The sequence below is a fragment of the Cyanobacterium aponinum PCC 10605 genome, assembly GCF_000317675.1.
GTDB lineage: Bacteria > Cyanobacteriota > Cyanobacteriia > Cyanobacteriales > Cyanobacteriaceae > PCC-10605.
This window is the reverse complement of record NC_019776.1, coordinates 288,358-346,028: the sequence shown is the minus strand read 5'-3', so window position 1 is coordinate 346,028 and position 57,671 is coordinate 288,358. Positions and strand designations below refer to the sequence as shown.

Below are 57,671 nucleotides of genomic sequence, written 5' to 3'. Positions count from 1 at the left end.
AGAAGAGGTATTAGTTAGCCAAATTGAGAGAGAACAAAATAAGATTAAACAGACTTTAATTAAACCAGAAATAAAAGGTGCGATCGACATATATTTATCTAAAATTTGGTTAAGGTAAAAAAATAAAACCTTGTACTAGAATATTGAAACAAATAGTCATTGTCAAAAGAAAAAAGTGAATTCTGATTATAATCGCAAAACCCAATATACAACTATTACAAAGGAATATTTTGCGGATACTCACTATGGCTTATTGAAATTACATCCTTCAGCTTCTGTAATGGAGATTAGAAGGGCATATCGAGAGTTGAGTAAATTTTATCATCCTGACACGACGGATTTGCCCCCAGAAGAAGCAAAACAAAAATTTCAGCGTCTAAATGAGGCTTACGGAGTCCTTGCTAATCCTGAAACCCGTTTAAAATATGATTTACAAATAGGTTATTCCCGTTGGAACGTGATTCAGAGTCCCTATGATTTTTCACGGGCTAATGAGTATGATAGCTCAAAAGCTAGTTATTTAGATCCGAGCGATCGCCCTTTATCTGCCGGAGAATTATTTGCTTTATTGTTAATGGGTTTAACCATATTCGGATGTATGATATTAGCCTTTTGTCTTGCTTGGTGGAGAACTTCTAATATATAGTGATAAGTGTTTGACCGAGAATTAACAACTTTGGCACTTTTGATCTAAAAATAATGGCACAATTAACACCACAAAGTCCACTGTACAATTTTCCCTTACCTGAAATTGAAGCATGGTTAAAAAAAATGGGATGTGACCAAAATCCCCAAGAATTGAACTGTTGGTATGTTAAAAAAGGAAATTGGGAGGCAGAAATTACCTTAGATATAGAGGATATTTGTGTCAGTTATCTGAATGCAGGTGCAGACGGCAGTGATATAAAAAGGGCTTTCCCTTACTCTTTGTCTCGTCAAGATATTGAAGATGCTGTTTTTTCAGGTCCATAATTTGAAAGGGTGATGGGCGGATGAGAGGAGTTGGGGGTTTTTAATTCTTAATTAACCTGAGTTTTGGATAAGCTGAAAGCATCCCAACTCGTAGTCAGAAAATCTTATAGCTTCTTAGAAATAACGATAAAATTGCCTTAATCCGAACTGACTTAAACAAGGGGCTTAAGCCCCTTGCCTAGGTCAGAAGAAAGCCCCTTGCTAAAAACCCCTACCACCCCAAAACCCTAAGCCCCTACTTCCCCTCTCACCCCCTCACTTCATCACCCTCTCCTCCGAACTCCGAACTCATTTCTCCCTCTCACCTCATCACCCCAACACCTGCAACCTGCAACCTGACACCTGATTAACCTTATCGGATATTCTTAAACCAAATTGAGGTTAATATTAGTTTTTAGTTATCTTCATCATCACTTTCAGGACTCAACTCCAACTCAGAACTTAACTCTAACTGAGATTCTAATTTTGCCTCTTGCTTAACTTTTTCTCTTGTTTCAAAAGTAAGAGGGATTTTTTCTAATTCAGGTAATGCCACTAATTTACGTTTTGCTCTTTCTTTCTGTCTCGACGTAAATGTAGGTAAAGGATGCTCTTTATTTTCTTGCTCTAACCAATAGTTAGCAACGGGTAAAGTATGCTCTAAATCTTCTAGGAGTCGAGGAATAATCATCACGGCATTCAAGTCGCCAATCCTTTCTGCTTCAGCCATTCCAGCTTCGATCGCAACTGCTACATTTGCCACTGAACCTCTAACTATCACTGTACACAACCCCGCCCCAATAGTTTCATAAGAAGCTAACTGCACATCTGCTGACTTTAACATTGCATCAGCCGCTCCCACCATAGCGGGAAATCCTTTTGTTTCTAACAAACCAATCGAACGATTACTTAAACGGCTAAAGCCCCTTTTTTGTTGTGCTACCTCTACCAAACGGCTACCAATGGGAAAAACTGCCTCTAAATTAGGCATCGGGCGAGGAATAATTAATTTTGTGTGTAATTGACCTATTTGCTCCGCCATTTTCGCCCCTTCTTCCACCGCCAAACGCACATCTGCGATTCTTCCCCTGACAATAGCAGTACAATGTCCCGCACCAATTTTCTCATAACCTACTAACATCACCTCAGCAGATTTCAACATCATGTCAGCCGTTCCCACAATGGCAGGAAAGCTGTAAGTAGAAACCAAACCAAGGGCGCTATCGGGACTAATGTGCCTATGTCTCATGAAAATGATACGATTGTTTTAAGTAAGTAGTGTGATTGTTTAAGATTTTCTTAACTGTATCTACTCTATAATCATACATCTATTGTTGATAAATAGCAATTGGGGATTGGAGTTGACTATTAGCCATTCTCACTCAAATAATGATACAATTTAGCACATAGCTAGGGGTGTCTAATTTGTTAGGCTGAGAAAAACCCTTAGAACCTGAGACTGGGTAATACCAGCGTAGGAAAGCTGTTTATAGAGGAAAAAATATGCGTACAGAATGGATAGCGAAACGTCGTGGACAAGCTAACGTGTCTCAAATGCACTATGCTCGTCAAGGTGTTATTACCGAAGAAATGCACTATGTAGCGACAAGAGAAAACTTACCTGCCGAGTTGATTCGAGATGAAGTGGCAAGGGGCAGAATGATTATTCCTGCTAATATTAATCACCCCAATCTTGAGCCTATGTGCATTGGTATTGCCTCTAAGTGTAAGGTAAATGCGAATATTGGTGCTTCTCCTAACTCGTCCAATATTGATGAGGAGGTAGCTAAATTAAACTTAGCGGTAAAATATGGTGCAGATACCGTCATGGATTTATCCACTGGGGGCGGTAATTTAGATGAAATTCGCACAGCAATTATTAATGCTTCTCCAGTACCCATTGGTACAGTTCCTATTTACCAAGCCCTAGAAAGTGTACACGGAAAAATCGAAAATCTTACCGCCGATGACTTTTTACACATCATCGAAAAACACGCTCAACAAGGTGTTGATTATATGACTATTCATGCAGGTATTTTAATTGAATACTTGCCTTTAGTACGTAATCGTATCACTGGTATTGTGTCCCGTGGTGGTGGTATTATTGCCCGTTGGATGTTGCATCATCATAAACAAAATCCCCTTTACACCCATTTTGATGATATTATCGAAATCTTTAAGAAATATGATGTTTCTTTCAGTTTGGGTGATTCTTTACGCCCCGGTTGTACCCATGATGCTTCTGATGAGGCTCAATTATCAGAGTTAAAAACTTTAGGACAATTAACTCGCCGTGCGTGGGAACATGATGTACAAGTAATGGTAGAAGGTCCTGGCCATGTACCCATGGATCAAATTGAGTTCAATGTGAAAAAACAAATGGAAGAATGCTCAGAGGCTCCTTTCTATGTTTTGGGTCCTTTGGTGACAGATATTGCTCCCGGTTATGATCATATCACAAGTGCGATCGGAGCGGCTATGGCTGGTTGGTATGGTACTGCGATGCTATGCTATGTTACCCCTAAAGAACATTTGGGCTTACCTAACGCCGAAGATGTCCGTAATGGCTTAATTGCTTATAAAATTGCGGCTCATGCGGCAGATATTGCCCGTCATCGCCCCGGTGCAAGAGATAGAGATGATGAACTTTCTAAAGCTCGTTATAACTTTGACTGGAATCGTCAATTTGAGCTATCTTTAGATCCAGACAGGGCAAGAGAATACCATGATGAGACATTACCTGCGGATATTTATAAAGAAGCAGAATTTTGTTCTATGTGTGGTCCTAAATTCTGTCCTATGCAAACTAAAGTAGATGCGGATGCTTTAACAGAGTTGGAAAAATTCTTAGCAAAAGAGGCTAGTAGTAAGCAACCTGTGGCATAGTTCTCTCTTTGAGTCTTAATGGTGGGCATTGCCCACCCTACTCCACAATTTCATCAACTCAAAGATTTTGTCGGATGCCAACTAATTCTAGTTGAATAGATTTTTCTCCTTGCCATTCATTTTCTTTTAGTTTATAGGCAATATCCACTATTTTAGGTAGAGGTGAATATACCGCCCAACGCCATGCGATCGCTTTTAGTTCTCTTGTACCATCAGAAATAAATAGTTGTAAATGCTCTCCTGTTTTAGTAATTCTTTCAGACTTGATTTCTACTTGGGGAGTCCAAAAAATCGGGGCTTTATTTTCAATACCCCAAGGGTATAAACTCTCAATTTCTTGTAATAATTTGAAGGTTATTTGTTCAAAGGTTATTTGAGTATCTATTTTAATTAAAGGTTTTAAATATTCAGGTAGTAAGCATTGATAAGAAAATTCTTTTAAACGTTGATGAATTAAATCTAAGTTTTTCGCTTCAAAACTAAAACCTCCTGCGGCTTTATGACCCCCATATTTCTTTAATAAATCATCACAATATTGTAAAGCAGAAAATATATTATATTCTTCAATTCCTCTCGCTGAACCTCTTATTATACTTGGTTCTTCATCTTCATAAGTACCGATAAAAACTGGCACTCCATAACGTTCTACTAAACGAGAGGCAACGATGCCAATTACACCATGATGCCAATGATTATTAATAATTAATAATACTCGATCTTCTTGCCATTTAATTGGTTTTGTTTCGATAATTTCTATGGCTTCTTTTTCGATTTGTTTGCATAATTCTTGACGAGTATGATTAGTTTGCTCACATTGCAATGCTTTAGTAATGGCGATTTGTTCGTCATCGGTGGTGAATAATTCAATGACAATTTGTGGGTCATCTAATCTACCGATAGCATTGACTCTTGGCCCTAATTTAAAACCTATATCATCAGAATGCAACTGTTTTTTTTCTTCCGTTAATCCTGCACATTTACTTAGGGCTTGAATTCCTAGAATATCTGATTTAGGAAGTAGTTTTAAACCTCTTTTTAACCAACGGCGATTCACCCCAGTTAAAGGGGCAAGATCTGCGATCGTACCTATGGTGTATAATTCTAAAAGAGATTTAGTTAAACCGTCTAATTTTCCTAAAGATTGAGCCAAACAAACTCCTAATACATAAGCTACTCCGACTCCTGCTAATCCATAATAGGGAGAAGTTTCCGGGAGAAGTTTGGGATTGAGAATAGCATCGGCAGGGGGTAATTTTTCTGGGAGGTCATGATGGTCGGTTATAATAACCTTTAAACCTAATTCTTTTGCCCTTTTGATGGGATTATAAGCAGAAATACCATTATCTACCGTCAGAATTAAACTTACTCCTTCTTGCTTAAATTCTTCGACAATACGTTCATTAATACCATAACCGTCTTTCATACGACTGGGAATAGCATAATCTACTTTTGCTTCAAGGTGTTTTAAGGCTCTAATCAGTAAAGCTGTACTGGTCATCCCGTCTGCATCATAGTCTCCACAGATAGCTATTTTTGCCCCAGATGCGATCGCATCTTTTAATAATTGAATACTATGGGGTAAATCGGGAAACTCTGCGAGGGGAGAAGGTAAGTTAACAGTTTCGGGGGTGATATAGGCTTGGGCGGAGTCTATATCGTCAATGCCACGATTAGCGATAACCTGTGCCATGATGGGAGAAACCCCAAAGTGCTTAACAATATCTGTAACGATGTGAGGTTGAGAAGGATAAAATTTCCAACGTTGACGGGGTAAATTATGTGTCATTCCTTAATAAACTAATGATTTACGGTACTTAATTATTTTTATTCTTTCACCTTGCCGAAACGTCTGTCTCTTTGTTGATAATTGAGCAAAGCCAGATGGAATTCTTCCCGATTAAAATCAGGCCACAGAGTATTAGTTACATAAATTTCGCTGTATGCCATTTGCCATAACAAAAAGTTACTCAAACGCATTTCACCACTGGTACGAATTAATAAATCTGGGGATTCTAAGCCGTTAGTGTAAAGATGACTTTCAAATAATTCCTCGTCTATATCTTCTAAATTTATTTTACCCTCTTGAACAGAAGATGCGATCGTACGACAGGCTTGGAGAATTTCCTGACGACTACCATAATTAGTAGCAATATTAAACTTAATACCCTTATTATATTTAGTCTCTTCCATTGAATGATAGATTTCTGCCTGTAAAGACTCTGGTAAAGCCTTTAAATCACCGATAAAACGGATTTTGACATTTTTTTCCATCATCTGTGCTAATTCTTTTCTTAAAACCCTTTCAAAAAGAGTTAAGAGAAATTCTACCTCAGTTACAGGCCTTCCCCAGTTTTCCGTAGAAAAAGCATAGGCAGTTAAAACTTTAATACCCCAATCGTCACAACAACGTAATAAACTTTTCAGAGTGTCAACACCTTTTTGATGTCCTACAATACGAGGGAAACCCCGACGTTTTGCCCAACGCCCATTACCATCCATTATCACTGCTACATGATGAGGAATTATTTTTGCATTCAAATCCGAAGGCAATTCAATTAGATTCTGTTTTAAATTCATGTTCAATTAGCTGTAGGAAATCAAAACACCCTAACCTTTAAAGTTTACTAGAATTTGACTAAATCATGATTAGTTGATAGTGAATTATGAATTATAAAAAGGGCAATGGGCAATGGTGAATAGTTTATAGTTGATAATTAATAATTAAAAACATCTGAAACCTTTTTCCTAATTCCGAATCTTAAACCACCATTTTTTCTTTCAAATTTGCGATCGCATCTTTTATTTGTGCAAAACCTGTACCACCGTAACTATTACGAGCAGAAACTACCTGTTTAGGTTTGATTGCTTCATAAATATCCGACTCAAAAGCAGGGTGTAATTGTTTCCATTCTTCGAGAGTTAAATCCTTAAGTAACTTATTCGCCGCTAAACTGGTTTTAACAACTTTGCCCACGAGGTTATAAGCCTCACGAAAAGGTACACCTTTACTGGCTAAATAGTCAGCCACATCGGTGGCGTTAGAAAAATCTTCGTCAACAGCTTCTGCGAGGCGTTGGGTGCGAAATTCCAGCCCTTCTGACATTAAAATAGTCATGGCGGTTAAGCTACCTTTAACGGTTTTTACTGTGTCAAAAATGCCCTCTTTATCCTCTTGTAAATCTTTGTTATAAGCAAGGGGCAAACCTTTCATAATGGTTAAAAGTGCCTGTAAATGCCCGAAAACTCGCCCCGTTTTTCCTCTCACTAATTCGGGAATATCAGGGTTTTTCTTCTGAGGCATGATACTTGATCCTGTAGAGCAGTTGTCTTTGAGAGTAATAAAGCTAAATTCTTGGGATGCCCACAAAATCAATTCTTCACTGATACGGCTAAGATGCACCATGATTAAGCTAGAGGCACAAAGAAATTCAATGGCAAAGTCTCGATCGCTCACTCCATCTAAGCTATTTTCGTAAATAGAGGCAAAATCTAATTCTTGGGCGCTAAAATGACGATCTATGGGGAAAGTTGTACCCGCCAATGCACCACAACCGAGGGGAGAAACATTGGTGCGATCGTAAATTTGTTCTAATCTTTCCCAATCCCGTTGCGCCATCTGACAATAAGCCATTAAATGATGAGCTAAACTAATGGGTTGCGCCCGTTGTAAATGAGTATAGCCGGGAATAAGGGTTTCAATGTGCTTTTCTGCGTGGTTTAATAGTGCCTTTTGCCACTCTCTCAATAAATCCTGAATTTGGCGAATTTGATCCCGCAAATAAAGTCTTATATCTGTACCCACTTGGTCATTGCGAGATCTACCAGTGTGTAACTTTTTACCTACATCTCCCACAATTTCTGTGAGTCTTCTTTCTACAGCAAAATGTACATCTTCTTGCTCAATACCGGGGTTAAAATTACCATCTCTATATTCTTGACGAATTTGGCTTAATCCTCTAATTAGTGTTTCTGCTTCTTCTGGGGTGATAATTCCTGTTAACCCAAGCATTTTAGCATGAGCCATAGAACCAGTGAGATCATACTCAATTAATTCAATATCAAAGCCAATACTCGCATTAAATTCCGCAATAATAGGATTTAAAGACGTTTCAAAGCGATCGCTCCAAGTTTGTTGTTTAGTCACAGTTCAAAATTAATAATCAACTAACGTAGTAAATATTATTGAATCAAATATTAAAAATGTCATCTAGTTAGTGTTGTAATTGACCAAAATCACCTCAGCTTTTCGGCAAAAATATCAGATAAGGACAGATTTTGGGGGTTGAAGAATGTTCAACCCTCATGGTGGCAGGTTTGACGATAAAGATTTTCTGAACATTTATTAATCAATCAAAGTATTAATCAATCAAAGAGGTGAAAATAAACAAATTAATTATTTAGGTTCTTCAGAGTGTGGTTATGATGAATTAAGAGAAACAGGACTTCCATAACCTTTATTAAATAGTGTTTATAGTAAAATAAAAACTAGAAGTTTATAAATTATTATTTAATAATCCCCTATTGCCTCTTGCCTCTTGCCTTTCAGCCTACCCTAACTAATAATTTACATACTCAAACTGATAGAGCCATTATTTATAACTTTAATTGTTCTAAAAACGAGTAAAAGAAGCAAAAATATAACCAAAAAATACACCAATCAACAAAGCCCAAATTTGTCCAGATTCAACAAAATTTTTCCAAGCATCAGACATTTGACCTAAAATATCAGGGTCTTCTACCATTTGAGCGAATAATCCATTATTAATCACTAAATCATAAATAGGTAACTCTGTCATGGAATTAATCTCCGTCAAGTATCAATATTTTTCACATTGAGTTAATCTTACTCAAATCTTGTACTCTCAGTTAAACTACTTTTTCATTAAGTTTTATTAAACCTAATTCTCAGAAAAATGTTAAAATAACTCTAAAATTTAAGTAAAAACCCTTATTTTTATAATAAATCAATATGTTACTGGGCAAATTCGACACTATTGGGGAAAAAACTATCAATAAAATTGCGGAAATGGCTTTTAAAAGTCAAATCAAATCTGCTAAATACCTAAGTGTACAAGTAAAAACAAATCCACAACAATTAGCCAAGGGAATTTTAGAATCATTAGATATTGATGGAAATGGTTTAATGATGCGGGAAAATCTCCCTTTGGAAAAAATGAGAATCACCCTCAATGATATTGCTGTTAGTCCTTTTAAGGCTTTAATGGGAAATGTGGAATTAACCCAACCTAGTCGAGGAAAAGCCCGTATTATTCTTAACGAAACAGATATTGAAACAATCTTAAATGTTGATAATCTTAATAGTAAATTAGGACAATACCCTACCGCATCAAAAGTATTTTTTAAAAGAGTAGATTTTCGGATTTTGTCTGATGGTAGAATTGCGATTAAAGCTAAATTAAAAGAACAAAATAGTAATAAATTAGAGAGTATTTGTTTAATTATAAAGCCTCGTATTTGTCAGCATAAAAAAGGTATTATTTTAGATGAATTTGCTTGTACTCAAGGAGAAAGTTGGTCAGCAACAGTAGTAAAGATTTTATTAGCAGAAGTGGGAAAAGTTTTAAATTTAGAAAATTTATTAATAGATGGAATTTATTTACAAGTAGATAAAATTAGCATCTCAGAAGGCAAACTTAATTTATTTGCTAACGCCGGTATTACTCATCTACCTAAATCAAAGAAGTAGGATAAAATAATTGACAAACGATTTTTTTTAAATCATATAAATAACTAAAATTATGGCTCTATCACTTCTCGTCGTGTAAATTATTGATGTTTGTTAAGAAATAGGCAATTATTAAATAATAATTTATAAATTTTTAGTTTGTATTTTGCCATGAATAATATTCAGTAGGCATTACAGAAATTCTTTTCTATTAATTTATAATAACCATTGTAGAAGAGCCAAAAAGTTTAAAGTAAAAAAATTATTTTTTCCAAATGTTTAATATATAAGGGTTAAAATTCTAACTACAAACCAATATTAAAATCATAATAATTAGACATCTCCAACAATTCTCAAAATAAGGGAACCAAGCCCTAACTACGAGCCTATATTAATATTTTCCACCAGATGTCTATTAAAGATAAAGACATAGTTAATTGTTCATGGAATAAATGAATTTTATTATTGAATCAAAAATTAAAGTAGCAGAAAATTTACATTTGTCCCCGATGGGTTGCGGTACTTGGGCTTGGGGAAATCGTTTTCTCTGGGGTTATGAGCCAGAAATGGATACTCAGTTACAGGAAACTTTTAATTTGCTGGTATCTCAAGGGGTTACTTGGTTTGATACTGGGGACTCTTATGGTACAGGTAAACTAAATGGGCGTAGTGAGACTTTATTAGGTAAGTTTAGCAGAGAGTATCAGGGGGATCATCAATCTGAAATTGCGATCGCAACTAAGTTGGCTGTATATCCTTGGCGTTTGACACCCCAATCAATGATTAATGCTTGTGAAAAATCCGCTCAAAGGTTGGGTAGAAAAGTTGATTTAGTACAATTGCATTGGTCTCCTGCAAAATATCTCCCTTGGCAAGAAAAGCCTTTATTAGAGGGTTTAGCAAGATTATCCAATCAAGGATTAGTGAAGGCAGTTGGGTTGTCTAATTATGGAGCAAAAAATCTGTTGAGTGCTTATGAATTTTTCCGAGAAAGAGGAGTGAAAATTAGTACCTTACAAGTGCAGTATTCTCTCCTTTCTACTTATCCTTTTGTCAAATTGCGCTTAAAGGAATTATGTCAGCAGTTGGATATTAAAATTATTGCCTATAGCCCCTTAACTTTAGGGCTTTTAACGGGAAAATACCGAGATTTGAACCATTTACCCTCTGGAGCTCGTCGTGGCTTATTTAAACAGTTATTACCTGCGATTAAACCTCTTTTATTGACCCTAGATGCGATCGCATCTGATAATGGAAAAACCATGGCACAAACAGCTATTAACTGGTGTATTTGTAAAGGTACAATTCCTATACCGGGGGCAAAAAATCCCCTTCAGGCGAGGGAAAATTTAGGGGCATTGGGATGGCGTTTGTCGAGAGGGGAAGTAGAAGAATTAGAGAGAGTGGCTTTAGGTTTAAATAAACAAATGATTCAAAATATTTTTCAAACCCGTTAGCCTTGGAAACTATTTCTTAAAGTATTGCTCAATCCAATCAATAATACTCAAGCCTCCCCAAATAGTTGCAAAAATAATAGAGGCAGAAACGACTCCCGCAATTAAACAAAGACTTAATCCCGCTAAAACAATAAAACCATCATCCTCCTGCATCCCAAAAGCAGTAACAAAAATACCCATAGCAGGAGCGGTATTAGTGCCTGGAATTGGTATCATCATGGAAATAGCCATAAGTGCGATCGCAATTCCAATCACAATTCTTCCTGAAAAGCTAGTACAAATATAGGTAAGACGAGGTTTTGTTAAATTCTCAATTCTTTTTAACCAAGGTAAACCCATTTGCACAAACTTACGAGCAGTGCTGGTTTTCATAGCCCCTTTAAGCATTTTATCTGGCAACCAAGGAGTTTTATGCCCAATTACTAACTGAATCGCCAATAAAAAAATCAAAATCCCAAAGGGGATAGAATAGCCCGGAGCAGGTATGGGTAAAGCAGAAGGTAGCGATAAAATCACTAAGAGAAAACCAAATATTCTCTCCCCTGCAAGGCTTAATATCTCCTCTAGGGTAATTTTTTCTTCCCTTTCTTGTACAAAAAAATAGTCGTTTAATTCTTGAGACAATTTGGACATAAATTTAATTCTTAAGTAGTTATTGGGAGATTGGGGATTTGGGGTGTGAGGGGGATGAGGGGATGAGGGGATGAGGGGAGAGGGAGAAACAAGTAATTATTAACTATTAACTATTAACTATTAACTATTAACTAATTAGCCGTTTCAATTTTTGCATTCCCATTTTCATCAACCCATGCTAGGTAGGAAATACCCTCCTCAAGGGCATAGTTCCGAATTTCATCAGGAGTGCGCATTTTTAGGTCAATTTCCACTCTGACGATGTGGTTAGTATTTCTCAATTTTTGGGCATAAGCAAAAGCTGAATTTGATGCTTTTATGTTGGTAGGTATCACTAACCAATCACTGGGGGGAGTACTTTGAGGTAAATTAGGGCTATTTAATAAGCAATTATGTAAGTCTTGAATGTTAAAACAAAAACCGATACCGGGAGCATTCTTTTTCTGAGGGTGATACACTTCCAAAAGTTGATCGTATCTTCCCCCTTGCCCTAATACATAGGGTTTATTGCCCATAACTTGGACTATCTCGAAAACAATACCCGTATAGTAGTCAAAAGTCTGAATTAAACTTAAATCTAAGGTTATAGGTAGGGGTTTTTCACAGCTATGATTGATTAAATCCATCAATGACTGTAAATGATTAACGGCTTTTTGGGCGGTTTCGTCTAAGTCAAAGTCGGCAACTCTGGCTAATACTTCTTGGGGATTTCCTCTTAAATCGAATAGTTGTAGTGCCTTAGATTTGAGATTGTCTTCTAAATCTAGTTTTTGTAACTTAACTCGATCTAAAGATGCGATCGCATCTAAAATTTGTTCACGAAAAGCACAAGGAAAAGTATTAAGCAATGAGCGGGTTAAACCTGCATCCCCTAAAAGTAATTGTGCGCCCTCAATGCCCAAAGATTGTAAACAATTAATCAACAGTAAGATAATCTCCCCATCGGCCAAAACACCTTCAGCGTATAATAACTCGACTCCTGCTTGATAAAATTCTAATTGTTTGCCATGATGTCCTGCAGGGGGATTACGAAATACATTTGCTCGATAACAAAGTCTTTGAATGGTTTGATTGCTGAGACGATTAACCGCCGCCCTAGCAATAGAAGCAGTTAACTCAGGGCGTAAACCTAAACGCCCCTCACCAATGTTTTGCAGTTGAACTACAGTAGAAGGTTCGATCGCCCCTCCCGCCATCAGAGTATCCACCCATTCAATGGTAGAAGTGACGATTCTTTTGTATCCCCAACGCTGGAAAACCTCTTGTAAGCGATCATTAATCCAACTTTTTTGGGCTACTTCTAAAGGTAGTAAATCTCTTGCTCCGGCGGGTGCTTGATGAATCATACTGAAAATTTGTAAGTCTAAGGGATGGATGATAAATCATGGTTAATCCTACCACAAAGGAATACCAAAAATTTTGGGTGGCTCTTTTTTACCTTTTTTATCTTTAGATTTTTCTTTATCTGAACCTTTACTTTCTGTTTTTTTACCATCAGTTTTTCCAGTAGAGGATTTTTTCTCTTTCTGTTTCAATTCTTCCTGAGCTTTTTTCACGGTAGGATTATTGCTATCAATACCTACAGCCTTATTAATATGAATACGTCCATAGGGCAAATTATTCTGGAGCAAATAAACAGAACCTAACATAGCATGAGCCACCGCACTATTTGCATCTATTTTTACCGCCTCTCTCAAGTCAAAAAGTGCCGCATCAGGGTTAAACTGCTCGATATGATTTTTCGCACTACTGATTAGTTTTTCTAAACGAGAAACAGGTACTTTTTCCTCTTTTTCTTCTACCTGTTGAGAAACACCAGTATTACCAGACTGCTCCGGTGCGGCGGTAATTATTGGCTCAGAAACAGCAATTTTAGGCTCAACATTAGACGAAGCCCCACCCATTACTTTACCCAATTCCCCTTGTTTTTGACGAACTAAATAAATCATATTCAATTCGCTTAATAAACCGATTTTGACGGCTAATTTACTTAAATCTTGATATTGTTCTTTTGCCAAAGTTTCAATTAAATCTTGATACATTTTGTTGAAATTAGCTTCTTCCCGCAATAATTTTTTGGGAATCTCACCGCTAAGAGTCATTTCTTTAGCCATAGGTGCTAATCTCATAGAAATCTCAGAAAAGATAAGTTGACATTCTTTCCTTAGTTTGTCCTTATATAAATTTTCATAAGCTGGATTGACCAATTTAGATAAAATGGTACTTGCTTTTTCTCTGTTTTCCCTCGTTTCAGCCTGATTGGTGTCTGGATGAAGTTGATAAGCTAATTTTAAATAACGCAAACGAATATCCTTGGGACTCGCAGAAATAGGTAAACCTAGAATGGCATAGTAGTCTTTTACCTCGTACTTGAACAATCCACCTTTCAAATCGGAAATTAACATATTTTATACAACCTCTTAAAATTTATTTAGATGATTTTTATAATTGCCAGAAATCAAACTTAGGTTTTTTCCTCAGATAGTATGCTATTTTACTAATAAATAAATCATCCAATCTTGATTGCAGTTCAGATTTAGCGATAAAGGTGAGAATCCGATGACAATTTAAAAGTACATATGTCATTTATTTTTCACTCTTACAAATCGAACTCTAAATTAGTGTCTATTTTCTGTCTTTATATCTATGGTAAGCAAAGAAACAAGATAATTTCGCTTTAAAATAAGGTAGTTGGCATTCATAAGCACAAGAATCTCAAAAATTCAAAATTATTTGAAATAAATAATCATCATTGTAATCTTAGATTAATTGACACTGTAGAGTTGTTCTATATTTTCAAGGTTCATTCTCGATGATACCCCCAAACTAAGAGGCGATCGCATCTTATTAATAAAATGTTCTTCTCCAGCACAAGCAATCATCGCTCCATTATCGGTACAGTATTTCAGAGGAGGAAAGAAGACTTGAAGATTATGATTTTGAGCTTCTGCTTGTAAGGTATTTCTTAAGGCACTATTTGCCGCCACTCCACCCCCTACGGCAATGGTATCCAAATTGAGGTCTAAACAAGCTCTAATTGCCCTTTTTGTCAATGCCTGAGCAACGGTATATTGAAAACTAGCACATAAATCCGCTACAGGTAAAGAATCGAGATTTTCTTTTTGTAAACCTTGAATAAGTCTTAACATAGCTGTTTTTAGACCGCTAAAACTACTGTCATAGGGGTGATAACCCTGATTATTCGGTAGAGATACTTTTCCTTCTGGCAATTTAAAAGCATGGGGATTTCCTTCCTTTGCTAACTTATCGATAATAGGACCTCCGGGATAGCTAAGGTTGAGTAATCGTGCCACTTTATCAAAGGCTTCCCCTGCCGCATCGTCACGGGTTGAGCCAATGGTTTTGTAAACTCCGCTTTTGATGACGTGAATTAAGCTAGTATGCCCCCCTGAAACCAATAAACACAAAAATGGTGGTTTGAGACTCGGTTCACCCAGATAAGAAGCGTAAATATGACCCTCCAAATGATGAATTCCTAAAAATGGCTTATTATGAACCATTGCTAATGTTTTCGCCGCCGTAACCCCCACAATTAAAGACCCCACTAACCCGGGAGTCACTGTAGATGCGATCGCATCTATGTCAGACCATGATAAACCAGATTCAGTCATTGCTTGATCAATACAAGGATTAATCATTTCTAAATGACGACGAGAAGCCAACTCTGGTACAACTCCGCCATACTGCTCGTGTAATTTAATTTGCGAAGCCACCACATTAGCGATAACATTACGATTTGTTACAATGGCGACGCTAGTTTCATCACAACTACTTTCAACTGCTAAAATTGTGGGCATTATTTTCTTGATTTGTTAAGAATAATAAATTTTCTAACTATTACTTTACTCCATTTACTAATCACAGTAAAATCGCATTTGAAGTCATTTTTGAGGCTTCATTTTTTGTAACAAAAACTTATTGTTTCGTAGCAAAAGGAAACAATTTTATGAGAAAAATATTCAGTTTAGTATTAGCATTTACGCTATCAATTACCCTCTGGTTCAATTTCGCACCTGCGGCTCAAGCCGATTTATCTCACTTAACTCCTTGTAGTGAGTCTCCTGCTTATCAAGCGAAAGCAAAAAGTTTCCGTAATACCACCAGTAATCCTGAGTCTGGTCAAAAACGTGCTGAAAGCTACGCTGAAGCCCTTTGTGGTCCTGAAGGCTACCCCCATTTAGTAGTTGATGGCAGATTAGATCACGCTGGTGACTTTATCATTCCCGGATTATTATTCCTTTATGTTGCTGGTTGGATTGGTTGGGTAGGACGTTCTTACTTAATCGCCATTCGTGAGGAAAAAGACACCGAGATGAAAGAAATTATCATCGATGTACCTTTAGCCATTAATAAAATGTTATTCGGTTTTATGTGGCCTTTACAGGCTTTCGGTGAGTTTACTTCTGGTAAATTAACGGTTAAAGATTCCGAAATTCCCGTTTCCCCTCGTTAATTTCTCGGTCAAATTTTAGTTATTTTTTAGGAGAAAATTAGATGAAAGGTCTAACTACTTTTTTGTCCACTGCACCAGTTTTAATTACTGCTTTATTAGTTTTCACTGCTGGTTTATTAATCGAATTTAATCGTTTTTATCCCGATCTTTTATTCCATCCTATGGGGTAAATATCTGTTTCATAGTTTAAAAACTTGAAGTCGCCTCTTAAGTCATTTTTGGGGCGATTTTTTCTGTGAGTATGTAACCTGAGTTCGAGATAAAATTGTAGTAAAAGTAGGGAATAGGTAAAACCCCTCTATGTCTCAGGGCTGTTTCACTTTCGAGAAAGAAAAAAGAGCGGGAGATAAGGGGAGACGGAGATGGGGAGATTTTTGACTTGCAGATTTTAAGTAAGAATAAAAAATCTTGAAACAATCAATTAATTACAATAAATTATCAAAACTCATTACTCATTACTTATTACTCATTACTCATTACTCCCGTAAACCTGAAACCTGCCACCTGACACCTTTTTCTAACCGATAATTTACACGACGAGCAGTAAAAGAGCAAAAAAAATAGCCATCTCTAATTATTTTGTGAACCAGATCAAGTTAACATTAACTACATAGAAAATGTTGTTTTACTATTTATTCAATCTCCCAGTCAGATAGCTAACTTATGTTACCAAAAACCTCCTCTGTAAACGAAATTTACCATCTAATTGCTTTTCTTGTTTCAATGAATGTGGTAATGTGGAGTACCCCTGTTGTTAAAAATATTGGTCTAAGAAGTGGTCATGTAGATAAACCAGATGCAAGAAAAATTCATAGTCAACCAATTGTTAGAATTGGCGGAATAGCTATTTTTGCAGGTACAACGGCAGGTTTATTGATTGTTTGGTGGTTAGGAGGTTTTGGTGTATTGTCCCCAGAGAAAGATGCGGAAATTTGGGGCGTTACTATTGGAGCAATTTTCTTTTTTTTCATTGGTTTGGCTGATGATTTATTTAATCTTTCTCCTCAATCCCGTTTATTAGTTCAATCTATAGTTGCTTCTTTTGCTTGGTATAAAGGGGTGAGAATTGATTTTTTTACAATTCCCTTTGGTGATTTAATCCAAATTGATATGTGGTGGCTGAGTTTACCCATTACCGTAATTTGGTTAGTGGGAATGGTAAATGCAGTTAACTGGATTGACGGTTTAGATGGTTTAGCCGCAGGAGTTTGCGGTATTGCGGCAGTGGTGATGTTAATTGTTAGTTTATTCATGAATCAACCGGCGGCGGCTTTATTAGCGGCAGGGTTAGCGGGAGGTGCGTTAGGTTTTTTGAGGTACAATTTTAATCCTGCAGAAATTTTTATGGGAGATGGTGGCGCGTATTTCATGGGTTTTATGTTAGCAGGGGTTGCGGTAATCGGCATTTCTAAAACTGCGGCGGTAACAGCAGTGCTTTTACCCTATGTTATTTTAGCTGTACCCATTTTAGATATGTCTTGGGTGATTTTATCTCGTGTTTTGCAAGGAAAATCTCCCTTTTTGCCCGATAAGCGTCATTTACATCATCGTTTATTACAAGCAGGAATTTCTCAACGACTAACGGCTATTTATATTTATTCTTTAACATTATGGGCAGGTAGTCTTGCTTTGGCTTTTTCTGGTTTTCCTAGTGGCGGGGTTTATGCTTTGGGGGCAACAATGTTGCTTATTTACACCACTTGGCAGGTATGGAGAAATTCCATTAGAAATTAGGTGTTGCTGATTTTAGAGATGATTTCTCATGTAGGTGGAGAATGAATAAATAATCTCAGTTTGGTTTAACAATATTGAAAAGGGTAGGTATCAGGGAAGACTAGAGTTCGCTGCACTCGTACACTCTTTTCTGTCGTGAACGGGGTTTTTAATTGTTAATTCTTAACTATTTACCTTTGCCCTCCCCCCTCAAGAGGGGGGATAAAGGGGGGTTCATCCCTTGCCTTTCGACTTTTGCATTCTTCAAGCAACGCCAAATTATGAATTATCTTCTCCTAATCTTCCTAACATCCTAATACATTTATCGAAAATCACTACTCAACTAAGCACTGTTGTAATTGAGTTAAGATGCGATCGCAGTCTATATCTTGTCCAATAAAGACTAATTTATTTTGTTTGGTTTGATTAGGTTTCCAGACATCATCTTCAATGGTGAAACGCTTACCACTTAAATGGAAAATATGACGATCGGGGCTTTCCTTAAACCATAACACACCTTTTGCTCGAAAAACGTTGGCAGATAACTTATTATCAAGAAAATCTTGTAATTTACGGATATAGAAAGGTTTATCACTAACAAAAGATACTGACATAAATCCATCATTTTCTAAGTGATCAGAGTGATGATGATGGTCATGATCGTGATCGTGGTGATGGTGATTATGTTCTTCATGGTGGTGATGTTCATGATCGTGGTCATGATGATCATGTTCATGGTCATGACTGCTATTATCGGAATTATAGTACTTATCAGACTCGAATAGACCCACACTAAGAATTAAAGGTAAAGGCACTTGAGATTTAGTTGTGCGTAAAATCCTCGCATCTTTTTTAATGTCTCTAAGTCTTACTTCCAATAAATCAACATCTGCAGAATCCACTAAATCAGTTTTGTTGAGCAAAATAATATCACCATAGGCAATTTGATTATACGCCGCTTCACTGTTGAATAAATCAAGGCTAAAGTTTTCACTATCCACCACTGTGACAATAGAATCTAATCTTGTCATGTCTCTTAATTCAGTACCGAGGAAAGTTAAGGCTACAGGTAAAGGATCAGCTACACCAGTAGTTTCTACCACTAAATAGTCTATTTTTTCTTCTCTTTCTAATACCCGATAAACTGCATCAATTAAATCGGTGTTAATAGTACAACAAATACAACCATTGCTCAACTCTACCATAGAGTCATCGCTGGCAATAATTAAATCATTATCAATACCAATTTCACCAAATTCATTAACTAAAACTGCGGTTTTAACACCTTGTTGATTTTGTAAAATATGGTTAAGTAAAGTTGTTTTGCCGCTACCTAAAAATCCTGTAATGATAGTCACGGGTAAACCGTGTTTAGGGGCATCTATACCATGAGCTGAATTTGTTACTGATTCTACAGTCGTCATAACAATGATTATTTATTCTTCTCGAAATTGATTATTAATCATTGATCTTAGCAAAAAAATATTGCCCATGAATAATATCGCAATCTTATTTGATTCATAATATTTTACGGAAGGTAAAATTTTCAAATTCAGTATTTTCCAAATTCTCATTCTTTGAAATCAAAACTAGCTTGGTAGAAAAAACAATGTCCATTATCAAAACAACTCAATCATTTTTAACCCGTAATGGCATTAAATTAGTATCTGACATTTATCGCCCTAATACCTCAGAAAAATTGCCCGTTTTACTAATGCGTCAACCCTACGGACGTGCGATCGCATCTACGGTAGTTTATGGCCATCCCCGTTGGTATGCAAATCATGGTTATATAGTTGTGATTCAAGACGTAAGAGGAAGAGGAGATTCTGAAGGGGAATTTCGGCTATTTGAATCAGAAATTGAAGATGGCTACGATACCCTTGACTGGATAGCAAATTTAGAGGGTAGCAATGGTAATGTAGGAATGTACGGCTTTTCTTATCAGGGAATGACACAATTATATGCAGCGATTAGTCAACATCCTGCCTTAAAAACCATTTGCCCGGCAATGATTGGTTATGATTTATACACAGATTGGGCGTATGAAAATGGAGCTTTTTGTTATCAATTAAACTTAGCATGGGCGATTCAATTAGCCGCAGAAACTGCCCGTTTAAAAAGAGATTTACCTGCTTATAAAACTCTTTATTTAGCCAGTCGGAATCTTCCTATTTATGACATACCTATTACCGTTGATGAAGCCTTGAGAAAATATTGTCCCAGTAATTTTTATTATCAATGGTTAAGTAATACAGAAAATAACGAATATTGGCAAAAACTCTCTCCCAAAACTTATTTTCAGGATATAGATTTACCCATGCTTCATATTGGCGGTTGGTTTGATGCTTATTTGCGAGGTACATTGAATTTATATCAAGAAATGAAAACTAAAAGCAAATTTCAACAGTGCTTAATCGTTGGTGTTTGGGGGCATATTCCTTGGGGAAATACCCTTGGCTCTCGCTCGTTTTCTAGCTTTGCTAATTCCAATATTGATCAAACTCAAATAGCTTGGTTTGACAAATATTTAAAAGGTATTGAAAATAATTATTTGCCAAAAGAAAATATTAATTTATTTCAAATGGGTAGTAATAAATGGATAACTAAAAATAATTTAACCAATAAAACAAACAAGTATTTATATTTAAAAAGTACAGGATTAGCTAATATCAAAGATGATGATGGTGTATTATTAGTAAATAATCAAGAAAATAATGAATTTCAAGAAGATATAATTGTACAAGATTTTTGGCGAAATGTTCCAAGTTTAGGAGGTCATAGTTTTGTTCCAAGTGGCGTTTTTAAAAGAACTGAATTAGATAATCGCAGTGATATTATTACCTATACTTCTAACTTTTTAACTGAAGAATTAGAAATTATTGGAGATATAGAATTAGAAATTTTTGCTCAAAGTGATCAATATAGTTTTGATTTATCAGCAATTTTATCTCAGGTATTTCCTGATGGTAAAGTTTATAATTTCACTCAAGGACATATTAGAATTCTTCAAAATAATTGTGAACAACCTATTAAGTTTAAATTACAGCCAACTTGTATAAAATTAGAAAAAAATACAGCTCTGCGTTTAAGTATTAGCACAACTAATTTTCCTGCTTATTTAGTCAATACAGGGGATAAGAAAAACTATCATCATTCATTCCTAAATTTAGAAACTACTCCATTAACAGTAAACATATTTTCAGGGAAAGACAAGCCATCTAAAATAATATTCAATACTTAAATTCTCCGAGATAATCCAATTAATAATATATTTTGTTAAATTAGTTCCTAGTTATTAACATTTACTCATAAAAGTGTAACTCCATCTATTAATTTTTAATTCCTTCTATTCTCTCGGAAACAAATGCAGAAACTCTCTTGGTTAAATATTAGTCTCATTTTCATTTCCCTTATTAGTCAAACCTTATTTCAGTTACCTAGCTATGGGGTTACTAATCCTTATTGTCAATTAGATCAAAACTCCATCAACATCAAAAATAATTTAAGGGAAAAAGCAATTTCTGGAGACAATAATGCCCAAAGAGAATACCAACAACTTATTCAACAACATAGCCAACAACTCAATAATTGTCGTCGTAATCATTGGCTAAAAGAACAAGCCATCTGGTTAAGGCTTTATCCCTGCGATGCCAAGGCAGGTTCAATTGATCGCGTTTTAGATCAAATTGTTAATTTAGGTTATAACACCGTTTACTTAGAAGTATTTTATGATGGTAGAGTATTACTACCTAAAAATGGAAATTTCACAGCGTGGGATAGTGTTTTAGACGCTCCGGGGTACGAAAATAGAGATTTATATGCGGAAACCTTAGAAAAAGCCCGACAAAGAGGCTTAAAAATTTATGCTTGGTTATTTAGTCTCAATTTTGGTTATGTTTATGCTCAAAGAAGCGATCGCACCTCTGTATTAGCTCGGAATGGTAGAGGAGAAAATAGTATAGACTTTGTCCATGACCAATCACAGGCTTTTGTTGATCCCTATAGTCGTCAAGCAAGACAAGACTATAGCCAAATGTTACAAGCAATATTGCAACGCCGTCCTGATGGGGTACTATTCGACTATATTCGCTATCCTCGTGGTAGTGGCAATGAGTCGGTGGTGGGTAAAGTAAAAGATTTATGGATTTATAGCCCCGCTTCCAAGGAAACCCTTTTAAATAGAGCAACAAATAGACAAGGGAGATGGTTATTAGAAAGATACATTACTAAAGGCTCAATCAATGGTAATGACATCGAAGAAATGAAAAGACTATACCCAGATGAAAAAACCCCCCTTTGGCAGGGAAGAAATCCTAATGCTCCTAACAATTTGAGTAACTTACAGATTGAAACTTGGTACTTTACCGTTGCCCATGCCGCCCAAGGAGTCATTGATTTTCTCGATTTTGTCTCAAGCCAAGTTCAACAAAGAGGAATACCCGCAGGAGCAGTATTTTTTCCAGACGGTAATCAAGTGGTAGGAGAAATAGGCTTTGACTCTCGTTTACAACCTTGGGATAGTTTTTCTCCCCGTATAGAATGGCATCCCATGTCTTATGCTTTATGCGGTAGTCCTAACTGTATCATTGATCAGGTAAAAAGGGTAACTCAAGCCTCGGCACAAGATAGCAATGTAAAACCTGTTTTAGCAGGATTTTGGGGGAGAAACGATGGTAAACGCCCCTCTTTAGAATCTCAAATGGAAGGGATTAGAAACTCAGTAAAAGGAGTACAATCTATTAGTCATTTTGCTTACTCATGGTTAGAACCTGAACACACTAGAGAAAGACAAAGTTGTAATTTTTAACACTGATCATAAAGGCTCTTTTGCCTTTTATTGCCTATTGCTCTTTTCGCTATCACTCACAAATAAAAATTTATCCGAACTCAGGTTAAGTAACAATATTTTTATGTCTCAATTTTTGGCATAATTTCAGTACATTTCATACCGTAATTCAGCAATGCCACTTTGAAATCTCTTGATTTTTCCCAGAAAAAAAGCTATAAGTATTATTAACTTTTGTAAATAAAACTCGATCGCATCTAAAATAATGTATCCCCCCTAAACTAACTTTATATTCTAATCCATATATATTAAATCACTAAGTTTGGAAGCTAAATTTAGAAGTTTAAATCAACGGGTATTGATGAAAAAACTGAATAAATTGATTTTCAATAATTTTTTATTAAATTAAATCATTTTGTTTTAACGTCACCTATACTTAATCAAATATTACCGGAGGAAATGTTTATCAATTCAAGAACCCTAAAAAGGGAATGGTTTTCCAATATTAAAGCAGATATTTTAGCAGGAGCAGTCGTAGGTTTAGCTCTTATTCCAGAGGCGATCGCATTTTCCATTATAGCGGGAGTTGATCCCAAAGTTGGCTTATACGCATCCTTTATTATTGCTGTAATCACCGCATTTCTCGGAGGTAGGACTGGTTCTATCTCTGCCGCTACAGGTGCAATGGCATTATTAATGGTTAACTTAGTAAAGGATCATGGTATCGAATATTTATTTGCGGCAACTCTGTTAACGGGGATTTTACAAGTATTATTCGGGGTATTCAAACTCGGTAAACAAATGAAATATGTACCCCGTGCCGTGATGATGGGTTATATTAACGCTCTGGGAGTACTAATTTTTCTCGCTCAACTACCTCAATTAACCAATGTACCCTCCACAGTATATTTAATTACGATCGCATCTTTACTAATTATTTATATCCTACCCCGTTTTACCCAAGTAGTACCTTCTCCTCTCGTTGCCTTAGCGGTAATGACAATAGCCACCATTACCCTGAAATTAGATGTGCCTACAGTGGGAGACATGGGAGAATTGCCCACCACATTACCAATTTTTGCCTTACCTAATATACCCTTAAACCTCGAAACCCTCAATATCATTCTTCCTTACTCTCTGACAATGGCATTAGTGGGATTGCTCGCCTCTTTCCTCACCGCCGCCCTAGTGGATGAATTAACCGATACCCCTAGCGACAAAAACCAAGAAGCAAAAGGGCAGGGTATCGCTAATATTGTTACATCCTTCTTTGGGGGTATGGCCGGATGTGGCATGATTGGGCAGTCTGTCATTAATGTACAATCAGGAGGTAGAGGCAGATTATCGACTTTTAGTGCGGGAATTTTTCTGTTATTTGCGATTTTAGTCCTGCAAGATTGGGTTAAACAGATGCCTATGGGTGCATTAGTTGCCGTAATGATTATGGTATCTATTGGTACGATACGTTGGTCATCTTTTAAGAATATCCCTCGCACTCCTCCCACGGAAACGGCAGTAATGTTAGCAACCATGTTAATTACCATTGCTACCCGAAATTTTGCATTGGGGGTAATTACCGGCATTATCATGAGTACAGTATTTTTCTCCCGTCAAATTGCACAATTAGTGTTTGTGGATAAAGTATTGAGCGAAGACGGTAATCATCGTACCTATAATGTATCTGGGCAAATTTTCTTTGTCTCCATTGAAGAATTTTTAGGTAAATTTGATTTTGACGAATTAGTCGATACTGTCACCATTAACTTAACTCACGCCCACCTATGGGATCAAGGGGCAGTTGCGGCCGTGGATAAAGTGGTATTGAAATTCCGTCGTAATGGTGCAGAAGTTAAATTAATTGGCTTGAACCAAGCTAGTGCAACTTTGCTAGAAAAACTTACTACTCAGGAAAATCCCCCCATAGTTGAAGAATTAATTACTCATTAAAACTTCAGGGGGATGCAACACCGGAATGATAACCTAGAAGTAATGAGTTCGGAGTTCGGAGTTCGGAGTTATTATTAACCTCAACACTATTTACACCTTTGCCTTCTCCCCTCATCTTTTCTTCAAATTTCCCTGACAATTTGTCATCACAAAACTTGTTGAATTTTTCGGTAAATTTCCTGTCTACTTATTTATCATTTATTACTTGTTTCCCCTTTTCCCCTCATCCCCCCATCCCCCCATCTCCTAACACCTGCAACCTGCGACCTGACACCTGACACCTAACCTTATCAGATATTTTTAAACCGAAACTGAAGTTCACTAAATCCATCCTTTGAGCTTATAAATAATAATTCCTAAATATTCTTTTAAGGCTAGGTTAGTATTGTACAAATATGTGGAGTTGGGAAAAAGATTAATAATTATATTTTGCCAACTGTCATCCTTGATAAAATCTTGTTCGGTTACAAAAAAATCTGTGGGAGCTGGTATTACATCAAAACCTTGTTTTTGAAAAATTTTCACCGATCGCGGCATATGTAATGCTGACGTAACTAATATAATTTGTTTGATTCCTTTCTCTTCTAAGATTAAACGGGTATTGACGGCATTTTCATAAGTATTTAAAGATTTACCTTCTTTTATAATTGCTGATTCTGGAACGCCAAGTAATACAAGTAATTTAGTCATATCAGAGGCTTCTGAACTTTGGCTCTCTAAGGCTTTCCAAGGGATTCTTCCCCCCGAAACCAGAATTAAAGGAGATTTTTTCATTTTATAAAGTTGAGAGGCATAAATGACGCGATCGCCTTGTTCTGCTAAATCAATCATCGGGCGGGGGTAAACTAGAGGCTTGATTCCCCCACCTAATACAACTATGGCTTGTGCGTTATCAATGGAGCTAGGAGAGGCTAAATATTGCCATTCAAGGGATTTAACCAGTAAATTACTAACAAAAAAATTACTCGACAGAAATAAAACTAACAAAGCCAAGATAATCGGAATGGGTAAAAAACGGGGAAATTTCCACCACAAAACTAGGGCAATTAACAAAGAAAAACAGGCAAATCCCAGAGGATAGAGAAAAAGAGGTAATAATTTTGATAAAAAAAGAAAATCCATAACAAATTTGATTTAATTATTCTAACCTGAGTTCGGATAAGCTGAAAGCATTATTTTCTCCTAGTCAGAAAACCTTATAGCTTCTTAGAAACAACGATAAAATTGCCTTAATCCGAACTGACTTAAACAAGGGGCTTAAGCCCCTTGCTAAAAACCCCTACCACCTGCAACCTGCAACCTGCAACCTGACACCTAACCTTGTTGGATATTCTTAAACCGAACTGAGGTTATTCTAGTAGTGGGAATTTCAATCCTTTAGGGAAGCACAGGGCGGAGAGGATGCCAAAAATACAAACAGGAAAAACTCTGTAAAATCCCATGTTTTAAGTTTTTTTGACGTACTCCATATTATATTTTGTCACTAATTTTTTAAGAGGTTGATGAATTTGCGTACCTTGCCTCCGAAAAAAAATAATAACACACTGATACTCTGAAGGACAGGGCTGTAGACCCACATATTTTTGCTAAAAACTAGCTGAATTGAGAAAGAAATTGCTATATTCAATAGAAGTTTTCTTTGATTTTTTGTTGAGAGATGATAGTTGAGATGGATTCATTAATTGCAGGGCGTTATCAAATTATAAATACTTTAGGCAAAGGAGGCTTTGGAGAAACATTTTTAGCCAGAGATACCCACTTACCCTCTCAACGACTAATTGTGATCAAACGTCTGCGACAAGTTAACTCTAATCATAATGTATCCGCCGATGTAATTAGCGATCTTTTCCAGAAAGAAGCTCAAGTATTAGAAGAATTAGGGCAAAACTGTCCTCAAATTCCCACACTATACGCTTATTTTGTCGAAAACAACCAATTTTATCTAGTTCAAGAATATATTGAAGGAACAAGCCTTGCTGATTTGGGAATTATAAACTCCAGCCAATGTCGTAATATTCTCACATCTTTATTGCAAACTCTACAATTTATTCACAGTCAAAAAATTATTCATAGAGATATTAAGCCTGAAAATATTATTATTCGTCACCGTGATGGAGTACCCATTTTAATTGACTTTGGTGCAGTGAAAGAAACTATGGGTACTGTGGCTTTGAGCTCTGGTTCAATGGTAAGCTCCGTGGTAGTGGGTACAAAAGGATTTATGCCCCCTGAGCAAAGCACGGGTAGAACCGTTTACAGTAGCGATTTATACGCCCTTGCCTTGACTATGATTTATAGTCTAACAGGAAAATATCCCATCGAATTTCCCAGTAATTCATTAAATGGGCAGTTAGAATGGACTAATTATGTCCCTGATATAGATCCACAATTACAAGAAGTGCTAAGTAGGGCGAGTAAAATTGATCTAAGTCAGCGTTATGCAACCGCCAAGGAAATGTTACAGGATTTGTGTTTGAGTGAAATTCAAACCGTTGCAGTTATCCCCCAAGGGAGAGAAATTCCTGACAAATTACCTCTTCATTCTCCCAGAAATTCTAACTCAGAAATTAATTCCCCTACCGTTGCCATTCCCGTCGATTATAACTCGATGTCCGGCACACCTACCCCAGTACAACCAAATATTAAACCAGAGATAAAACCTGTCAATAATCCTGTTTATTCTCAGGAAAATTCTCCTTCTCACCCAGTAACTAAGCCAAAAAACTTTTCTCAACCGATTTCTCAACCCTCTTACTCTTCTGATACTTATACCCAAGAAAATTACCAAAAAAATAATTGGATTCCCTTAGTTATAAGTGCTATCATTGCCGGAGTTTTAGTTTCAGCGGGATTTTTAATCACTGAATATATCCAACAAACTCAAGCACAACTCGCTCAAATTGAGCAAGAAAAGGCAGAAACAGAAGCGAGACTAGCTCAAGAACAAAAAATGAGAGAAGAAGAAGCCCAAAGGAGAGCAGAAGCTGAAAAACAACGTCAACAAGCTGAATTAGAAAGAATTAGGGCTGAACAGTTGAGAAGGCAAGCCGAGGTAGAGTCTCAAAACAATGCCATAACGACGGATATTAGTAACCCCGAAAATATGGTTAACACGGGAGATAGTGCGGATAATCAAACTGATGCAACTTCTGTCGATAATGCTGAAAACACTACGCCCAATACAACTAACACTTTAAATGCAGATTCCGCAGTTAGTGCCTTACAGGAGTTTTATAATTTAGTTTCTCAGAAAAATTACGATCGCGCCCGTCAGTTTTTTGCTAATCCGAATAACCTTGATCCTAGCTTTTTTAATCAATTTGCTCAAGTAACCGTAGAAGAGTTAAAAGTCGTCAATCAAAATGAAAACCTTATTACTTTGGAAGGAAAAAACACCTATCTTTATAAAGATGGTACAAAACAAAAAGAGAAAAGAAATTTCACCATAGAGATGATTGATGGTAATTTGAAACTTACTAATTCTGCTTTTTTAGAAGTTCTTGACAAAAGAAAATAATTTTGGCTCTATCACTTCTCGTCGTGTAAATTATTAGTTAACCTGAGTTTTGGATAAGCTGAAAGCAGACCAACTCGTAGTCAGAAAATCTTATAGCTTCTTAGAAATAACGATAAAATTGCCTTAATCCGAACTGACTTAAACAAGGGGCTTAAGCCCCTTGCCTAGGTCAGAAGAAAGCCCCTTGCTAAAAACCCCTACCACCCCAAAACCCTAAGCCCCTACTTCCCCCTTTCCCCTCATCACCTCATCCCCTCATCCCCTAATACCTGCAACCTGCAACCTGCAACCTGACACCTGACACCTAAAAGGTTATGGAAGTCCCGTTTTTCTTATTAAATTTATCATAACCACACTCTGAAGAACCAGAAGAACCATAATTTTATATGTATTTCAATTTGCAAACAAAACGGTAAAAGTAACAAAATATTGCTAACTTATAGGGAAAAAGACTGCGATCGCCTTAAACTAGGAAAACGGTCATTATTCAAACAAATATAAATAGTTAGATATGTTCCCTATTAATCGCCCTCGCCGTTTACGTGCTTCTGTTGGCTTACGTCGCATGGTACAAGAAACGGTTTTAACTCCTAATGATTTAATTTATCCTTTATTTGCAGTACCCGGAAATGCGATCGCAAAAGAAGTCAAATCCATGCCTGGAGTTTATCAATTATCTGTGGACAAAATAGTTGAGGAAGCCAAAGAGGTCTATGACATGGGGATTCCCGCTATTATTCTTTTTGGTATTCCCGAAGATAAAGACAACGAAGCAACTGGGGCATGGCATGATTGTGGCATTGTACAAAAAGCAACCACCGCAGTCAAAGAAGCAGTACCCGATTTAATCGTGATGAATGATACCTGCCTATGTGAATATACTCCCCACGGACATTGTGGTTACTTAGAAGTAGGCGATTTAGTAGGTCGGGTTTTAAATGATCCAACTCTTGAACTATTGAAAAAAACCGCAGTCTCCCAAGCAAAAGCAGGAGCTGATATTATTGCCCCTTCAGGGATGATGGATGGCTTTGTTAAAGTAATTAGAGAAGCCTTAGATGAAAATGGTTTCAGTCATATCCCCATCATGTCCTATGCCGCTAAATATGCCTCTGCCTATTATGGACCTTTCAGAGATGCCGCCGAATCTGCTCCTAGTTATGGAGATAGACGCACCTATCAAATGAATCCTGCCAACAGTTTAGAGGCTCTCAAAGAAATCGAATTAGATATTGCTGAGGGTGCAGATATGCTTATGGTGAAACCAGCATTATCTTATATGGATATTATTTGGCGAGTCAAAGAAGCTACCAACTTACCCGTTGCCGCCTATAACGTTTCTGGGGAATATTCCATGGTGAAAGCCGCCGCCTTAAATGGTTGGATAGATGAGAAAAAAGTAACCATTGAAACCTTAATGAGTTTTAAACGAGCAGGAGCAGATTTAATCTTAACTTACCATGCAAAAGATGCTGTCCGTTGGTTAAATGAAGTTAGCTTTTAAGCATTATTCAAGACTTACTGAGTCCTAATTTGAGAATAAAACAAGAGATTAAATCTCCATCAATCTGAAAAATAAGCATAGAAGTTGTAACAAATGTTAACAAAATAACAATCAGACCCCAAAAAGATTTAATCTATAACCTAATGAATGGATAAAGAAACTAAATTTTAAAATAAAACAATCAATGAGTATAAAAGCAAGTGGCGGTAGTTCTTTAGCCAGACCGCAATTGTATCAAACAGTAGCTGTATCCACGATCATTCAGGCAGAACAGCAAGATCGTTTTCTCGATCGCAATGAACTAGGGGAATTAGACACCTATTTCAACTCAGGATTAAGAAGACTGGCAATCGCTGAAGTCTTAACCCAAAATTCTGACTTAATCGTATCCCGTGCCGCTAACCGTATTTTTACTGGTGGTTCACCCATGTCTTTCTTGGAAAAACCTCCCGTAGAACAAACGGAAAGAACCTTAGTGGGCGTTGGTGGTGGCAGTGTTGCTGATTTACCTAGTGACATCAAAGCGGCTCAACAATCCACTCAAACTTTTGTCAGTGGTGGGCAAGGAAGCGAAAGTGGTGGCGGTTTACTTGGTGGTTTATTATCTGTTTTTACTAACCCCGGCATTGGTAAAATTCCCGTAGGTTTTCGCCCCATCAACATTTCTCGTTATGGTCCTGCTAATATGACCAAATCCTTACGGGATATGTCTTGGTTCTTACGTTATGTTACTTATGCAGTAGTTGCTGGTGATCCCAATATTTTGGTAGTAAACACCAGAGGCTTAAAAGAAATTTTAGAAAATGCCTGTTCCGTTGATGCTACTGTTGTGGCTTTATTAGAAATGAAAGTGGCTTCCATTAGCTACTTTAAAAATGATGCCGAAGCCAAAGATATTCTCACCCAATACTTTGACATTTTGGTAAGTGAGTTACAAACTCCAACCCCTTCTAATAAACTTCGCCAACGTAACTCCCGTGACTTACAAGGTTTAGAACTACCCCAAAGTTACTTCAACGCCGCCGAGCGTCGTCCCAAATTCGTGATGAAACCCGGTTTATCCGCCACAGAAAAAAATGATGTGGTTAAAGCCGCTTATCGTCAAGTGTTTGAGCGTGACATCACCCGTGCTTACTCTCAATCCATTTCTTACCTCGAATCTCAGGTGAAAAATGGTGATATTTCCATGAAGGAATTTATCCGCCGTTTAGCGAAATCTCCTTTATACCGTAAGCAATTCTTTGAACCTTTCATCAACTCCCGTGCCTTAGAATTGGCTTTCCGTCACATTTTAGGTCGTGGTCCTTCTTCCCGTGAGGAAGTACAAAAATATTTCTCCATCGTTTCCAGTGGTGGTTTATCTGCTTTAGTAGATGCGTTAATTGATTCTCAAGAATATTCCGACTACTTCGGTGAGGAAACTGTACCCTACATCAGAGGTTTAGGAGTAGAGGCTCAAGAATGCCGTAACTGGGGAATGCAACAGGATTTATTCAACTATTGCGCACCTTTCCGCAAAGTACCTCAGTTTATCACCACCTTTGCTAAGTACGATCGCCCCTTACCAGATCAACACGTTTATGGTTCAGGAAATGACCCCTTAGAAATTCAATTTGGTGCGATTTTCCCCAAAGAAAACCGTAATCCTAGCAGTGCGCCTGCACCTTTTAGCAAAGATACCAAACGTATTTTAATCCATCGTGGACCTGGTATCAACAACCAAAACAGCAATCCTAAAGCCCGTGCAGTCAACCCCGGCTCATTGGGAGCAAAAGTGGTTCGTTTAAATAACCAGTTACCCGGAAGCAGTAACGGTGCTAGCGTTAAATTCGGTGAAAGTTCCACTCAAGCGGTAATCCGTGCTACCTACCGTCAAATTTTTGGTCGTGATGTTTATGAAGGACAACGTTTAACCGTAGCGGAAATTAAACTTGAAAATGGTGACATTAGTCTCAGAGAGTTTGTCCGTATTTTAGCTAAATCTGACACCTTCTTAAAAACCTATTGGACTCCTTTCTATGTCTGTAAGGCGATCGAATATATCCACCGTCGTCTCTTAGGCCGACCTACCTACGGACGTAGTGAGATGAACAAATACTTCGATTTATGTTCTAAAAAAGGTTTCTATGCCTTTGTAGATGCGTTGATCGACAGTACTGAGTATAACGAAGCCTTCGGTGAGGATACCGTACCCTACGAGCGTTATTTAACTCCTGCTGGTATGCAATTACGCATGGCAAGAGTAGGAACACTTCGTGAGGATATTGGTAAACGAGTTGATAAGGAAGTAACCCCCAGATTTGTTGAATTAGGACAAGTTAGCGGTTTACGCACTGAACCCGATGTTAAAGCTCGTGTGAATCAAGGTGTTACCGTTCAACGTCAACAAACCAAAGTCTTCAAACTCACTAACACCAGTGATAAAGTAGCGTTAAAAAATGCAGTTCGTGCCGCTTATCGTCAAGTGTTTGAGCGTGATATTGAGCCTTATGTTGTCAATGCTAATTTCACCAACTTAGAAAGTAAATTAGGTAACGGTGAAATCACTGTGAAAGAGTTTATCGAGGCTTTAGGTTCTTCTGAACTATACTTAAAAGAGTTCTATGCACCTTATCCTAATACTAAAGTAATTGAGTTAGGAACTAAGCATTTCTTAGGACGTGCGCCTTTGAACCAAAAAGAAATCCAACACTATAACCAAATTTTAGCTTCTCAAGGTATTCGTGCCTTTATTTCTGCTTTAGTTGGTAGTATGGAATATGCTCAAGTGTTCGGTGAAGATACTGTGCCTTATCGTCGTTATCCCACTTTACCTGCGGCTAATTTCCCTAACACCGAAAGACTTTATAACAAGTTAACTAAACAGGATAGTGAGGTCGTTGTACCTAGTTTTAAACCTGCGGTAAGCACTTCTGCATCTATCAACTAGATATTAACTAGATCTAATCTAATTACATAAGGTGGGCATTGCCCACCCTACTTTTTTATTTACGAAACTAAGGACAATGGTGGGAACGAAAATAATTTAGAAGTTGTAATTTTGGATGTTAAGACGGGGCAAGCAGATTTATCTCAGTTGCAGCAAGCCATTGCTAAGGCAATCAATACAGGTAGAGTACGTTTTGAAGTGGTTAGACATGAAACTTTCAAGCAGGTTGCAACTCAAAAAAAATACAGTATTAAAGATATTCAGAAAACACACCCACGAGCTTATGAACGCTGGACTAAGACTGAAGATGAACGATTAAGACAACGCTACAAACAAGGGGTGACAATCAATAATTTAGCTAGAGAGTTTCAGAGAAAGCCAGGTGGCATTCGTTCTCGATTGAAAAAGCTAGGACTACTTCAATAAACTAAACTACAGCCTAACATTTCGGTGCATCGGATTGACCGAAGCCACTTGAGTGAATGCAAATATTTCGGCAACTGTTGATAAGAATCGTTAATTTTTATTTTATGGCAAGTGCGATCGCATCTTCTTTGTAGGTTGGGTTGAGACACGAAACCCAACAAAATCATGGTTAATTGATGTTTGAATATTGAATTGCACTTCGAGATACCCAACCTACTTGATTTTTATGAGGCTCGATTATTGAAAATGCGATCATTAAAAAGCAATCATTGATCTAATGATAATTTTGAGATAACCTTGTATCTGAAAGGCTATAACTCACTCATCAATAGTCATTAAAAAGAAAATGCGCAAACAAATAATTCAATATACATCATCTTTAGATGCGTTGATTGCCATTGCCAAGCGACTAAGTATATATGAGAATCAGCATAAAATGGATTCTGAAGATTTTTTCAATAAATATAATCAAGGAAAGTTTTCTGATGATGCCATTTTTATAGAATGGGCAAATGATTACCGTCATTATATTGCTTTGCATCAAGAATTACAAGAACGATTAAATAATGTTGCCGCCTAGCATTTTATTTGATTATTTGAATAAAGTTGAACAAGTGATTGTTCAGTGCGAAAATCTTTATGTAGAATTATATATTGAGGAGATTATCACACCCAAAAGAGCTAATTTAAAAATTAGATTACGATTTCATCAGACACATTTGTTACAAATTAGCGAAGCAATAGAAATAAAGGAAAATCAGTTAAATTTTCTGGATTATCGTTATCATTTTCAAGATGAGAGTAATTATTTAATATTCCGTTATGATAGCACTCCACATTTCCCTAATCTTTCTACATTTCCTCATCATAAACATTTACCTGATGATGTTATTAGTTGCCAAAAACCCACCATCGATCAAGTTTTAAATGAGGTAATTAAATATTTTGAAAATTACCAATAGTGCGATAAATTACCAATAGTGCGATCGAGTTTATATAGGTTTAGATAAAATAAAATAAAGTAACGTTGATAGATAATGAATTTGCAAAAATGTCTATTAAAGGATTAATTAACCAGAAAATAGAGAACCTTTCTGAAAGTGAACAGATGAAAGTGCTAAATTTGATTGACATTATTCAACAAGAGAATCTTAAAACTGAAAACCAACTATGGAGTCAGTTTTCTCTTGAACAAGCAATGAAAGGTTTAGAAAATGATCTTATTCCTGAATATACAGAAGCAGATTTAATCGAAAAATGGCAGTAGTTGGTCAAATTGTCTTGTTTCAATTTCCGCAAACAGATTTAATTGTCAGCAAAATAAAGACCTGCATTATTGCTTAAATCAGTGCCAAACAGTTATGAAGATTGGTTAGTTTGTATGATTTTGAGCAAAATAGGACAAGAAATTATTGGCTTAGATGAAATTATTTCCCCTCTTGATTCTGATTTTTCAGAAACAGGTTTAAAATCAGAAAGTGTTGTCAGAGTTTCAAGATTAGCAGTTGTATCACAAAAAATATTTTTTGGCTATATTGGACAAATTTCTCCAGAAAGATTAACAAAAATACAAACAAACTTGGCAAATTGGATTTTGAATAATTAATAATAGGATCGAACTTAACAAAGGATACGATGAGAAGGAATTGTAATTAGAGTTCTCTAAATTTATTTTATGGAGTTAGAGCAGAATGTTATACTTTCTTTTAGCATTCGTTTTTTCGCCTATGATATTTTTCTTCGTAATATCGCCTGTTATATTTTACGCCATTGAATCTTGGAGGGTGTTTTTATACTATTCATTATTGGTGTTAATATCAACTTACATATTAGGTTATGTTCAATATATTTCTACAATTAATCCCTGCACTGACGCTAACGGGATTGCTGAAGCGCTCGGGTTACTTTTCTTTTGGTGTATTGTTGTATAGGTTTTATTACATTTTTTAATTCGGTTATTTTTGTTTATTCTGGCTTCAAGAAAAAATTCTGCTATTAGACGAGACATCCTTAGTAGCCACACTGCAAAAGTGCTGTTTTTCTCCATAATTTTTGTCATAATTTGGTCAGTTTCATACTATACCGCTAATGATCCTTTTAGACCCTATGTAGGAGAGACTATTGTATGTTAAATAAAGACTACCCAACTTGTGTCAATAATTCTATCTGGTTTATAGGGAGTTTAGAAGTGCGATCGAGTTTTAATTGTCAGTTAAATCTTTAATTATTTTCTTAGCTAATCTTTCATTAATTTCTTTCTGTCTTGGAATTGGCTGAGAAATTCCAGTATCGGGATTTTGATAAATATTGTGCTTTCCTCCATGACGAATCAAAATACACCCATGTTTTTCTATAATTTTAATTAAGTCTTTCCGTTTCATTAAATTTCTAATAATGCCACTTTTTTAATACTAGGAATAAAGTGAACAGAAAACTCTTTATACAGATCTTTAAGATGTTCTTCTAAATCCTCTAATGTTTCTCCTTGTGTCCAATAATCTGGATACTCATTTAGATAACCTAAATATTTACCATCATTTTCTTGCCAAAATGTATATTCTATTTTCATAGATTTTACTATAATTAACTTTTATTAATCATTATTATAATCCGATGAGAAAATTACCGTAAATATTAAAGATGCTATTTCTCAACATATTGAAGATCCTATTGCTAACGGTGAAGAATTGCCCCAGATTGAATAAATTAGTCTTCGGGACTAGGTACTATTGCAATGGTGATAATATTTTTATGCCTCAATTTTGAGGGTAAATGTAAGTTAGATTTTATATCACAATTAAGCAACGCTTAATTTCTAACAGAGATTATCTTTATTAAAAATACCTTCATAGTTGAAACAGTTAAGTTAAAATAAAAGTTAAAATTTGTAACGAAAATTAAGAAAACTTTTATAAAACTACTTTATTTGTTAAGAAACTATGCACCATCGTATTGTTACTAAAGTAATCCTTGCTTTGTTTGTCGGTTTAATCAGTTTGGGAACTTGGTTTATATTTCCCACTCATCCTGCCTACGCTGTTAATAACCCTGAATTACTGCCCGAAGAAGTTACTCCCGTCGTCGATTTAGCCAATTATTTACCGGATTTACAACAAGAATCTCTGATTGAGGATATAGAAAGTTTTGAACAGGAAACAGGCTGGAAATTAAGAGTTTTAACCCAATATGAACGTTCTCCCGGAAGAGCAGTAATTAATTTTTGGGGTTTGGACGATCGCAGTATCCTTCTTGTAGCGGATGGAAAAGGAGGAAATTTACTAGCTTTTAGTGTTGGGGATGATGTTTATGATTTATTGCCCCGTACCTTTTGGATTGAGTTACAAACTCGCTTCGGCAATATGTATTATGTAAGGGAGCATGGGGAAAATAATGCGATCGTCCATACTATTGATACGGTTAAAAACTGTTTGGCAGATGGAGGATGTTTAGTCGTACCGGGATTACCAAAAGAACAGTGGATTTTAACTTTAGTAACTTCGGTGGTAGGTGGCGTTATCTTTGGTTTAGCCGCATTACCTCGTAAAGAAGGTCAAGTTTTTGCATGGCAGTGGGTTTTAATTATTTCTCCTTTATGGGGTATCTTATTTTTCGCTTTTGGCATGGGACCTGTGGTTTCTCGTACCTCTGAGTGGTTGCCTTTATTTCGTAATATTATTGGCTTTGCTTTAGGTGCGTTGGTTGCTTATTTTTCTCCTTTACTCAATCAGCAAAGTCCTTCGGAAACCTAGTTTATCAGAGTTTGGAGAGAAAGCTCGATCGCTCATGCACTTCCTTCGGTTGTGAACGGAGTTCGGGGTTCAGAGTAAAATGTAAGAACTCTGATTAAATTATTGCGATCAATGCGAAAGAATGAGAAGATAACTGTAAACGATTAAACAATTAAACAAATTAATTAAATAAACTGATTATGGTGGTTGCAACCCAATCTATTCAAGAACTTTGCATTAATGCAATCCGTTTTCTCTCCATTGACGGTGTAGAAAAAGCAAAATCTGGACACCCCGGACTACCTATGGGCGCAGCGCCTATGGCGTTTGTGTTATGGGATCAGTTCATGAAATTTAATCCCAAAAATCCTCAATGGTTCAATCGTGACCGTTTCATCCTTTCTGCTGGTCATGGTTCTATGCTTCAGTATTCTTTATTACATTTATACGGTTATGATAGTGTAACTATTGAAGATATTAAGCAGTTCCGTCAATGGAAATCTAAAACTCCCGGACACCCTGAGAATTTCGTTACTGCAGGAATTGAAGTTACCACAGGTCCTTTAGGACAAGGTATTGCTAATGGAGTTGGTTTAGCTTTAGCAGAAGCTCATTTAGCGGCTAAATTCAATAAACCTGATGCGACTATCGTTGATCATTACACTTATGTTATTCTCGGTGATGGTTGCAATATGGAAGGTATTTCTGGAGAAGCGGCTTCTTTGGCTGGACATTGGGGCTTAGGTAAGTTAATCGCTCTCTATGATGATAACCACATTTCTATTGATGGTTCTACCGACATCGCTTTTACTGAAGATGTTTGCAAGCGTTATGAGGCTTATGGTTGGCACGTTCAACACGTAGAAAATGGTAATACTGATTTAGAGGCGATCGCATCTGCCATTGAGGCGGCTAAAGCTGTTACTGATAAACCTTCTTTGATTAAAGTTACTACTACTATCGGTTATGGTTCTCCTAATAAAGCTGATACTGCTGGAGTTCACGGTGCGGCCTTAGGTGCGGATGAAGTGGCTTTAACCCGTAAAGAATTGGGTTGGAATTACGATCCTTTCGTTGTTCCAGAAGAAGTTTATAATCACTTCCATAAAGCCATCGAAAGAGGTGCTAGTTTACAAGCTGAGTGGGAAGAAACCTTTGCTACTTACAAAACCAAGTATCCTGCTGAAGCTACTGAATTTGAAAATCAAATCTCTGGTAAATTACCTGAAAATTGGGCGGACTGTTTACCTTCTTACACTCCCGAAGATAAAGCCTTAGCAAGTCGTAAGCACTCTGAAATCTGCTTAAATGCGATCGCACCTGTTTTACCTCAATTAGTCGGTGGTTCTGCGGACTTAACCCACTCTAACTTAACCGAAATTCATTGCTCTGGCGACTTCCAAAAAGGTGCTTACGAAAATCGTAATATCCACTTCGGTGTTAGAGAACACGCTATGGGAGCAATCTGTAATGGTATTGCTTTACACAATAGCGGTTTAATTCCCTACGGTGCTACTTTCTTAGTCTTTACTGACTACATGAGAAACTCCATCCGTTTATCTGCTTTATCTGAAGCCAAAGTAATCTGGGTCATGACTCACGATTCCATCGCATTAGGGGAAGATGGACCTACTCACCAACCCGTAGAACACGTTATGTCTTTGCGCATGATTCCCGACTTATTAGTGTTCCGCCCCGCCGATGGTAATGAAACCTCTGGAGCTTACAAAGTTGCGATCGAAGCTGATAAAACCCCTTCCTTAATGGCTTTAACCCGTCAAGGCTTACCTAACTTAGCGGGATCTTCCATCGATGCAGTGGCTAAAGGTGGTTATGTACTTTCCTGTGGATTCGCTCCGGAAGAATTAGATTTAATCTTAATCGGTACTGGTAGCGAAGTTGGTCTTTGTGTTGAAGCCGCAGAAAAATTAAAAGCCGAAGGCTTAAAAGTTCGTGTTGTTTCCATGCCTTGTGTTGAATTATTTGATCAACAAGATGAGGCTTACAAGGAATCTGTATTACCTAAATCCGTGAAAAAACGTATCTCCGTTGAAGCTGGTGTTACCTATGGTTGGGAACGCTTTGTTGGTGATGAAGGAGTTTGCATCGGTATTAATACTTTTGGTGCGTCTGCTCCCGGTGGTGTTGTCATGGAAAAATTTGGCTTCACTGTTGATAATGTAGTTGCCCAAGCTAAAGCCATTTTAGGTTAATGGATTTCATTTTTTTAGAGTAAAGAACAAAGATAATTAGTAATTAATTAAAACCTGCAACCTGAAATCTTCCTAAATCAAGGATTTTTGCGTTGAACATAGGTAAAATTTAAGCCTCTGAGTGATCAGGGGCTATTTTTGTGTCAAAATAAGTTTATAAAAAGACCTGTTAGAATGACGGAATTTACCCCAGATTTAGCCCTTAACTCTTTACCACCTCAGAATATAGAAGCAGAAGAAATCATCCTCGGAAGTCTTCTGTTTGATCCTAATGCTATGGGGAAAATTATTGATATATTACCGCCCGAGGCTTTTTACGTTAATGCCCATCGTCAAATTTATGAAGCCGCCAGAAATCTATATTTTCAGGGGCAACCCATTGATTTAATGACCATTAATACTTGGTTAAATGATCATGGCTTACTCGATAAAATTGGTGGCACTCCCAAAATAGTTAGTTTATTAGATCGCACGGTTTCCTCGGCAAATATTGAGCGTTACGTACCTTTAGTTACGGAAAAATACGTCAGAAGATTGCTCATTACTACTGCTCAACAAATTCAAGAATTAGCTTACGATACCACCAAAGATTTAGATAATGTTTTAGATGAAGCCGAACAAAAAATATTTAGTTTAACCCAAGCAAGAGTAAGTCAAGGGTTAATACCGATTTCAGATACTTTGATTGAGACGTTTACAGAAATCCAAAACTTTCAAGATCAAGTTGCCTTGCCCGGTATCAGTACCGATTTTTATGATTTAGATGCCATGACTGGAGGACTACAAAGGTCTGATTTAATCATTATCGCAGGTCGTCCTTCTATGGGTAAAACCAGTTTTGCCCTCAATATTGCTTCTAATATTGCCCAAAAACATGATTTAGCAGTTGCTATTTTTAGCTTGGAAATGTCACGGGATCAATTAGTTCTGCGTTTGTTATCTGCTGAGGCAAAATTAGAAAGTAGTCGATTAAAATCTGGTCGTATTACAGAGCAAGAAATGGAACCTTTAATGGCGGCGATGAGTGTTTTATCCGAGTTACCTATTTATATTGATGATACGGGTAATTTAACAGTAATGCAGATGCGATCGGAGGTTCGCCGTTTACAGGCTGAGAAAAAGGGTAAATTAGGCTTGATTTTACTGGATTATTTACAGTTGATGCAGGGTGGTAGTGATAATCGAGTACAAGAATTATCTCGTATTACTCGCTCTCTTAAGGGGTTAGCAAGGGAAGTGAACGCCCCAATTATTGCTCTTTCTCAATTAAGTCGTGGGGTAGAACAGCGTACTAATAAACGTCCTATGCTATCGGATTTAAGAGAATCAGGCTGTTTATCGGGAGATAGTTTAATTGCGTTGGCAGATACAAATACTGTTGTTCCTATTCGTGAATTAGTAAGCAAAAAAGATATTACTGTTTTCGCCTTGAATGAGGCAACTATGAAAATAGAAAAAGCCAAGGTAATAAATGCTTTTTGTACGGGGATAAAACCTGTTTTTTGTTTAAAAACTCGCTTAGGGCGAACTATTAAAGCAACAGCTAATCATAAATTTTTCACTATTGAAGGTTGGAAAAGATTAGACGAATTATCGGTTAAAGATTTTATTGCTTTACCTCGTTATTTACCTAGCTCAGAAATCTCAACAATAAAATTAGGGGAAATTGTGCAATGTGATGTGATTAAATCTTTAGCTAATAGTGATATTTATTGGGATGAAATCACATCAATAGAACCATTGGGAGAAACTGAAGTATATGATTTAACGGTGGAGAATTATCACAATTTTATTGCCAATAATATTATTGTTCATAACTCGATCGAACAAGATGCGGACTTGGTAATGATGCTTTATCGTGATGAGTATTATCATCCTGATAGTGTGGATCAAGGAGTTGCTGAAGTTATTATCGCTAAACACAGAAATGGACCCACAGGACAAGTTAAATTACTTTTCCGCCCTGAATTAACTCAGTTTTTGAACATGAAAAATTGATCCATAGCGTTTATATTTTAGTAATGAGTAATGAGTAGGAGTCAGAATTTGTTTATTACCAACTATTCTATTCATTATTCACTGCTCCCTAATACACTGTTTTAACCAGACAACTCAAATTTAAATTAGGACAATCACTCTTCAGGATCTCTATTTTCGATGAGATGATAAGGAGAAAAAGCATCATAAGTTAAATTGGATTTACGGGTTTTTTGTATATCTTCCCGAATTTGGTCTAAATCTATATAGCGGTCTGCTACATTAATTAAACTATCACTGGTCATCGATCGCAAACTTACCACTTCGATACGAGCGCCCCGATAACTCACTGCATCCACCGCATAGGCTAAATCTCCATCTCCACTCACCAATACAGCAGTATCATAATAATCCACTAAAGCCATTAAATCAACGGCAATTTCCACATCCAAATTAGCTTTTTTTGAACCGTCAGGTAACTGCACTAAATCCTTGGCAATAACTCGGTAGCCATTACGACGCATCCAAAGTAAAAATCCCTGTTGCTTTTCATTAGTACGATCGACTCCAGTATAAAAGAAAGCCCGTAACAATTTCGCACCAGCAGTCAAACGATAAAGGAGTTTTGTATAATCGATTTCAACTCCTAACTGGAGGGCGGCATAAAATAAATTTGAACCATCAATGAAGATCGCAACCCTTCCCCTATTTTCTAAAACTTGTTCAGGGGGAAAGACGGGATCACTATCAAAATTATCCCACATTTTTTTATCCTTATTTTTTATTAAAGTTATTTTTGTTTATAGTTGGTTTCTAAAAAAGATTTTATGATTTTGATAAAATTAAAAAAAATTTCTATATATTAGCTATATATCTATGAGTTATATATCTATATATTAGAAGAATATTAAAAGAAGAAACTAAATTTAATTAACTATTTATTTTCTGGTACTTCGAGTCTAGCGAATATAGGTTCAGCTTTAGGCAATTCTTGGTTAATAGGAAGAATACCCCACTGCCCATGTTCATTACTAATATTACTTTTTAATCCTAAATCTTTTTGATTAAAATCAAAATTGAATCCCAGTTGAGTATAAATCTTATTACTAATATTCGGTATTATTGGAGCAAGAGAAAAACCAGCGAATCGGACGGACTCTAACACTACATAAAGAATTTTTTCGACTTCTTTTTGCTCCCCTTGTTTATATAAACTCCAAGGTTGACTCTCATCAATAAATTTGTTGCAACTACGAATGAGGTTTAAAACTTCTTGGCATAAGCTGGAAAAACGATAATTTTGATAGGCTTCTATGACCTTCTTTTCTAAAGATTTACCTATCTGTTTCACTTCATTTTCTTCGCTAATATCTGTTTGAGTAATGGGGGGTAAAACTCCTTTGCAGTATTTTTTCAGCATTCCTAAACTGCGGTTTAATAAATTTCCTAGGTCATTTGCTAAATCTGCATTTAAGGTATTCACAAAACGAATTTCGTTGAAGTCACCATCTTCCCCTAATTCGATTTCTTTGAGAAAATAGTAACGTACAGCATCAGATCCATATTTTTCTACTAGGGAGAATGGATCTAAAGTGTTGCCCAAACTTTTACCCATCTTTTTACCATCTTTAGTTAAGAAACCATGTCCAAATACCTGTTTTGGTAAGGGCAATTGTGCTGACATCAACATTGCAGGCCAATAAACGGCATGGAATCTTAATATATCTTTGCCAATGAGATGTAAGTTGAAGGGATACCACTTTTTAAGGGCATTTTCGAGGGTTGGGGGATCATTTTCATCTAAAAGAGCGCTAATATAGCCTAAAAGGGCATCAAACCACACGTAAATTGTATGTTTAGGGTCGTCTGGTATGGGGAAACCCCAAGAAACATTAACACGGGAAATAGAAAAATCTTGTAATCCTTGTTTGACAAAGTTAATAACTTCGTTTCTTCTGCTTTCAGGCTGAATAAAGTCTGGATTTTTGGTGTATAGTTCTTCTAGTTGTTGTTGGTAACGGGAAAGGCGAAAAAAGTAGTTTTCTTCATCTCTCCATTCTACTTTTTGGTTAGTGTGAATAGGACAAAAACCGTCTTCTGTGAGTTCTCTTTTTTCTTTAAATTCTTCACAGGCAACACAATACCATCCCTGTTGTTGAGCTAAATATATATCATCACTCTTTTGCACTCTGGCAAAAAATTCATTGACAATAGCTTGATGATTACTAGCAGTAGTGCGACTAAAGCGATCGAATTTTATATCTAATTTATGCCATAAGTCTTGAAATTGTTGAGAAATACGATCGCAATGTTCTTGAGGATTTACTCCTTTTTCTTCGGCGGTGCGTTGGATTTTTTGACCGTGTTCATCTGTACCTGTGACGAACATAACTTCATGACCAGAAAGACGATACCAACGTGCGATCGCATCTGCAATCATAGTGGTGTAAGCGCTGCCAATGTGGGGTAAACCGTTAACGTAATAAAGAGGGGTTGTTAAAGCAAAGGATGTTTTTGAAATGGGTTTATCAATACTCATCTAATATAAAGTAAGGTTATTAAATCTCAGTTGTGAATTTTATATTTAAGTTCTTTATAATCTAATCTATACATTGTAAACCTTTTCTTATCCTTTACATTTTTTTAATCTCTATTTTTTTTTATTAGTATTTATAATCAAATTTTCTGGGTTTTCTTTTAAGCTAGATAGGAGTAAGCCTTGAGGGTTTCTTGTGCTACTCTTTGCCAAGAATAAAGTTTTGCTCGGTTTTTTCCTTTTTCAATTAAACTTTGACGTAAGATCGGATCAAGCCCTAGCTGATAAATTCTATTTGCCAAAGCATCCACATCATGGGGATTAACATAAATTGCCGCATCTCCTCCCACTTCAGGCATGGATGATACGGAAGAAGTAATTACAGGTGTACCTAAAGTCATTGCTTCAAGAATAGGCAAACCAAAACCCTCATAAAAAGAGGGATAGATAAACATATCAGCATGGGCATAAAAAATGGCTAACTGAGCATCAGTTAAATACCCTAAATGATGAATTTGATCAGAAAAAGGGGAATTTTCTATTTCGGCAAAAATAGGCTCATACTGCCAACCCTTATTACCAATAAGAATTAAGTGATGATGGAGATGATATTTTTCTTTGCAAATATTAAAGGCTTTTATCAGACTGATAATGTTTTTTCTAGGTTCGATCGTGCTTACAAATAATAGATATTTCTGAGAAAAATCATAGTTAGTTTTACTTTTGATTAAATCAATATTTATAGTTTTTAAATAGTTAAAATCATATCTACTTGCTTCTGAGGTAATGAATATTTTTTCTTCTTTTACTCCTAAATAGTCAATAATATCTTTTTTTGTACTTTCAGCAAAAGTAATTATTAAATCAGTCCACGGTAAACATTTTTTTATTCTGCGAGTATATTGTTTAACAATATTTGTGCAAAATTGAGGATATTTTAAAAAAGTTAAATCATGGATATTCATGATTTTTTTTCCTTCTTTAAAAGGGTAAACATAATGATCTGTACCGTGAATTATGTCAAAATGACCAATATTATTCGTAAAATAACCTGCGGATTTACCCAGAAAATCACTTACTGTTACTGGAAAAGGTAAAAATTGAATGGAGGGAAATTGTTTTAAGACATCTGGTAAATCTTGTTGATGCTTTAACCATTGTTTCATACTAGGTTGGCGACAAAAATTCAATTCCAAATCAGGAAAATTGCCTTTCTGTAAAGCCTTCATCAAGCTATAAGTATAATAACCAATACCAGAGATGCGATCGCGCACTGAAGTACAATCAAATAGGACTTTCATTATTGATTTATTTTTTTATATTATGATTATAGTCAACAAGGAATTTATTTCGTAATTTGTACCTTGTATATACAATGTTTATGGGGAGAAATCATACAAAATCAAGTATTATTAAATCATTTAAGTGCGATCGTTTAAAGGGGCAGTAACGAAAAAAAATTAATCAAATTTATCAACAAAAAGGCACATCTTTAATATGACAAAGAAATTATTATGAAAAGGTTATTAAAAATGAACAAAAGCTTAATAATGTGCGAAAATATATTTTAGAGAATCATCGTATTTGGGAGAAAGATTCCGAATATTCATCATCGAAAAATATCATATTCGATTTACCTTTTTAACAAGTGAAAATTCATTAATATTTGCTTATAAATGAGTAATATTTGAAGGGAAAATAGGCGAAAAATTTGGGTGGTGGTGGGTAATAAATTGAGATGGTGGTGAGCAAAAAATTCGGGAGGAAGTGAGCAACAAAATTGAGGTGAGGGTGGGCAGAATATCATTCTGCCCCTACAATTTGCGTTATCGTAGGGGTTGAACAGTGTTCAACCCATCCCCACCAGAATCTTTAATCTACTCCCCCGTAATCATTGATTTTTATGATTTTATGCAGTAGCTAAAGCAGGTACTTGTTGTTTAATTGAGATCGCATCTTTAACAATATCTGCCAATTTTTCGGTTTCGCTTAATGTTTCGTCCAAGTAAATCCGTAATTTATCTGTAAATTGTTGATAGGCTTTTCCTGAAACTAGAGGATTCTCTGCCCCGTTTACTTTAATATCAAAATATAAACACGAAGCATAGCCAACTAATTGAAATAAAGCAACATTAGAAACTGCTTTTATAGGAATACTAACAATAGAACTAGGTTCTGTTAAGGCTTTTAACCCTAATTGTTGTAGAATGTCTATTCCTAAACATAAGGCAATAATAGCGATGGCTTCTCCTTTAGTAATTTTATTAATATCATTAAAACCATACGCAATCCCTATTTGATAAACTAACTCTGACAAAAGGGCTGCATTTTTAGCTAAATCTAAACCAATTGATAATTTAGTTAATGATTCAGCGAAATTAAATCCATCCATGGCGATGCCAAAACCAAGTGAAAAAATTGTACTTCTGTTGATTAATCTTTGGGCAATTTTAAAAGACTTTTCTTTCGGATATTCTTGTCTTAATTTATCAACAACTTTTTTGGCACTATCAAAAGAATCCTCTGCCACTTTCATTGCCATTGCAATACATTTACGAAAAGTCTCATTCGAGAAATTTTGAATTATATCTGATATTTGATTGAGAATTTTTCCAATAGCTGAATTAGTTTCTGCTAAATATTGATTAATAAATTTAATACTATTTTCACCAGATTTTGCAATTTCTTGAGTTGTTTTTTCTATTAATTTTTGAGCTTTTTCTACTGCGGAATTAATTAATTGAATATCACTAGCAACTTTATTATTAATATTTTTAGCTAAATTATCAGCAAAATCGACCAAAGAAGTTATATCTTGTTCTGCTTTTTTTTGCACTGAAACGAAAAAATCTTGAGGTAATTTGACAACCTGTTCTAAAATGTTAGAAGATACTGAAACAGCGAGTTTATCATAATCAACTAATGCAAGAGCAGGAATCCAAACACCCATTTTACCTTCTTCTATTTGAATACAAACTTGTTGATGAGTAGAATGATCTGCAATCGCTATTATTTTACCCTTAGCTTTTTTTTTATTTATAAGTACCTCAGTGGTTTGACCAAGTATATTTTGATCTATTTCTTTTACTTTCATAAAACTTATTAATTTAATTGTTCAATAATCATTATATATTGTCATCGACTTACAATACAAATTTTAGACATTCAAACCAGAGAAATGAGGGTTAGGTGGGCAGAATGATACTCTGCCCCTGCGATAACATAATGTTCAACCTATTTTCCCTTATGAATAATTGTTAGTATCAGATATGGTATGAATTTTTTTCACCGTCGATCAATCCGTTTAAAACATTATGATTATAGTCAACAAGGAGTTTATTTCGTTACTATTTGTACTCAATATCGACAATGTTTATGGGGTGAAATTAAACAGGATCAAGTATTATTAAATCATCTGGGTTCAATCTCACTTCAATGTTGGTTAGAAATACCAGAGCATTTTCCCTCTGTGGAATTAGATGTATTTGTGATTATGCCCAATCATTTGCACGGTATTTTATGGATTAAAGAATCACTTAATCAAGAAGAAAAATATAACCAATTTCAGAAAGTTGTTAAAGGTTCAATTCCGAGTATAGTTCGATCGTTTAAAGGGGCAGTGACGAGCAAAATTAATCAAATTTGTCAACAAAAAGGTACATCTTTAATATGGCAAAGAAATTATTATGAAAAGGTTATTAAAGATGAAGAAATGCTTAATAATGTTCGAGAATATATTTTAAATAATCCCCGTAATTGGGAGAAAGATTCGGAATATTCATCATCAAAAAATATTATATTCGATTTGCCCTTTTAATAAGTTGAAATTAATTAATGTTTGGTTATAAATGAGTAATATTTGAGGAGAGAATAGAGCCGAAATTGTGGTGAAAGTAAGTGAGAAAATTGGGTGAGGGTGGGCAGAATATTATTCTGCCCCTACGGTTTACGTTATCGTAGGGGTTAAACATTGTTCAACCCATCCCCACCGCAATCAAATTAAATTACACCGTTGTTAACTCTTTTTGAGCTTTAACTTCAGGAGTTTCCGCTTCCGAAGGAGGAACAACTTGCCAGAATTTCGGTACATAATTGGCCCAATTATCTAAGATTAATTGACCTTTTTTACTACCTGTTTTTGCCACATGATTAGTGATTAATTCTTTTAATTGTGCCTCACCTTCCTCTGTGCAAATACGCTGAATTTTGACAATTTCAGGGTTAACTTTTGCCTCAAAATTGCCCTCTTCATCGAGGAAATAGCCTAAGCCTCCTGTCATACCTGCACCCACGTTACGTCCAACATTTCCTAAGACGACGATTAAGCCTCCTGTCATATATTCGCAACAGTGATCTCCTGCACCCTCAATTACGGCTGTCGCTTTAGAGTTACGCACTCCAAAACGCTCTCCAGCTCGTCCATTGGCGTATAATTCACCACCCGTTGCACCGTATAAGCAGGTATTGCCTAAAATGACGTTATCAGAAGCCTCAAAAGTACATTCAGAAGGTGGTACAATGACGATCGCACCTCCATTCATACCTTTACCAACATAATCATTGGCTTCCCCTTCGAGGTGAATATTCATGCCTTGAATGTTGAAAGCACCGAAACTTTGTCCTGCATAACCTTTGAAATTGAGGTTTAGTTGACCATTAAAGCCTAAATCTCCGTGTTTTTTAGCGATAACTCCTGCTATTCTTGCTCCTACGGAACGATCAGTATTAATAATCTTAATTTCTTTGGTTATATTACCATGAGATTCGATCGCATCTATGATGTTAGAATCTGCTAAAATTTCATCATCTAAAACATGACCGTTAGTATGGGTATCGACCTGTTTCAACCAGTCACGGTTAGTTTTCGTGTCAGGAAGATTGGTTAAACAATCGAGAATCAAGGCTTTTGTTTTAGTGAGTTTTGCATCTTGACGATAGGTTAATAAATCCGCACGTCCGATAACTTCATCTAAACTACGATAACCCAATTTAGCGAGAATCGATCGCACTTCTTCCGCTACAAAATAGAAGAAATTAACCACATCCCCCGGCACACCAGAGAAACGCTGACGTAAACGCTCTTGTTGAGTAGCGACACCTACAGGGCATTGATTGGTGTGGCAAACACGAGCCATAATACAACCCTCTGCAATCATGGCAATACTACCGAAACCATATTCTTCTGCACCCATTAACGCCGCCATGACAATATCCCAACCTGTTTTTAAGCCACCATCGGCACGGAGTAAAACTCGATCGCGTAATTGGTTTTCTAATAGGGTGCGATGAACTTCAGTTACGCCCAATTCCCAGGGGCAACCAGCGTGTTTAATGGAACTTAAAGGAGATGCACCTGTACCACCATCATGACCAGAAATTTGGATTACATCCGCATTGGCTTTAGCTACACCGGCGGCGATCGTACCGATACCGATTTCTGCCACTAATTTAACGGATACCTTAGCAGAGGGGTTAATCTGATGTAAATCGTGGATTAATTGGGCTAAATCCTCAATGGAGTATATGTCATGGTGAGGAGGAGGAGAAATGAGAGTAACACCGGGTTTAGAACGGCGTAACATCGCAATATACTGGCTCACTTTCTTGCCGGGTAATTGTCCTCCTTCACCGGGTTTAGCCCCTTGTGCCATCTTGATTTCCAGTTGTTCACCGCTCATTAAATACTCAGGAGTGACACCAAAACGACCAGACGCAATTTGTTTGATAGCAGAAGCAGCGCGATCGCCTTTTTGTAAACCTTTGAGATGAGGGAATAAAGGACTTTTACCATTTTCGTCCACTTCATCAATAATATTATAACGGTTAGGATCTTCTCCACCTTCCCCAGAATTGGACTTACCACCGATACGATTCATGGCTATAGCGAGGGTTTCGTGGGCTTCTTGGCTTAATGCACCCAAAGACATCCCCCCGGTACAAAAGCGTTTGACAATGTCTTCTACAGGCTCGACATCATCGATAGAGATAGAATTTTTATCAGACTTAAACTCTAATAAATCTCTTAAAGCAGTAACGGGGCGCTCTTGCAGATATTTGCGATACCATTCATAATGATCATAACCTTCCTCAGTGCCATAAGCAGATACAGCTTTATGTAAGGTTTTTGCCATTTCGGGGGAATTCATGTGATATTCGCCACCTTTTTTATAGTTCACATAGCCGTAATTTTCTAATTTTTTGGCTTGTAACTCAGGGAAGGCTTTTTGATGGAAAGAAATGATTTCGTTAGCTACTTCTTGTAAGTTTAAACCACCCACACGGCTAGTTGTGCCTCTGAAAGCCAATTCCATCACATCTGCACCTAAACCGATACATTCAAAAATCTGCGCACCGTGATAGGAAGCCAAGAGAGAAATACCCATTTTTGACAGGATTTTGAGTAATCCAGCTTCTATAGATTTACGATAGTTATTTAAGGCTTCTTCCTCAGAAATACGCTCAATTTTTTCATTTTCCATCAATTTCTGAGTTTTCTCGTCACGCCACCAAGCGGATACGGTTTGTAAGGTAAGGTAAGGGCAAACGGCAGACGCACCAAAACCAATGAGACAAGCGTAATGATGGGTACTCCAACACTGAGCAGTATCAGCAATGAGAGATGTTTTAAGTCTTAATCCTTCTTTGATTAAATGTTGATGCACTGCACCTATAGCAAGGAGAGGGGGAATATAAGAATATTCACCATTTATTCTCCCCTCGCCTGTGGGGCTACCCTCTCCTTTTAGGAGAGGGGCGGGGGGTGAGGTTTGGGGGTGAGGGGAGTGCGATCGCTCAAAATGATGATTTGATGCCCCTGATTAACTGCTTTGGTAGCTTCATTACATAATCTTTCTAAAGCTAATTTTAACCCGTCTGGTCCATCGCTGATAGCGAAGAGGGTAGATAATTCAACGGTAGCAAAGTCAGATTTTTTGATAAAACTTAAGTCAGATTCTGACAACACAGGAGAATCAATTACCAAAGTATGGGCGTTTTTTGGTTCGATATGTAATAAATTGCCTCTTTCTCCTAAGTGCATCTGTAACGACATTACCAAACTTTCCCGTAAAGGATCAATGGGAGGGTTGGTAACTTGGGCGAAACGTTGTTTAAAGTAGTCGTACAATAAACGAGGCTTATCGGATAACACCGCTAAAGGAATATCGTCACCCATACAGAATGTAGGCTCTTTTCCATCCCGTGCCATAGCGGTAATGATCATTTCTACATCTTCGAGGGTATAACCGAAGGCTGTCTGTTGTTGTACTAAGTTGTTGTCAGACAGGCTAGAAGCCTGTTTCACATTTCCCTCCTCGCCTGTGGGAGAGAGGTTGGGGGTGAGGGCTTGTCTATCTAAATGTAGGCGATATTCTTTCAACCACTGCCCATAAGGTTTTTGGGATGCAATTTCTTGTTTGATTTCCCAGTTTTTGAGGACTTTATTCTGTTCCAAATCCACCACAATCATCTGACCAGGTCCTAGTTTACCTTTTTCGATGATTTCTGATTCGTCTAAGTCAACAACTCCTGTTTCTGAACCTACTACCACATAGCCATCTTTTGTGATAGCATAACGAGCAGGACGTAAGCCATTGCGATCGAGACAAGCACCAACGGTTTTACCTTCACTGAATGCCAATAACGCAGGACCATCCCAAGGTTCTTTTAGTCCGCTATAATAACGATAAAAGTCGAGAATCTGAGGATATTTTTCTAATTCTGGTTGATTTTCGTAGGCTTCAGGTACAAGAATCATTAAGGATTCGGGAATACTGCGACCTGTACGAACCAATAATTCTAATGAACTATCGAGGTTATAAGAGTCACTATTTGCCATGTTGACAATGGGAGTAACCCCGTCAAACTCTTCTTTTGTCCATCCAGGTAATTCTAAATTAGCTTCCCTGACACTCATCCAATTAATGTTACCGATGAGAGTGTTAATTTCTCCGTTATGCCCTAAGATACGCATAGGTTGAGCGAAGGGCCATTTGGGCATAGTATTGGTGCTAAAACGACGATGATATACCGCAAAACGGCTTTCGTATTCAGGATTAGTTAAATCTTGATAAAATTGCCCTAATACTTCTCCTCTTACTAAGCCTTTATAAACAATGGTACGGCAGGAAAAAGAACAAATATAAAAATCATCAGTCAATTTTTTGCCTACTCTGGAACGTGCTACATAAAGACGGCGATCGAGTTCATCCCCTTTATAATGTTTTTCATCAGAAGTAACGATAATCTGCTCAATACGGGGTTGATTTTCCCTTGCTTGTTGTCCTAATACATCAGGATTGATAGGCACTTCACGCCATCCGAGGGTTTTAAGGCTTTCTACTGCAACCATTTCCTCGACATATTTACGCCCTTCTTCCGCTTCTTTCTCATCTTGAGGTAAAAATACCATTCCTACCCCCCATTCTTCCGCAGGAGGCATTACTATATCATTCTCTGCAAACCATTGTTGAAATATTTTATGGGGGATACCAGTCATAATCCCTGAACCATCACCAGTATCTCTGTCCGCACTACATCCCCCGCGATGTTCCATACAGTGTAAGGCATTTAAAGCCTGTTTCACTAATTTATGAGATTTTTGATCATTTTGATAGGCAATAAAACCCACACCACAAGCATCTCTTTCTTCCACTAACCAAGGTTGCCCTTGAAAAAGAGTTAAATTGTTATTATTCATATCATTAACATTATAGTTTGTCATTGTATCTTGACCTTGCATACTGAGATTCGTTATATTACCTCATGTTGGTTATCCCTCTTTACCAGAGGCAATAGGTAACAGTCAAGAGGCAATAGTTAAGATGTTTTTAATATCATCTTGTAATTATTGCAACCACTGCTGAACCTTATTCCCTATTCCCTGTTGTTTTGAATAAAACTTCATGACAACTGATACAGGGAGTTACTCTCTTAATAACCATTTATTTTGTTCTTTCCATTATAAAGAATTGTTAAGTCTTTTTTCCTATTGTCAATGATTATTTACCTTTTGTTTCATCTTAGGGCGGAGATTTAGGTAATTGGGAAAAGGAGATGGGAGGAGAATAGAGAATTTTTACTTATTTTCAAGATTTATCTTGTTCGTTTTATTGCGTAAATGAAAGGGCTTGTTTATAGTTTCTAATTATTTTGTATAAGTCCTAAATATAATAATTAATTAGTTATTCTTTTCAATTATTTTTTTACACTATTCAAAATAATAAAGGTACGAGTTTTTATTCTCATTTTGTCATAACGATTTTTTTATTAGAACATCGATATATTAATTTTTATCTATGGTAGGATTTATTTTTTTTCAATAGTTTTATCCCTTTAGCAATGGGTTTTACTTCTAACTCAGATATTGTAATCAGCAGGAAGTCTATATAACACTTTTGTTAAATTTGATTGCATTTTTCTCGCTCGCTTAGAATTTTTTATCTATTTTCAATTTAAGACCAAAATTGCATAAAATTAGGCTATAACTGGAGGCTAGAGGCTCATATTTCATTAATTCCTTATGAAATAGTGTTTTTCTTAACAAAACTTAAAGTAAAAATTGATGTCATCGGTACAAACAAGTAGTAACCTTTTATTTAATAGTAATTTTGAGAAAAAATATTTTTATGGCAATTCAACGTGGTTCAAAAGTAAGAATTTTACGCAAAGAGTCCTACTGGTACAAAGATGTAGGTACTGTTGCAAGTGTTGATAAAAGCGGTATTCTTTACCCTGTTATCGTTCGTTTTGATAAAGTTAACTATAACGGCTTTAGTGGTAGTGCTACTGGAGTTAATACCAATAATTTTGCCGAGCATGAACTAGAAGAAGTCGCAGCACCTGCGAAAAAGTAAGCTAGTTGCGTTCTTTCTTTTAATTACTAAGGCGCTTATCATGCCTGAATTACCTGAAGTAGAAACTGTGTGTCGGGGTCTCAATTATGTGACCTCGGGACTTGTTATTATGGGGGCAGATGTCTTGCTGTCTCGTAGTGTGGCTTTTCCTGATTCTGACTCTACATTTGTACAGGAAGTTAAGTCACAAAAGATTTTACAATGGCATCGGAGAGGAAAGTATTTATTAGCCCAATTATCCGAAGGTTACTTAGGAGTCCATTTGAGGATGACAGGGCAGTTATTATGGGTTAAACAAGATTCTCCTTTGCAGAAACATACAAGGGTAAGATTCTTTTTTGCTGATAATCAAGAGTTACGTTTTGTGGATACGAGGACTTTTGGCAAGGTGTGGTTAGTTAATCAAGATGTTGCCCCCGATTCTATTATCACTGGTTTGCAAAAGTTGGGTTATGAGCCTTTTGACGCTCAATTTTCCGTTACTTATTTTCAGGATAAATTAAAACGGTGTCGTCGCCCGATTAAAACGGTGCTTTTAGATCAAGGTATTGTAGCGGGTATTGGTAATATTTATGCTGATGAGGCGTTATTTGTCAGTAATATTCATCCTCAAACCCTTGCCTGTGATTTGTCTTCATCCCAAATAGAAAGGTTACACTCTGCTATTTTGGAGGTGTTAGAAACTGCGATCGCATCTGGGGGAACAACATTTAGTGATTTTCTCCACATTACTGGGGTTAACGGTAACTATGGCGGAAAAGCATGGGTTTATGGTCGTAAAGGGCAACCCTGCCGTATATGTTCTAATATAATCGAAAAAATAAAATTAGGAGGGCGATCGAGTCATTTTTGCCCTCAATGTCAAAAGGGATAATAAATATGGAGAGTTAAAGAGAGGAAGAAATTAGATGAGAGGCTAGTTAGCTTGAGTTAATAGTTTAACAACGCAAAAATTAAGACAGCCAATCATTAGGACTTCTAGCCTGAGGTTTTCCCAGAAATAGTATCTGTCTATTTGCCTTTCACCTATTCGATTTAATTCATTCAATGTTGATGGGCTAAAACACCAACACCAAAACAAATTAAGCCTTACGAGAGTAGTACTCAATAACGAGTAGTTCATTAATATTTAAAGCCACCCATTCTCTTTCAATCACACCATTAACTTTACCGGTGAGATTATCTTTATCAAATTCTAAGTGACTGGGAAGATTCGCCAAACCGGGGTTAAGTAAATTGGTTTTGACAATATTGGTAGATTTGTCTCTATTTCTGACGGAAATTATATCACCGGGGCGACATTGATAACTAGCAATATCCACTACTTGACCATTAACCATGATATGTCCATGATTAACCAACTGACGAGCAGAGGGAATAGTAGGAGCCATACCAAGACGGAAAACGGTGTTGTCAAGACGCATTTCTAGCAATTGCAACAACACTAAACCAGTAGAACCAGTTACACGACGAGCTTTTTTCACGTAACGAACTAACTGTTTCTCACTTACACCATAGTTATAACGGAGTTTTTGCTTTTCTTCCAAACGAATGGCATATTCAGAGCGTTTACGGCGATTTTGTCCGTGTTGTCCGGGGGGATAAGAGCGACGAGCATTTTTACGAGTTAAACCGGGTAAATCTCCCAAGCGACGTACTACCCTCAAACGAGGACCTGTATATCGAGCCATATTTACTAATTTCTCCTTATATATATTTTTATATTTAGACCCAAATATACTATTTTACAGTAAAGTTTGTTTTTTTCCTAGTCTAAGTGCAAACACTTTTAATCGTCTCGGCTCAAAGCAATAGTATTTTTACTGTTTTTGTATAATACAAATCATTATACGACTAATATCGAAAATAAAGCTAATTCTTTGTTGATTTTTTATTTGAATTTTCACTTACATCTTTGATATAAGGGCAGTTACTAAAAGAATCTATCTGTTGCATATTAGCTTTAATGGGATCAAAATTAGAATCAAATTGAGTAAAAACATCGTAACAAGCATTAGTGAAATTGGTGTTAGTCGCTTCTATCTTGCTTAGGTTTGCACCTCTTAAGTCTGCATTGGTAAGGTTGGCATTGTTTAAATTAGCATTTTTTAAATTACTTTTATGAAAGTTGGTATGGCTTAAATTTGCCTTGCTCAGATTACTACCAGAAAAGTTACTAGCAGTTAAATCTAATTTGCTTAAATTGGCTTCGGTTAAATCCGCTTCTTTAAGTAGGGAGGGAGGTTCTTGAGAGGGAGAATTTAGGAAAAAACTATCTTTTAAAAACATAATGATATATCGTTTTCTTTCCCCATCAATTTCTTTTAATACGGTTTGAGTTAAACTTCTTAATAAGTAAGGATTTTGCTGTAATTTCCAGAGGGGATAATCAAGGGTTAATTGGGTGGCATGATTTAGATAATCAGTCAAAATAGTTTGTTGATAACGGGCTAATTCTAGGGTGTAATTGGCGTTATTATCCTGAATTTGTAGAGGGCGATATAAAAACTGTTCGCTGAAAATATTAGATATGGTTACTAATCCTATAATTAAAGTGGTAATAGCTGTTATTAAAGACCCAATAATAGGTCCGATCGCAATTTCGGGTATATGGACAGAAGAAGTAATCGCTTCTGCGATCGCATTTATGAAAGAAGAGAGGGTTTTTTGAAAACGGCGGACTATTTTAGGTAGAAAGGGTTGGGATTCTTTTTTTTTGTCAGACATTATTAATTAACCTCAGCTCGGCTTAAAAATATCCGATAAGGGCAGGTTTCAGGTGTCGGGTTTTATTTTTCTAAAACAAGATTGAAAAGAAAAATATCAATAAACATTTGAGAATAAAACAGGAATTATGAAATTGATTATAAAGTGGTCTTAAAAAGTTCTAATGCCTTTTCCCAAGCATCTTGTGCCGATTCTTGATGATAACTTGAGCGGCGATCGCACATAAAACCATGTTCAGCTTCTCCATAGCGGAAAATTTGATGAGGTATTTGATATTTTTGTAGTTCCGATTCAATTTGTGTTACTTGTTCAGGGGGGATACTAGCATCTTTTTCGCCAAAGAAACAGTATATTTTGCCCTTAATGTCCTTAGTTCTGGCAATGGTAGGCACATTTGACCCCGGACACCAATTAGCGATCCCTGCTCCATAAAACGATGCTGTAGCTTTAATTTCTGGAAGAATTGCGGTTAAATATGTAACATGACCACCAAAACAAAAACCAATTGCACCCACTCCTGTTTTTTTTACTCTGGGTAATTGATAAAGAAAATTAATGGTTGCTTGAATATCACTTAGTAGTTCGTCGGCTTTAGTTTGATTTTTATATTCTCGACCGATTTTTACATCTTCAGGAGTATAACCGGCGGTGAAATTAGGGGCTTGACGTTGATAAATGGCGGGGGCAATAGCAATGTATCCCTCATTAGCAATACGACGGGTAATATCTTGAATGTGATCATTGACTCCAAAAATCTCTTGAACCACAATAACGGCAGGTAATTCTTCACTAGAATCAGGTTGGGCTAAATAAGCAGAAATCAGTAAATCTTGGTTAAGAATTTGTACTGTGTCAGTATTAAGTTTCATTTGCTTTAAAAGATAAATTCAAGGGTTGCTTTTATTTTCTCAATAATTTTCAATTTTGCAACAGGTCTAAAGTGGAGTTAAAACAGTTGAAATCAATCTGTAGAAAAGTGTATAATTTCATATGAAATTGGTAGCAATAAGCGTAAATCCTTTTTATTAAGTATCCTAAAAGTGGGAAAAGGAAACTGAGTAACACAATTAGGTAACAGCCTTGCCGTTAGGCTTTTAGTCTAAAATTGGGCTAAAAAAGGAATTTTGTAGTTTACTACAGATTTTCTAAACGGTAAAATAGACGAACAAAAAAGGTCTATATTTGAGTTCAAAGTTCAGAGTTCGGGGTTAGGAGTTTTAGGGTGTTGGGGAGATAAGGGGAGAGGGAGAAACAAGTAATGAGTAGTAATGAGTGTTCGGAATTTTTAATTCTTAATTCTTAATTTTTCACCTTTGCCCTTTGCCCCTTACCCTTTGCTCACCAGTCAACTTATATGCAAACTAACTTATAATTATGGTAACGACACCTCTTCAACCCTCTAAACATCCTTTAGCAAAATATATTCATCGTTTAGAAAGTGGTAAGGCTTTATTAAAAAATTCCCCCGATAATTTAATTGAAGTTGTAGGTATTCTCAAATCCTATGGAGTGGTTTTAGATCGTTATTCTATTAATCTTAATTATATTGCAGAGAATCAATTTCTTGTCTTATTTCCTTTTTTTAAATACTTTGACGGTCAATTTTCGTGGAATAAACTTTTTCGTCACTGGTGGCACGATCGCATTAATTATGAATATGCAGAATATTGTATGCGAGGAATGTTATGGCATGGAGGAGGCAAGTTAGATGATTATTTAGATTC

Annotated in this window: 47 protein-coding genes, 1 pseudogene and 1 riboswitch (2 of these 49 only partly in view); of the genes and pseudogenes, 26 read left to right on the top strand and 22 right to left on the bottom strand. The window is 36.4% G+C overall.

Annotation, left to right across the window (positions count from 1 at the left end; genetic code table 11):
• Window positions 1–90, bottom strand: the start of a protein-coding gene (locus CYAN10605_RS01415; RefSeq protein WP_015218158.1) for a thylakoid membrane photosystem I accumulation factor. The gene continues 501 nt to the left of window position 1, outside the view; only the first 90 of its 591 coding nucleotides appear in the window; its start codon is at window positions 88–90; the stop codon falls past the left edge of the window.
• 85 nt (window positions 91–175) lie between these two features.
• Between CYAN10605_RS01415 and CYAN10605_RS01410 the strand changes: the two genes are divergently transcribed.
• The gene (locus tag CYAN10605_RS01410; RefSeq protein ID WP_015218157.1) at window positions 176–646 is read left to right on the top strand and encodes a J domain-containing protein; all 471 of its coding nucleotides are present in this window, start codon (window positions 176–178) and stop codon (window positions 644–646) included.
• A 53-nt stretch (window positions 647–699) separates the two neighbouring features.
• Window positions 700–972 carry a DUF3143 domain-containing protein gene (locus CYAN10605_RS01405; protein WP_015218156.1) on the top strand — a complete coding sequence of 91 codons (273 nt, stop codon included), beginning with the start codon at window positions 700–702 and terminating at the stop codon, window positions 970–972.
• A gap of 394 nt (window positions 973–1,366) precedes the next feature.
• Here CYAN10605_RS01405 and ccmO read toward each other — a convergent pair whose 3' ends face one another.
• Window positions 1,367–2,200 (bottom strand): beta-carboxysome assembly protein CcmO, encoded by an 834-nt coding sequence (gene ccmO / locus CYAN10605_RS01400; RefSeq protein WP_015218155.1) that lies wholly within the window; start codon window positions 2,198–2,200, stop codon window positions 1,367–1,369.
• Between the two features lie 153 nt (window positions 2,201–2,353).
• A riboswitch (TPP riboswitch) is annotated at window positions 2,354–2,449 on the top strand.
• A gap of 5 nt (window positions 2,450–2,454) precedes the next feature.
• On the opposite strand from ccmO, the gene thiC reads away from it, so the two are divergent.
• Window positions 2,455–3,837, top strand: a complete 1,383-nt coding sequence (gene thiC / locus CYAN10605_RS01395) for a phosphomethylpyrimidine synthase (protein ID WP_015218154.1) — start codon at window positions 2,455–2,457, stop codon at window positions 3,835–3,837.
• A gap of 58 nt (window positions 3,838–3,895) precedes the next feature.
• On the opposite strand, the gene recJ is transcribed toward thiC, so the two are convergent.
• From recJ to CYAN10605_RS01375, 4 genes are all read right to left on the bottom strand, one after another.
• Window positions 3,896–5,623, bottom strand: a complete 1,728-nt coding sequence (gene recJ, locus CYAN10605_RS01390) for a single-stranded-DNA-specific exonuclease RecJ (RefSeq protein ID WP_015218153.1) — start codon at window positions 5,621–5,623, stop codon at window positions 3,896–3,898.
• Window positions 5,624–5,661: 38 nt separating this feature from the next.
• Window positions 5,662–6,414, bottom strand: coding sequence for an undecaprenyl pyrophosphate synthase (gene uppS / locus CYAN10605_RS01385; protein ID WP_015218152.1), 753 nt, complete (start codon window positions 6,412–6,414; stop codon window positions 5,662–5,664).
• A gap of 181 nt (window positions 6,415–6,595) precedes the next feature.
• Window positions 6,596–7,981 carry an argininosuccinate lyase gene (gene argH / locus CYAN10605_RS01380; RefSeq protein ID WP_015218151.1) on the bottom strand — a complete coding sequence of 462 codons (1,386 nt, stop codon included), beginning with the start codon at window positions 7,979–7,981 and terminating at the stop codon, window positions 6,596–6,598.
• Window positions 7,982–8,447: 466 nt separating this feature from the next.
• Window positions 8,448–8,633 (bottom strand): hypothetical protein, encoded by a 186-nt coding sequence (locus tag CYAN10605_RS01375; protein WP_015218150.1) that lies wholly within the window; start codon window positions 8,631–8,633, stop codon window positions 8,448–8,450.
• 173 nt (window positions 8,634–8,806) lie between these two features.
• Between CYAN10605_RS01375 and CYAN10605_RS01370 the strand changes: the two genes are divergently transcribed.
• Window positions 8,807–9,544 carry an LmeA family phospholipid-binding protein gene (locus tag CYAN10605_RS01370; protein ID WP_015218149.1) on the top strand — a complete coding sequence of 246 codons (738 nt, stop codon included), beginning with the start codon at window positions 8,807–8,809 and terminating at the stop codon, window positions 9,542–9,544.
• A gap of 431 nt (window positions 9,545–9,975) precedes the next feature.
• Window positions 9,976–10,980 (top strand): aldo/keto reductase, encoded by a 1,005-nt coding sequence (locus CYAN10605_RS01365; protein WP_015218148.1) that lies wholly within the window; start codon window positions 9,976–9,978, stop codon window positions 10,978–10,980.
• Window positions 10,981–10,989: 9 nt separating this feature from the next.
• Here the strand turns inward: CYAN10605_RS01365 and CYAN10605_RS01360 are convergent, their stop codons facing one another.
• From CYAN10605_RS01360 to tsaD, 4 genes are all read right to left on the bottom strand, one after another.
• The gene (locus CYAN10605_RS01360; RefSeq protein WP_015218147.1) at window positions 10,990–11,613 is read right to left on the bottom strand and encodes an exopolysaccharide biosynthesis protein; all 624 of its coding nucleotides are present in this window, start codon (window positions 11,611–11,613) and stop codon (window positions 10,990–10,992) included.
• A 131-nt stretch (window positions 11,614–11,744) separates the two neighbouring features.
• A complete protein-coding gene (locus CYAN10605_RS01355; protein WP_015218146.1) occupies window positions 11,745–12,959 on the bottom strand; it encodes an ATP phosphoribosyltransferase regulatory subunit in 1,215 nt (404 codons plus the stop codon).
• Between the two features lie 48 nt (window positions 12,960–13,007).
• The gene (locus tag CYAN10605_RS01350) at window positions 13,008–14,018 is read right to left on the bottom strand and encodes a DnaJ domain-containing protein (RefSeq protein ID WP_015218145.1); all 1,011 of its coding nucleotides are present in this window, start codon (window positions 14,016–14,018) and stop codon (window positions 13,008–13,010) included.
• A 360-nt stretch (window positions 14,019–14,378) separates the two neighbouring features.
• Entirely contained in the window at window positions 14,379–15,431 is a 1,053-nt protein-coding gene (gene tsaD, locus CYAN10605_RS01345; RefSeq protein ID WP_015218144.1) for a tRNA (adenosine(37)-N6)-threonylcarbamoyltransferase complex transferase subunit TsaD, read from the bottom strand.
• Window positions 15,432–15,580: 149 nt separating this feature from the next.
• Here tsaD and CYAN10605_RS01340 point away from each other — a divergent pair, with 149 nt between their 5' ends.
• From CYAN10605_RS01340 to CYAN10605_RS01330, 3 genes are all read left to right on the top strand, one after another.
• Entirely contained in the window at window positions 15,581–16,087 is a 507-nt protein-coding gene (locus CYAN10605_RS01340) for a photosystem I reaction center protein PsaF subunit III (protein WP_015218143.1), read from the top strand.
• A gap of 41 nt (window positions 16,088–16,128) precedes the next feature.
• Window positions 16,129–16,257 carry a photosystem I reaction center subunit IX gene (gene psaJ / locus CYAN10605_RS01335; RefSeq protein ID WP_015218142.1) on the top strand — a complete coding sequence of 43 codons (129 nt, stop codon included), beginning with the start codon at window positions 16,129–16,131 and terminating at the stop codon, window positions 16,255–16,257.
• Window positions 16,258–16,750: 493 nt separating this feature from the next.
• The gene (locus tag CYAN10605_RS01330; RefSeq protein WP_015218141.1) at window positions 16,751–17,821 is read left to right on the top strand and encodes a glycosyltransferase family 4 protein; all 1,071 of its coding nucleotides are present in this window, start codon (window positions 16,751–16,753) and stop codon (window positions 17,819–17,821) included.
• Between the two features lie 314 nt (window positions 17,822–18,135).
• On the opposite strand, the gene CYAN10605_RS01325 is transcribed toward CYAN10605_RS01330, so the two are convergent.
• Entirely contained in the window at window positions 18,136–19,224 is a 1,089-nt protein-coding gene (locus tag CYAN10605_RS01325; RefSeq protein WP_015218140.1) for a CobW family GTP-binding protein, read from the bottom strand.
• 185 nt (window positions 19,225–19,409) lie between these two features.
• On the opposite strand from CYAN10605_RS01325, the gene CYAN10605_RS01320 reads away from it, so the two are divergent.
• The 3 genes from CYAN10605_RS01320 to CYAN10605_RS01310 all read left to right on the top strand — a co-directional run bounded on the left by CYAN10605_RS01320 (window position 19,410) and on the right by CYAN10605_RS01310 (window position 24,536).
• Complete coding sequence (locus CYAN10605_RS01320) at window positions 19,410–21,044, top strand: CocE/NonD family hydrolase (protein ID WP_015218139.1); 1,635 nt, start codon at window positions 19,410–19,412, stop codon at window positions 21,042–21,044.
• 123 nt (window positions 21,045–21,167) lie between these two features.
• On the top strand, window positions 21,168–22,610 hold the full coding sequence (locus tag CYAN10605_RS01315) for a family 10 glycosylhydrolase (RefSeq protein WP_015218138.1): 1,443 nt from the start codon (window positions 21,168–21,170) through the stop codon (window positions 22,608–22,610).
• Between the two features lie 438 nt (window positions 22,611–23,048).
• The gene (locus tag CYAN10605_RS01310) at window positions 23,049–24,536 is read left to right on the top strand and encodes a SulP family inorganic anion transporter (RefSeq protein ID WP_015218137.1); all 1,488 of its coding nucleotides are present in this window, start codon (window positions 23,049–23,051) and stop codon (window positions 24,534–24,536) included.
• A gap of 321 nt (window positions 24,537–24,857) precedes the next feature.
• On the opposite strand, the gene CYAN10605_RS01305 is transcribed toward CYAN10605_RS01310, so the two are convergent.
• Window positions 24,858–25,658, bottom strand: a complete 801-nt coding sequence (locus CYAN10605_RS01305) for a YdcF family protein (protein ID WP_015218136.1) — start codon at window positions 25,656–25,658, stop codon at window positions 24,858–24,860.
• Between the two features lie 547 nt (window positions 25,659–26,205).
• Here CYAN10605_RS01305 and CYAN10605_RS01300 point away from each other — a divergent pair.
• From CYAN10605_RS01300 to CYAN10605_RS01265, 8 genes are all read left to right on the top strand, one after another.
• A complete protein-coding gene (locus tag CYAN10605_RS01300) occupies window positions 26,206–28,053 on the top strand; it encodes a serine/threonine-protein kinase (RefSeq protein ID WP_150108915.1) in 1,848 nt (615 codons plus the stop codon).
• Window positions 28,054–28,564: 511 nt separating this feature from the next.
• Window positions 28,565–29,557, top strand: coding sequence for a porphobilinogen synthase (gene hemB, locus CYAN10605_RS01295; protein ID WP_015218134.1), 993 nt, complete (start codon window positions 28,565–28,567; stop codon window positions 29,555–29,557).
• 184 nt (window positions 29,558–29,741) lie between these two features.
• Window positions 29,742–32,486, top strand: a complete 2,745-nt coding sequence (locus CYAN10605_RS01290; RefSeq protein ID WP_015218133.1) for a phycobilisome rod-core linker polypeptide — start codon at window positions 29,742–29,744, stop codon at window positions 32,484–32,486.
• 57 nt (window positions 32,487–32,543) lie between these two features.
• Window positions 32,544–32,912 carry a Holliday junction resolvase-like protein gene (locus tag CYAN10605_RS01285; protein WP_277422496.1) on the top strand — a complete coding sequence of 123 codons (369 nt, stop codon included), beginning with the start codon at window positions 32,544–32,546 and terminating at the stop codon, window positions 32,910–32,912.
• 346 nt (window positions 32,913–33,258) lie between these two features.
• Window positions 33,259–33,492 carry an antitoxin TumA gene (gene tumA / locus CYAN10605_RS01280; RefSeq protein ID WP_015218132.1) on the top strand — a complete coding sequence of 78 codons (234 nt, stop codon included), beginning with the start codon at window positions 33,259–33,261 and terminating at the stop codon, window positions 33,490–33,492.
• Window positions 33,479–33,874, top strand: a complete 396-nt coding sequence (gene tumE, locus CYAN10605_RS01275; protein WP_015218131.1) for a toxin TumE — start codon at window positions 33,479–33,481, stop codon at window positions 33,872–33,874. Before tumA ends, tumE begins: the two co-directional genes overlap by 14 nt.
• An 89-nt stretch (window positions 33,875–33,963) precedes the next feature.
• Window positions 33,964–34,179: a hypothetical protein gene (locus CYAN10605_RS01270; protein WP_015218130.1), complete on the top strand. Its 216-nt coding sequence runs from the start codon at window positions 33,964–33,966 to the stop codon at window positions 34,177–34,179.
• Window positions 34,180–34,248: 69 nt separating this feature from the next.
• Window positions 34,249–34,518 (top strand): type II toxin-antitoxin system PemK/MazF family toxin, encoded by a 270-nt coding sequence (locus tag CYAN10605_RS01265; RefSeq protein WP_306302773.1) that lies wholly within the window; start codon window positions 34,249–34,251, stop codon window positions 34,516–34,518.
• Window positions 34,519–35,113: 595 nt separating this feature from the next.
• On the opposite strand, the gene CYAN10605_RS01255 is transcribed toward CYAN10605_RS01265, so the two are convergent.
• Window positions 35,114–35,293: a type II toxin-antitoxin system HicA family toxin gene (locus CYAN10605_RS01255; RefSeq protein ID WP_015218129.1), complete on the bottom strand. Its 180-nt coding sequence runs from the start codon at window positions 35,291–35,293 to the stop codon at window positions 35,114–35,116.
• Window positions 35,293–35,481: a type II toxin-antitoxin system HicB family antitoxin gene (locus CYAN10605_RS01250; protein WP_015218128.1), complete on the bottom strand. Its 189-nt coding sequence runs from the start codon at window positions 35,479–35,481 to the stop codon at window positions 35,293–35,295. The genes CYAN10605_RS01255 and CYAN10605_RS01250 overlap by 1 nt, the downstream gene beginning before the upstream one ends.
• A 370-nt stretch (window positions 35,482–35,851) precedes the next feature.
• Here CYAN10605_RS01250 and CYAN10605_RS01245 point away from each other — a divergent pair, with 370 nt between their 5' ends.
• The 3 genes from CYAN10605_RS01245 to dnaB all read left to right on the top strand — a co-directional run bounded on the left by CYAN10605_RS01245 (window position 35,852) and on the right by dnaB (window position 40,851).
• Window positions 35,852–36,661: a TPM domain-containing protein gene (locus CYAN10605_RS01245; RefSeq protein ID WP_015218127.1), complete on the top strand. Its 810-nt coding sequence runs from the start codon at window positions 35,852–35,854 to the stop codon at window positions 36,659–36,661.
• A gap of 179 nt (window positions 36,662–36,840) precedes the next feature.
• Window positions 36,841–38,853 (top strand): transketolase, encoded by a 2,013-nt coding sequence (tkt, locus tag CYAN10605_RS01240; protein WP_015218126.1) that lies wholly within the window; start codon window positions 36,841–36,843, stop codon window positions 38,851–38,853.
• A gap of 174 nt (window positions 38,854–39,027) precedes the next feature.
• Window positions 39,028–40,851, top strand: coding sequence for a replicative DNA helicase (gene dnaB / locus CYAN10605_RS01235; protein ID WP_015218125.1), 1,824 nt, complete (start codon window positions 39,028–39,030; stop codon window positions 40,849–40,851).
• A gap of 134 nt (window positions 40,852–40,985) precedes the next feature.
• On the opposite strand, the gene CYAN10605_RS01230 is transcribed toward dnaB, so the two are convergent.
• From CYAN10605_RS01230 to CYAN10605_RS01215, 4 genes are all read right to left on the bottom strand, one after another.
• Window positions 40,986–41,594 carry a LabA-like NYN domain-containing protein gene (locus tag CYAN10605_RS01230; RefSeq protein ID WP_015218124.1) on the bottom strand — a complete coding sequence of 203 codons (609 nt, stop codon included), beginning with the start codon at window positions 41,592–41,594 and terminating at the stop codon, window positions 40,986–40,988.
• A gap of 170 nt (window positions 41,595–41,764) precedes the next feature.
• Entirely contained in the window at window positions 41,765–43,369 is a 1,605-nt protein-coding gene (gene metG, locus CYAN10605_RS01225; RefSeq protein ID WP_015218123.1) for a methionine--tRNA ligase, read from the bottom strand.
• Window positions 43,370–43,527: 158 nt separating this feature from the next.
• Entirely contained in the window at window positions 43,528–44,670 is a 1,143-nt protein-coding gene (locus CYAN10605_RS01220; protein WP_041922396.1) for a glycosyltransferase family 4 protein, read from the bottom strand.
• 605 nt (window positions 44,671–45,275) lie between these two features.
• Complete coding sequence (locus tag CYAN10605_RS01215; protein ID WP_015218121.1) at window positions 45,276–46,460, bottom strand: hypothetical protein; 1,185 nt, start codon at window positions 46,458–46,460, stop codon at window positions 45,276–45,278.
• A 180-nt stretch (window positions 46,461–46,640) separates the two neighbouring features.
• On the opposite strand from CYAN10605_RS01215, the gene CYAN10605_RS01210 reads away from it, so the two are divergent.
• Entirely contained in the window at window positions 46,641–47,183 is a 543-nt protein-coding gene (locus CYAN10605_RS01210; protein WP_015218120.1) for a transposase, read from the top strand.
• A gap of 187 nt (window positions 47,184–47,370) precedes the next feature.
• Here the strand turns inward: CYAN10605_RS01210 and gltB are convergent.
• Window positions 47,371–52,106, bottom strand: a pseudogene (gene gltB / locus CYAN10605_RS01205) (glutamate synthase large subunit).
• Between the two features lie 886 nt (window positions 52,107–52,992).
• Here gltB and CYAN10605_RS01200 point away from each other — a divergent pair.
• A complete protein-coding gene (locus CYAN10605_RS01200; protein WP_015218119.1) occupies window positions 52,993–53,220 on the top strand; it encodes a photosystem I reaction center subunit IV in 228 nt (75 codons plus the stop codon).
• A gap of 40 nt (window positions 53,221–53,260) precedes the next feature.
• Window positions 53,261–54,094, top strand: coding sequence for a DNA-formamidopyrimidine glycosylase (locus CYAN10605_RS01195; protein WP_015218118.1), 834 nt, complete (start codon window positions 53,261–53,263; stop codon window positions 54,092–54,094).
• A gap of 208 nt (window positions 54,095–54,302) precedes the next feature.
• Here the strand turns inward: CYAN10605_RS01195 and rpsD are convergent, their stop codons facing one another.
• The 3 genes from rpsD to CYAN10605_RS01180 all read right to left on the bottom strand — a co-directional run bounded on the left by rpsD (window position 54,303) and on the right by CYAN10605_RS01180 (window position 56,816).
• Window positions 54,303–54,911 (bottom strand): 30S ribosomal protein S4, encoded by a 609-nt coding sequence (gene rpsD / locus CYAN10605_RS01190; protein ID WP_015218117.1) that lies wholly within the window; start codon window positions 54,909–54,911, stop codon window positions 54,303–54,305.
• Window positions 54,912–55,092: 181 nt separating this feature from the next.
• On the bottom strand, window positions 55,093–55,947 hold the full coding sequence (locus tag CYAN10605_RS01185) for a pentapeptide repeat-containing protein (protein WP_015218116.1): 855 nt from the start codon (window positions 55,945–55,947) through the stop codon (window positions 55,093–55,095).
• A gap of 137 nt (window positions 55,948–56,084) precedes the next feature.
• A complete protein-coding gene (locus CYAN10605_RS01180; RefSeq protein WP_015218115.1) occupies window positions 56,085–56,816 on the bottom strand; it encodes a dienelactone hydrolase family protein in 732 nt (243 codons plus the stop codon).
• Window positions 56,817–57,321: 505 nt separating this feature from the next.
• Here CYAN10605_RS01180 and CYAN10605_RS01175 point away from each other — a divergent pair.
• Window positions 57,322–57,671, top strand: partial view of a CO2 hydration protein gene (locus CYAN10605_RS01175; protein ID WP_015218114.1) — the 5' end (the start) only. Its footprint extends 781 nt past the window's final position; 350 of the gene's 1,131 nt are visible here — the first part of the coding sequence; its start codon is at window positions 57,322–57,324; its stop codon lies beyond the right edge, outside the window.

Bases quoted from the DNA above. Each gene is read 5' to 3' on its own strand.
- CYAN10605_RS01325 (WP_015218140.1), bottom strand. From the start codon at position 19,224: ATGACGACTGTAGAATCAGTAACAAATTCAGCTCATGGTATAGATGCC.
- thiC (WP_015218154.1), top strand. From the start codon at position 2,455: ATGCGTACAGAATGGATAGCGAAACGTCGTGGACAAGCTAACGTGTCT.
- uppS (WP_015218152.1), bottom strand. From the start codon at position 6,414: ATGAATTTAAAACAGAATCTAATTGAATTGCCTTCGGATTTGAATGCA.
- tumA (WP_015218132.1), top strand. From the start codon at position 33,259: ATGCGCAAACAAATAATTCAATATACATCATCTTTAGATGCGTTGATT.
- CYAN10605_RS01350 (WP_015218145.1), bottom strand. From the start codon at position 14,018: ATGTTAATTTCCGATTTGAAAGGTGGATTGTTCAAGTACGAGGTAAAA.
- CYAN10605_RS01360 (WP_015218147.1), bottom strand. From the start codon at position 11,613: ATGTCCAAATTGTCTCAAGAATTAAACGACTATTTTTTTGTACAAGAA.
- CYAN10605_RS01185 (WP_015218116.1), bottom strand. From the start codon at position 55,947: ATGTCTGACAAAAAAAAAGAATCCCAACCCTTTCTACCTAAAATAGTC.
- CYAN10605_RS01340 (WP_015218143.1), top strand. From the start codon at position 15,581: ATGAGAAAAATATTCAGTTTAGTATTAGCATTTACGCTATCAATTACC.
- CYAN10605_RS01230 (WP_015218124.1), bottom strand. From the start codon at position 41,594: ATGTGGGATAATTTTGATAGTGATCCCGTCTTTCCCCCTGAACAAGTT.
- tumE (WP_015218131.1), top strand. From the start codon at position 33,479: ATGTTGCCGCCTAGCATTTTATTTGATTATTTGAATAAAGTTGAACAA.
- CYAN10605_RS01315 (WP_015218138.1), top strand. From the start codon at position 21,168: ATGCAGAAACTCTCTTGGTTAAATATTAGTCTCATTTTCATTTCCCTT.
- CYAN10605_RS01250 (WP_015218128.1), bottom strand. From the start codon at position 35,481: ATGAAAATAGAATATACATTTTGGCAAGAAAATGATGGTAAATATTTA.
- metG (WP_015218123.1), bottom strand. From the start codon at position 43,369: ATGAGTATTGATAAACCCATTTCAAAAACATCCTTTGCTTTAACAACC.
- CYAN10605_RS01300 (WP_150108915.1), top strand. From the start codon at position 26,206: ATGGATTCATTAATTGCAGGGCGTTATCAAATTATAAATACTTTAGGC.
- tkt (WP_015218126.1), top strand. From the start codon at position 36,841: ATGGTGGTTGCAACCCAATCTATTCAAGAACTTTGCATTAATGCAATC.
- CYAN10605_RS01255 (WP_015218129.1), bottom strand. From the start codon at position 35,293: ATGAAACGGAAAGACTTAATTAAAATTATAGAAAAACATGGGTGTATT.
- CYAN10605_RS01270 (WP_015218130.1), top strand. From the start codon at position 33,964: ATGTCTATTAAAGGATTAATTAACCAGAAAATAGAGAACCTTTCTGAA.
- CYAN10605_RS01290 (WP_015218133.1), top strand. From the start codon at position 29,742: ATGAGTATAAAAGCAAGTGGCGGTAGTTCTTTAGCCAGACCGCAATTG.
- ccmO (WP_015218155.1), bottom strand. From the start codon at position 2,200: ATGAGACATAGGCACATTAGTCCCGATAGCGCCCTTGGTTTGGTTTCT.
- CYAN10605_RS01180 (WP_015218115.1), bottom strand. From the start codon at position 56,816: ATGAAACTTAATACTGACACAGTACAAATTCTTAACCAAGATTTACTG.
- CYAN10605_RS01210 (WP_015218120.1), top strand. From the start codon at position 46,641: ATGAATTTTTTTCACCGTCGATCAATCCGTTTAAAACATTATGATTAT.
- psaJ (WP_015218142.1), top strand. From the start codon at position 16,129: ATGAAAGGTCTAACTACTTTTTTGTCCACTGCACCAGTTTTAATTACT.
- CYAN10605_RS01305 (WP_015218136.1), bottom strand. From the start codon at position 25,658: ATGGATTTTCTTTTTTTATCAAAATTATTACCTCTTTTTCTCTATCCT.
- CYAN10605_RS01365 (WP_015218148.1), top strand. From the start codon at position 9,976: ATGAATTTTATTATTGAATCAAAAATTAAAGTAGCAGAAAATTTACAT.
- CYAN10605_RS01200 (WP_015218119.1), top strand. From the start codon at position 52,993: ATGGCAATTCAACGTGGTTCAAAAGTAAGAATTTTACGCAAAGAGTCC.
- rpsD (WP_015218117.1), bottom strand. From the start codon at position 54,911: ATGGCTCGATATACAGGTCCTCGTTTGAGGGTAGTACGTCGCTTGGGA.
- CYAN10605_RS01355 (WP_015218146.1), bottom strand. From the start codon at position 12,959: ATGATTCATCAAGCACCCGCCGGAGCAAGAGATTTACTACCTTTAGAA.
- tsaD (WP_015218144.1), bottom strand. From the start codon at position 15,431: ATGCCCACAATTTTAGCAGTTGAAAGTAGTTGTGATGAAACTAGCGTC.
- CYAN10605_RS01370 (WP_015218149.1), top strand. From the start codon at position 8,807: ATGTTACTGGGCAAATTCGACACTATTGGGGAAAAAACTATCAATAAA.
- CYAN10605_RS01215 (WP_015218121.1), bottom strand. From the start codon at position 46,460: ATGAAAGTAAAAGAAATAGATCAAAATATACTTGGTCAAACCACTGAG.
- CYAN10605_RS01330 (WP_015218141.1), top strand. From the start codon at position 16,751: ATGTTACCAAAAACCTCCTCTGTAAACGAAATTTACCATCTAATTGCT.
- CYAN10605_RS01310 (WP_015218137.1), top strand. From the start codon at position 23,049: ATGTTTATCAATTCAAGAACCCTAAAAAGGGAATGGTTTTCCAATATT.
- CYAN10605_RS01375 (WP_015218150.1), bottom strand. From the start codon at position 8,633: ATGACAGAGTTACCTATTTATGATTTAGTGATTAATAATGGATTATTC.
- dnaB (WP_015218125.1), top strand. From the start codon at position 39,028: ATGACGGAATTTACCCCAGATTTAGCCCTTAACTCTTTACCACCTCAG.
- recJ (WP_015218153.1), bottom strand. From the start codon at position 5,623: ATGACACATAATTTACCCCGTCAACGTTGGAAATTTTATCCTTCTCAA.
- CYAN10605_RS01320 (WP_015218139.1), top strand. From the start codon at position 19,410: ATGTCCATTATCAAAACAACTCAATCATTTTTAACCCGTAATGGCATT.
- hemB (WP_015218134.1), top strand. From the start codon at position 28,565: ATGTTCCCTATTAATCGCCCTCGCCGTTTACGTGCTTCTGTTGGCTTA.
- CYAN10605_RS01245 (WP_015218127.1), top strand. From the start codon at position 35,852: ATGCACCATCGTATTGTTACTAAAGTAATCCTTGCTTTGTTTGTCGGT.
- CYAN10605_RS01195 (WP_015218118.1), top strand. From the start codon at position 53,261: ATGCCTGAATTACCTGAAGTAGAAACTGTGTGTCGGGGTCTCAATTAT.
- CYAN10605_RS01405 (WP_015218156.1), top strand. From the start codon at position 700: ATGGCACAATTAACACCACAAAGTCCACTGTACAATTTTCCCTTACCT.